A 57671-nucleotide genomic window follows, 5' to 3' on the forward strand; every position below is an offset into this window, starting at 1 on the left:
TCCTCCGCCTTCTTTGTCGCCGGCGTAGAGAACATCGTCTTGGTGTCGTTGTATTCGATGATTTCGCCGAGATGAAAGAAGGCGGTGTAGTCCGCCACCCGCGCCGCTTGCTGCATGTTGTGGGTCACCGTGACGATGGTGAACTGCTTCTTGAGCTTGTCCATCAGGTCTTCGATGGTGGCGGTCGATATCGGGTCCAGCGCCGAGGTCGGCTCGTCCATCAGGATCACGTCGGGCTGCACGGCGATCGCGCGGGCGATGCACAAGCGCTGCTGCTGCCCGCCCGACAGCGACGTGCCGGGCTGGTGCAGCTTGTCCTTTACCTCCTCCCACAGGCCGGCATCACGCAGGGCGCGCTCCACCAGTTCGTCCTGCTCGGCCTTGCGTCCGACCAGGTCGTGCATGCGCGGTGCGTAGGCGATGTTCTCGTAGATCGACTTGGGGAACGGATTGGGTTTCTGGAACACCATACCTACGCGGCGCCTGAGCGCCACTTCATCCATCTTGCGGGCGTTGACGTCACGACCGTCCATCTCCACCAGCCCCTCGATACGCACGCCGGGGATAAGGTCGTTCATGCGGTTGAGACAACGCAGAAAGGTCGACTTGCCACAGCCCGACGGACCGATGAGTGCGGTAACGTTCTTCTGGTACAGGTCGATGTTGAGGCTTTTCAGCGCCTGGGATTCGCCGTACCAGAGGCTGAGGTCTCGCACACGGATGCTCAACTCGTGATTGGCATCCTGATTGCGCGTCACCGGCTGGCCGGTCTGAGAACGAGACATGGGGGTACTACTCCGCTCGGATACTTGAATGTTCATCGATTCGTGACCTCGGTTGGCCTACCAGCGGCGCTCGAATTTCTTGCGCAGGATGACGGCAGTGGCATTCAGGAAAATAAGAATGGACAACAGGACCAGGATGCCGCCCGCGGTTTTCTCGACGAAGGCGCGCTCAGGCTCCCCCGCCCAGGTGAAGATCTGTGCCGGCAGCACGGTGGCAGCCTGGGTGAACGAGGCCGACACGTCAGGAATGAAGGCGACCATGCCGACGATGATCAGCGGCGCCGTCTCCCCCATGGCCTGGGCCAGGCCGATGATCGAACCAGTCATGATGCCCGGCATGGCCAGCGGCAGCACGTGGTCGCGAACCACTTGCCAGCGCGAGCAGCCGACGCCGAAGGCGGCATGGCGAATCGAATCCGGCACGCTGCGCAGCGCCGTGCGCGTGGCGATGATGATCACCGGCAGTGTCATCAGCGCCAATGTCATGCCGCCCACCAGCGGCGAGGAGCGCGGCACGCCGAAGAAGCTGATGAAGATCGCCAGCCCCAGCAGGCCGAACAGGATCGAGGGGATCGCTGCCAGGTTGTTGATATTGATCTCGATCAGCTGGGTAAAGCGATTGTCAGGGGCAAACTCCTCGAGATAGACCGCCGTCATCACCCCGATGGGGAAGGAGATGGCCAGCGTCACCAGCATGGTCAGCACCGTCCCCACCGCGGCAGAGAGAATGCCCGCACTCTCGGCCATCTTGGAATCGCCGCGCGTGAAGAATGTGGTATTGAAACGCAGCTCCAGGCGGCCGGCTTCGATCAACTCATCGACCACCTCCTGCTGGTTGCCGCGCAGCTTGTTGTCGTGCCCCTTGAGGTACTGGTCCACTTCGCTCGTGGCCAACACCCAGCGGGTCTCGCTGGTGCCCAGCAGCTCGGGATTGGCACGCAGCTGGCCAGGAATGAGGCGTTCGAAGGTCCGGCTCACCAGCCTGGCGACCTCGGGGTCCATGGCGGCACGCCCCATGCGGGTCGCATCCTCGTTGTACTCCAGCTCGACCTGGATATAGGCCTGCTGGAAGGCCGGTAGCCCCTTGCTCAGCATGTCAGCAAAGAACAGCACCAGAAAGAGGCCTGCCAGCCCCAGCGCACTCATGGAAATCCACTTCAGCCGCGCCGACTTGCGGTGACGCTTCTTCAGCTGCGAGCTGATGACGTCGAAGGATTGGCTCATCGGGTCGTATCCTCGGCGTTACAGGTTGTTGACGCGGTATTTGGCACGGAAGCGACGAATCATCAGCACCGACACCAGGTTCAGGCTCAGCGTGACGGCAAACAGCACCAGCCCAAGGGCGAAGGCCGAGAGCGTCTCGGCGCTCTCGAACTCGAGATCTCCGGTCAACGCGGCCACGATGCGCACCGTCACGGTGGTCATGTCCTCTAGCGGGTTGGCCGTCAGGTTGGGCCGCATGCCGGCGGCCATCACCACGATCATGGTCTCGCCTAGCGCTCGCGACACCGCCAGCAGCGACGCAGAAATGATGCCGGGTAGCGCCGCGGGAATGACCACGTCGCGAATGGTCTCCCCCTTGGTCATGCCCAGGGCCAGCGACCCCTGCCGCATGCTGTCTGGCACGGAGTTGATGACATCGTCGGAAAGCGACGAGATGAAAGGAATGATCATGATGCCCATCACCACGCCCGGTGCCACGGCATTGTTGAACGAGGCATCGAGGCCGAAGAAACCGGCAATGTTGACGATGATCGGCGCCACCGTGATGGCAGCAAAGAAGCCGTAGACCACGGTGGGTATGCCGGCCAGCACCTCCAGGGTCGGTTTGGCCAGGGTGCGCACGCGCTGGGGAGCGAACTCCGCCATGTAGATGGCCGCCAGCAAGCCGATGGGAATGGCTACCAGCATGGCGATCGCGGTGATCATGAAGGTGCCGGCGAACAGCGGTACCGAGCCGAACTGGGCGGCACTGGAGGCGTCGTCCGCCCGTCCGGCCGCTGCCAGAAAACTCGCGCCCGGATTCCACACGGTGCCGGTAATGAACTCCCAGAAGTTGTGCATCTGGAAGAAGCGCAGCGCCTCGAAGACGATCGAAAACAGAATACCGAAAGTGGTGAAGATCGAGATCAGCGCAGCACTTACCAGCAGCCAACGAATCACCCGCTCGATGGCCTCGCGGGCATGAAAGTCGGGACGCACGCAGCGGATACCGACGGCGGCGCCGATGGCGGCGACCGCCAGGCTGACCGCCAGCAGGTAGGCGGTGGGAATCTCGGCCCCCACTAGCAGCATCAGGAAAGCACCGACGGCGCCGACCAGCAACGCCGGCCCGGCGGTAGCGACGACCGTGAACCAGGCGTACTGATCGGGCTGGGCGTACATGGCCTGTCCCGAGGCTCGAACCCTGGCAGCCTTGGACCGCCCCAGGATAAAAGCGATCAGCCCCAGCAACAGCAGGCCGCCTAGGAAAAGGATCAGATGTTGATTGGTCTGCATGTCTCTCTCTCGGGTAACTGACGACGGCAGGGTGCCGGAACGTGCAAAGGCCGGCAACCCGAGAGCTGCCGGCCGACCAGGCCTCCCTGCCTGCTGCCTTGTTATTTCAGGTCGGAAGCCTGCAGGCTGGCACGCTCTTCGACCCTGGCGCGCGTCTGCTCGCGCTCTGCCTCAGGCAGCGGAATCAGGCCAAGGTCTGTCAGGTAACCACCCTCGCCGATCATCTCCTCGGAGACGAACATCTCGACGTAGTCATACAGCGGCGATACGTCCTGAGCGTGCTGGTTCTTTACGTAGAAGAACAGCGAGCGGGCGATCGGATAGTCGCCGGCACTGATGGCCTCGGCTTCCGGCTCGACGCCGCCGATGCTCGAAGCGTTCAGCGCCTCCTGGTTCTCGACCAGGAAAGAGTAGCCGAAAATGCCGAAGGAGCCGGTGTCTTCTGCCAGACGCTGGACGATCAGGTTGTCATTCTCACCCGCGTCGATATAGGCACCGTCGGCCCGAATATCGGTGTAGGCTTCGCCACCATAAGCCTCCATGTCTTCGGAGACGGCCTCCATGACCAGCTCCTCGAAGGCATCGCGAGTGCCGGAAGTAGTGGGCGGTCCATAGATGGAGATTTCGCGATCCGGCAGCGAGGCGTCAATGTCGCTCCACTTCTCGTAAGGGTTGTCGACCAGCTCGCCGTCCTGCGGCACCTTGGCTGCCACGGCCAGGAACAGCTGCTCAAGGGTCAGGTCCAGTGCTTCGTTCTCACTGGACTGGGCGAAAACGATACCGTCGGAGCCGATCTTGACTTCGGTGACGTCGGTGACGCCGTTTTCTTCGCAGCGCTCGAGCTCCGAGGATTTGATGCGGCGAGAGGCGTTGGAGATATCGGGAGTACCCTCACCCACACCGTTGCAGAACAGACGAATACCACCGCCGGAGCCAGTCGACTCGATCACCGGCGTCGGGTATTCGGTGATGGCACCGAACTCCTCGGTCACGTAGCTGGCAAACGGGTAAACGGTGCTGGAGCCGACGATGCGGATCTGTTCGCGAGCCTGTGCGACGCCCACCACGCCCATGACGGCGGCAGCAACGATCGTGGTCTTGAAGACACGGCTCTTGATGGTGCGGTTCATGCGGGTCACTCCTGTCGATGAGAAAGGTATCTCGCCCTTGCATGGCATACGATGCCGACACTCGATGACAGCTTCATGACAATGTGACCAAACTTTATCGCCCCCGCAAATCCTGGCAATTCAATCAGGGCGACGACGGGCCAGCAGCCGTCAGCCCTGCCCTGCCCGCCAGCACACGCAACCCCAGATTGCCCGCCAGCGAGGCTCCCAGCATGGTGGCCACCATGGGCCAGGCGCTGTCGATCTGGAAGGCACCCACCAGCACGCCGGCCAGGGCGCCGCAGGAGAACTGGATGCTGCCCTGCAAGGCGGCCGCCGTGGCGCTCATATGATGGAAGTGATCGAGCAGCGAGGAGATGGCGTTGGGCGCCACCAGGCCAATGGTGCCGGCGAACAGCATGATCAGCGGCACCACGCTCCATAGCGACTCCAGCCCGGTAGCGACCAGCAGTGCGAGCCCGCAGGCCGCCGCCAGTTGAATGGCCAGCCCCAGGCGCAGATTCTGTTGCGGACTGCGCCGGCGCAGCAAGCGGATGTTGAGGCGATTGGAAGCCGCCATGGTGACCACGTTGACGCCGAACACCAGCGGATAGTGCCCCGGGCTCAGCCCGTAATGCTCCAGATAGAGGAAAGGCGAGGCAGTGATGAAAGCAAACAGCCCGGCGAAGGACATGGAGGCCGCACACACGTAGCCCATGGCCTCGCGGTGGCGCAGCACGCTGACATAGTTACCCAGCATCTGGCGCGGCGAGGCGGCAGGCGCCCCGGGAGCGCGGGTCTCCGGCAGCCGGGTACCCATCAGCCACATCAGGAAGGCGGCATAGCCGGCCAGGAAGACGAAGATCAGCCACCAGTCGCCAAGATAGAGCAGCCCACTACCCACGACCGGCGCCGCCAGGGGCGCCAGCAGCATGATGATCGCCATGGTCGACATCACCTTGGCAGCCTGCCGACCGCTGAAGCAGTCCCGCACGATGGCCGCCGAGTTGACCACCGTGGCACCTCCCCCCAACGCCTGCACGAACCGCCAGGCCAACAGCTCCGTTAACGAGTCAACGCTGGTGATCACCAGGCTCGCCAGGAGGAAGACCACCAGGCCACCCAGCAGCACCGGCTTTCGCCCCACCCGGTCGGAGAGCGGCCCGAACAGCAGCTGGCCCAGGGCAAAGCCGGCCAGGAAAGCGCTCAGCGAGAGTTCGGTATGGTGAATACTGGCGCCGATACTGTCAGCCAGTGCCGACATGGCGGGTAGATAGGCGTCGATGGCAAAAGGAGCCAATGCAGTATTGGTAGCCACAAGCAGGGCCACGCGTCGGGGAGAGAGGGTCAAGAGAACTCCGTGTCACCTCGGTAAAAAAAGCTAGGAGGCTAATCATAGCGCAACTGCCGGCGTGCTGCCTCGGCCAGGCGGCTGTTCGCTTCACCTTCCAGTTGCTAAAGTGGCTCGATACCGACACTCAGGAGAGACTGCAATGGCAGAGGACCTGCTTAGCCAACTCAAGACGATGAGCACCGTGGTGGCCGACACCGGAGACATCGATGCCATCCGTCGTTTTCAGCCCACCGATGCCACCACCAACCCTTCGCTGATCCTGCAGGCCGCCCAGCACGAAGACCGGCGCAAGCGGCTTGGGGATATAGCCCGGCAGGCCACCGACATCGACGATGCCCTGGATGCAGTGGCCGTGGAGATAGGCAGCGAGATCAGTGGCCTAGTGCCCGGCTACGTCTCCACCGAAGTCAGCGCCCGGCTCTCCTTCGACACCGAGGCGACCCTGGCCCGGGCTCGTTCGCTGGTCGAGCGCTACGACCGCCACGGCATCGGCCCCGAACGCATCCTGATCAAGGTCGCCTCGACCTGGGAGGGCATCCGCGCCGCCCGCCAACTGGAGCGCGAAGGCATCCATTGCAACCTGACCCTGCTGTTCAGCTTCGCTCAGGCACAAGCCTGCGCCGATGCGGGGGTCACGTTGGTCTCGCCCTTCGTCGGCCGCATTCTCGACTGGAACCGGACCAAGTGGCCGGATGCCGACTTCAGCGGCGACAACGACCCCGGCGTCAAGTCGGTCAAGCGCATCTACGAGCACTACAAGGGGCATGGCTACAAGACCATTGTCATGGGGGCCAGTTTCCGCAATGTCGGCGAGATCCTGGCCCTGGCCGGCTGCGACCGCCTGACCATCTCCCCGGCCCTGCTCGGCGAACTGGCCGAGAGCCATGAGCGTCTCGAACGGCGGCTAAGCCCGGCCGGCGCCGAGACCTCGCCGCCGGAGCCCCAGGACGAAGCAGAGTTTCGCTGGGCAATGAACGAGGACGCCATGGCCACCGAGAAGCTGGCCGAGGGCATACGCAAGTTCGCCGACGACCAGCGCAAGCTGGAAAAGCTGCTGGGACAACTGCGTCAGTAACATGACCGTCGCGGGAACAGAATGGGACGGGGCGTGGCGTCTTGCCTGACGCCACGCCTGGAACGTTCGCTAGTGCTTGTCGGTATGGGAGGTCTCTTGTGCCTCCAGCATTTCGACCAGCGGCTGAAACTCTTCCCGATTGTGATCGCTCATGCGCATGAGGATACGGTGCGCCTCGAGGATGCGCTTGCGCATCCCTTCCATATCGGCGGGAATTTCGGGCAGGTCGCTGAGTTCGCAGGTTTCGGTCAGCGGAGCCTTGACCATGGCGAAGAACTGAGCGAAGCCCATGACCTCGAGCATGCGCTGCACGTCGGGATTGTCCACCACGATGGTGGGCTTGTAGAGGATACGATCCTTGACCGCCATGGCCACCTTGGCCAGAAAACCCAGTGCAGTGGAGTCCACGTTGGTGGCCTCACGCAGATCGATTATCAGCGATTGCAGGCCCGGTGTGCGGGCGAGCTGCTGGGCCTGAGTATCCAGCGTCGCACAGAGCGTCAAGCGTACGTCGCCGCACAGCTTGAGCACGAAGACACCGGAGTCGAACGCCGCCTGGACGCGGCCCTCATTCGTGATCATTACCAAATCCGCTCAACATCATGATCGTCAGGTCATCGGGCAGTTCCTGTGCGCCGTCATCCCCTTCGGCATCGATGTCGCGGGGAGTGTCCAGCATCAGGCTGTCGCGAAGCCGCTCCAACGTCGTACAGGTACGCACTCGTTGCTCGAGTTCCCTGAGCCGCGCGTCGAGCGTTTCGCCCGGCAGGCACTCCAATACTCCATCCGAACACAACCATAACCGGAAGTTCGCCGGTAACCTATACCTCAAACGTGGATACTCCACGTCAGGAAACAGGCCTACCGGCATGCCCTCACCGGGCAGCTCCAACACCTCGCCATCCGCCACCAGCAGCGGCTTGGGCAATTGCGCGCCCAGCGAATAGTGAAGCTCGCGGGTCTGTCGGTCAATCACGCCGACGAACAGCGTGGCGTGCTTGCCGATCCCGGCGTCCAGCAGTTCCCGGTTGAGCGCCGCCAACCAGCGCGCTGGCAGCGCCTCCGGCTGGCAGGCATTCCAATCGCCCAGCCAGCGGTTGAACAGGTACTTGAGCAGGACGGTGACGAATGCGGAAGAGGCACCGTGGCCGGATACATCGGCAAAATAGAACAGCGTGTATCGCTCGTCAAAGCGCTGGAAGTCGAGGAAATCCCCCGACAGGTAGAGCGAAGGGATCAGCCAGTAGTCGCAGGTCACGCCACCGATGGTCTGTGGATGGGGCGGCAACAGCTTGCGCTGGATCTGCCCTCCTGCCTGCTGATCGAGACGCAGCAGCGCCAGATGCGTTTCCAGGCTCTCGTTGAGTTCTTCCAGGTGCGCGTTGAGCTGCGCCAGGCGTTCACGGTCCTGCTTGCGCTCATTCTCAAGCTGTCGCAGCTCGATCGCCTTGCGGATCATGCGCCGCAGCAGCTGACCGTGGCGCATCGGCTCGACGACATAGTCCACCAGCCCGACGTCGACCGCCGTCAACAGGTCGGCGTCGAGGCGTGAATCACTGACCACGACGGTGGGCAGACGTTCCGTCAGGCTCGACCATGCCAGGCTGGGAATCGCCTGGGCATGGGCGACGACCAAGGCCGTCTCTGGCGGCAGATCCTCGAGGCGTTGTGCGGCATACACTGCCAGACCATCGCGGGCGATGGTATCGGCCAGGGCATCGCGATAGGCACCGGGCTCATCGAGTACGCCGATCAACGGCTTGGATGCATCCATCGGCTCAGGCCTCAATCGGCGAAGTCAGCATCGTCGAATTCGCTGTCATCGAAATCGTCATCGTCGAAATCGAAGTCGAATTCATCGCTGGCAAAAGGATCGTCGCCCTGCTCGCCGTCGGAGACCTCGAAGCGTCGGCGCTGCAGGTAGGCATCGCGAATGAAGACATAGCGGTCTCCGCGGATCAGCTCCTCCTGATCCAGCAAACCTGCCCTCACGTCGACGATACGCAGCGCGGTCAAGCCGTAGCGCACCTTGTCATCCTCAACGTAGGTCAGCGGATAGGTATACGCATCCAACGGCAGACCGGACGTATCGCGCACCGTGCTGGGGCCCAGTAGCGGCAGGACCAGATAGGGCCCCTCCCCGACGCCCCACACGCCAAGCGTCTGGCCGAAGTCCTCCTCATCAGCGGTAATGCCCATGTGAGTGGCAAAATCCCACAGACCGGCGATGCCCACCGTCGTGTTGATTAGAAAGCGCGATGTCGATAGTCCGGCATTGGCGGGCTTGCCCTGCAGCAGACTGTTGAGCGTGGTGCGGATCTCCCCCAGGTTGGAAAAGAAGTTGCCGACACCGGTCTGTACCGGTTGCGGCGTCACCGCACGATAGCCGCGAGCCACCGGTTTCAGTACCGTCCGGTCGATTGCCTCGTTGAAGGAGAACACTTGGCGATTGAAGCCCTCCCAGGGATCATCGGGGTGGCGCTCCTCCACTGTCACCCGCCCGGCACAGCCTGCCAGCATGGCCATGGCGGCCAGGGCGACCAGTAGGCGAGTGGCAAAGCCGGTCTGCTTTACGACCATCGGATACGTCTCCTCAGAGGTTGGCGTGGGTCGATGCGTCATTGGCGACGCACCACCACGCAGCCGGCACTGTACCCGGCACCGAACGAGCAGACCACCCCCAGCGCCCCCGATGCCAGGTCGGCATGGTGCAGATGGAAGGCAATGATCGAACCCGCCGAGCTGGTGTTGGCGTAGCGATCCAGGATGATCGGGGCCTGGCCAGGCTCGGGGTCGTGACCCAGGACACGCCGCGCGATGAGGTCGTTCATGTGGCGGTTGGCCTGATGCAGCCACAGGCGTGAAAGATGCTGTCCGGAAAGCTCGAGGCTGGCCAGGTGATCGCTGATCAACGCCGCCACCATGGGGCAGACCTCCTTGAACACACGTCGCCCCTCCTGCACGAACAGCTTGTCGCTGGCCAGGGGGTCGCTGTCGGTGACCCGGTTGAGGAAGCCGGCATTGTTGCGAATGGCATTGGAGAAGCGCGTCGCCAGGCGCGTGCCGAGGATCTCGAAACGAACCTCTGCCGTAGCCAGCTCGGCATCCTCCAGCACCACGGCGGTACAGGCATCGCCGAAGATGAAGTGGCTGTCGCGGTCGCGGAAGTTGAGGTGAGCCGAACAAATCTCGGGGCTGACCACCAGAGCACGCTTGACGTTACCGCCACGAATGGCGCCTGCAGCCAGGTCGATGGCGAAGGTGGCAGAGCTGCAGGCCACGTTCATGTCGAAGGCATGTCCCTGGGTCCCCAAGGCCGCCTGCAGCTCCACCGCCACTGCCGGATAGGGACGCTCCAGGTTGGAGCATGCCACCACCACCATATCGATATCGGTGGCGGCAATGCCGGCGGCATCGAGCGCCTGGCGCGCTGCCGCCAAACCCATTTCGCACTGGATCGAGGGTTCGTCGTTGCCGCGCTGCGGCAGCCGTGGACGCATTCGCTCGGGGTCAAGGATGCCCTCGGCATCCATGACGAAGCGACTGTAAATACCTGAGGCCTTGACGATGAACTCACTGCTGGAGTGTAGCAGCGGTTCGCGCTCGCCGGCCTCGATCGCTGCTGCGTGACGCGCATTCTCGGCGTCTACCCAGGCGTTGAACGAAGCGACCAGGGCATCGTTATCGATGGCGTGCTCCGGTGTGAAGAGTCCCGTACCGGTAATCACGACGTCTGTCATCATCTTCTCCCTCGTGCGGCCGCCTGGCCGCTGGCTCTACATCGGCAAGCCGATGCCTCATGTCTCGTATATCGGCAGGCCAAGTTCAGCCTTGACCGTGCCCCACCAGCTCCGCCCAACGCCGCTCGAGACGTTTGACCGACACCGGCATGCGGGTGCCGAGCTGCTGGGCGAACAGCGACACTCGCAGCTCCTCGATCCACCAGCCGAACTCCACCAGCTCGGGGTCCTCGTGGCCGCCACGACGCTGGCTCTCGCGACGTGCGGCCAGGCGCGCCTCGAAGTCCTGGACCTCCTGCATATGCATCTGGTCGCGCATGCGTTCGCGTGGCGCCTTCTCCAGCCGTATGAGCGCCGCTTCCATGTAGCGCGGGCACTCCTCGAGCCACTCGCCCGCCTCGCTCACGAAGCCGGGATGCACCAGCCGTTGCATCTGGGTCTTGAGATCACTGTATACCAGTGCCAGCGCCAGGTTGAGGCTACCCTTGAGCGCCTTGGTAACGGCCAGATGGCCTTCGAGTGTGCGTTTGAGCGTGGCCACCAGCGCCTCGGCTGTGGGTACCAGCTCGGCCCGGGTCGCTTCGAGCCGAGCGTCGAGTTCAGCGGCCGAGCGCGGCAGCGGCGACTGGGCCATGCCGCGGGCGAAGACCGCCTCGACCACGTCGTCGAACAGTTCGCGCTTGCTGCCTACCTTGGTAAACAGCAGAGCACATGCTTCGAGCCCCTTGAGGCGCTGGATGCTGCGCACCTGGTCCGGCAAACGTGTCATGGCCAGCCGCACCACACCGCGGCGATGCGCCTGTTCGGCCTTGCCGGGATGATCGAACAGTTCGATCCGAAAGGCCTCGCCTTCCGGCACCAGTGCCGGGTAGGCCTCGACCCGGATGCCCGCCTGGGTGGTCACGCGCGACTCGGGCAGCGGCGATTCGGGCAAACCGGTGACGTCGGGTGCGTCGCTGACCTCGGCGGCCAACGCCCGCGCGCCTTCGCCCGCCGCCACTTCGAAGCGGCGCTCGAGTTCGCGTACATCGCGCCCCTGCCCCAGCAGCCGGCCTTGATGATCGACCACCCTGACGTTCATGATCAGGTGCGGTTCGAGCTGGTCGCTGCGCCAGTCGTCGGGATGCAGCCGTACCCCGGTGCGCCGCCGCAGGAACTCGCCCAGCGCCTCGGTAAGCGGCACATCGTCTGGCGTCAGCGTCTCCAGCGCGGCATCCACCCAGTCGGGAATCGGTACCACCTGGCGACGGATCGCCTTCGGCAACGACTTGAGCAAGGCGATGCACTTCTCCCGCAGCAGCCCCGGTACCAGCCACTCGAGGCGTGCACTCGGCAGTTGGGGCAGCATGGCTGCCGGCACCGTCAAGGTCACGCCATCGTCCGCTGCGCCGGGCTCGAAGCGATACTCGAGCGGATAGCGCACCCCGCCGAGCACCAGCTCATCCGGATATTGCGCCTGGGTGACTTCCGCGGCCTCCCGGGCCAGCAGGGCAGCCCGATCGAACTTGAGAACGTGCGGGTCCTGGGCCTCGGCTTTTCTGCGCCAAGCCTCGAAGCCCTTGCCGTTGACGATGTCATCGGGGACCTTCTCGTCATAGAAGGCAAAAAGGGTTTCCTCGTCGACCAGGATGTCGCGCTTGCGCGCCCGGTCCTCGAGATCCTCGATCTCTTCCACCAGTGCGCGATTGTAGTCGAAGAACTCCCCCTTGGTGCGAAATTCGCCTTCCACCAGGGCACGGCGGATGAACAGCTCTCGCGCCTCGCGCGGCGCAACCGGCCCGTAGTGTATGCTGCGCCCGGCCACGATGGGCAGGCCGAACAGGGTGACCTGCTCCTTGGCCACCACCTGGGCCCGCTTCATCTCCCAATGGGGATCGCTGTAGCTACGCTTGACCAGATGCTCGGCCACCGGCTCGATCCACTGTGGCTCGATCTTCGCTACCGTACGGGCGAACAGTCGGGTGGTCTCGACCAGTTCGAAGGCCATTACCCACTTGGGTGACTTCTTGGCCAGGCCGGAACCGGGGTGAATGACGAACTTGCGGTTGCGCGCGCCGAGGTATTCGCGATTCTCGGTGAGCAAGCCGAGATGGGAGAGCAGGCCTGGCAGCAACGCCTTGTGCAACTGGACGGCGCTCTGGCGGCGCACCTGCTGACGAGCCTGATCATGCGCGTCCCCGTCTTGCGCAGGCTCGGGCAGCGGGGTGGGAGGCGGCACCTCGATCTCCATCTCGCGCAGCAACTGTCGCAACTGTCGGAAGGTATCGTGCCATTCGCGCAGACGCAGGTAATTGAGATAGTGCTCCTTGCACCAACGCCGCAGTTGATTGCCGGAAAGCGCTTCGCGCGCCGCCTCGAAACCCTGCCACAGGTTGAGCAGCGCAACGAAGTCGGAGTCCGGGTCGTGCCAACGTCGGTGGGCCTGATCGGCGGCCTGACGCTTCTCCGCCGGACGATCGCGCGGGTCCTGTACCGCCAGGGCCGAGACCACGATCAGCACGTCGCGCAGCCCGCCCTGCTCGGCCCCTGCCAACACCATACGCGCCAGGCGTGGATCGATGGGCAGTCGGGCGAGCTTACGCCCCGTCGGCGTCAGGCGATTGCCTCCATCCACCGCCCCCAGTTCGAACAGCAGGCGAAAGCCATCCTTGATGAAGCGCGAGTCGGGCGGGTCGACGAAGGGGAACTGCTCGATGTCGCCGAGCTTGAGGGAGAGCATCGACAGGATCACTGACGCCAGGTTGGTACGCCGGATCTCGGGGTCGGTGAATTCGGGGCGGGAGAGAAAATCCTCCTCATCGTAGAGGCGGATGCAAACGCCCTCGGCCACGCGCCCGCAGCGCCCCTTGCGCTGGTCGGCACTGGCCTGGCTGACCGGCTCCACCGGCAGGCGCTGGATCTTGGCGCGGTAGCTGTAACGGCTGATACGCACCAGTCCCGGGTCGATCACGTAGCGGATGCCGGGAACGGTGAGCGAGGTTTCGGCGACGTTGGTCGCCAGCACGATGCGCCGCCCGGCATGAGCAGCGAATACGCGATTCTGCTCGGCATTGGAGAGCCGCGCATAGAGCGGCAGAATCTCGGTGCCCTTGAGATCGGCACGGCGCAGGGTATCGGCAGTTTCGCGGATCTCGCGCTCGCCTGGCAGGAATACCAGGATGTCGCGGGGCCCATGGAGCCAGCGCTTGTCGCGCTCGACCTGCTCGATCTCCTCCACCGCGTGGAGAATGCCCTCCTGCAAGGTGCGGTCGGCCTCGTCGTCGGCCTCGCGCACCAGCGGCCGATAGCGCACCTCCACCGGATAGGTGCGGCCCGAGACTTCCACCACCGGGGCGGGCTGCGGTTGGCCATCGGCCCCAGGCAGGGCAAAGTGCTCGGCGAAGCGCGTCACGTCGATGGTCGCCGACGTGATGATCACCTTGAGGTCGGGGCGCCGAGGCAGCAGCCGCTTGAGATAGCCGAGCAGGAAATCGATGTTGAGGCTACGCTCATGCGCTTCGTCGATGATGATCGCTTCGTAGCGGCGAAGGTCTGGATCGTGGCGAGTCTCGGCCAGCAGGATACCGTCGGTCATCAGCTTGATCAGAGTGTCGTCGCCGGTCTGATCGGTAAAGCGAACCTGGTAGCCCACCTGCACGCCCAACGGCACCTCGAGCTCCTCGGCCAGGCGCGCGGCCACCGAGCGCGCCGCCAGCCGCCGTGGCTGGGTATGGCCGACCAAGCCTCGACGCCCCAGGCCCAACTCCAGGCACAGCTTGGGCAATTGGGTGGTCTTGCCCGAGCCGGTTTCCCCGGCCACTACCACCACCTGATGATCGCGCAGGGCGGCGAGAATCTCGTCGCGGCGTTCGGCCACCGGCAGCTCGGAAGGATAATTCAGCGTTACCGGCTGGGCCGCGCGCCGAGCCGCCAGCGCCGCAGAACGCTCGACGCTGCGGGCCACCTCGGCCAGGCCTCGATCCACCGGCTTGCCCTCGCGCAAGCGACGCGTCAAGCCGTTCAACCTGCGCACGAGGGCGTCACGGTCACGCAACATGACCTCGCCCAATGCCTGGTCCAGGCGCTGCAGCTCGGTCTTGTCATCGGTATAGCCAGTGGAGGTAACGGTACTCACGAAACGCCTCTTGCCAAGGAAAACCTGCCCGCCCCGGCATGCCGGGGCGGGCAGGTCATTGTAACGCTGCTGGCCGAAGCTCGGCCAATCTCAGGCGGATTCGCTCCCGCTCTGCTCGTCACGCAGCTGTCGACGCAGCACCTTGCCGACGTTGGTCTTGGGCAGTTCATCGCGGAACTCGACGAAGCGGGGCACCTTGTAGCCCGCCAGCTCCTTCTTGCACCATTCACGCAGGCTCTTCTCGTCCAGGCTTTCGTCCCGAGCGACCACGAACAGCTTGACCGCCTCGCCGCTGTTCTCGTCGGGAACTCCCACCGCGGCGGATTCGACGACGCCAGGGTGCTTGGCGACCACGTCTTCGATCTCATTGGGATAGACATTGAAGCCGGACACGAGAATCATGTCCTTCTTGCGATCCACGATCTTGATGTAGCCATCCCCCTGGAGTACCGCAATATCGCCGGTATGGAACCAGCCATCCTCGGTCAGGACCTTGGCCGTCTCCTCGTCGAGGTTCCAGTAACCTTTCATCACCTGTGGCCCCTTGACGCAGAGTTCGCCCGGCTCGCCCAGCGGCAGGGTGTTGCCGTCGGCGTCCACCACCTTGACGGATGTGCCAGCCACCGGCTTGCCGATGGTGCCGAGCTGGATAGCGTCGATGGGATTGAAGCTGACGATCGGGGACGTCTCGGTGAGTCCGTAGCCCTCGGCGATGGGGCACCCGGTGATCTCTTCCCAGCGATTCGCCGCCGCCTTGGTCAGTGCCATGCCGCCGGATATGGTCAGGTGCAGGCGCGAGAAGTCGAGCTTGCGAAAGTCGTCACGGTTGCACAAGGCATTGAACAGCGTATTGAGACCGATGAAGCCTGAGAACTTGATCTTCTGCAACTCCTTGACGAAGGTGTCCAGATCGCGAGGGTTGGTGATCAGAATGGAATGGTTGCCGGTCTCCATCAAGAACAGGCAGTTCACCGTGAACGTATAAATGTGGTAGACCGGCAGAGGCGCGATCACCACCTCCTTGCCCTGCTCCAGACCTGGGCCGATGGCCCCTTCCGCCTGGAGCATATTGGCCACCAGGTTGCGGTGAGTGAGCATGGTGCCCTTGGGCATGCCTGTGGTGCCCCCGGTGTACTGCAGTGCGGCAATGTCATCGAGCCCCCGCTCGACCTCACGATGCTGCCGGGAGGCGCCAACCTTGAGCGTCGTACGAAACGGGATCGCCATCGGCAGCGAATAGGATGGCACCATCTTCTTGACGTGCTTGACCACGGCATTGATCAGGAAGCGCTTAGGGAAGCCGTGCAGATCGCCAAGCTCGGTAACCAGCACGTGCTCGATATCGGTACGGTCGAGGATCTTCTCGAGCTTGTTCGCCATGTTGGCCAGGATCAGGATCGCCCGCGCCCCGGAATCCTTGAACTGGTGGGCCATTTCACGCTCGGTGTAGAGCGGGTTGGTGTTGACTACCACCAGGCCGGCGCGCAGGGCCCCGAACACCGCGACCGGAAACTGCAGCACGTTGGGTAGCTGGATGGCGATGCGATCGCCCGGCTGCAGGCCGGTCTCGTGCTGCAGCCAGGCGGCAAAGTCGGCCGAGAGGCGATCGAGCTCGGCAAAGGTCAGAGTTTGCCCCATGCACGTGAATGCCGGGTTGTCGGCAAAGCGTTTCACCGCCGCATGGAAGACATCCATCAGCGATCGGTACTTCTCCATGCCCTTCAGCTCGGGACCGTTGAGGATACCGGCGTTGGCTTGCTCACTCATTGGCGCTATCTCCACAGCATCATTGACGGCGGTCGCTCATCCCTCGACCTCGTCCGTTGTTATTCTGACTGGCCAGTAACGATATACTAGGCATGACGCCACTGCAAAACGAACGATTGAAACAATCGTTCATTCCATTCCCTCCCCATAATCAACGCCAACGACTATCAAACTGGGCAAAAGGCGCTAGAAAGGCAAGTCATTCCGGTTGAGCGAGTATCAGCCTGCGGATGAGGACGACTCGGCCACGAAGCGAGCGACGATACGGCCATGGCGCCATACCAGCAGCTCCCCCGGCACCATGCGAACCCATGCCTCGTTGCAGGTCAGCGGTTCGGTCGCGATCACCGAGACGATATCATCTGGCGTGGTGTGCTCGGCAAAGTTGACTGTCAACTCGGCATCGGAGAGTTCCGCGCTGCCGAACGGGGCACGACGAGTGATATGAGCCAGCTTCGTCGAGCAGTAGGTATAGAGAAACTCGCCATCGGCCAGCAGCAGGTTGAAGACCCCCTTGACGCGTAGCATCTCGCACAGCTGATGAAGTCGCTGCCAGAGGGCCTGGTGGCGCTCACCCAAGCTGAGATCGCACGAGCCCAGCGCGGGCGCCTCGGGGAAGTACTGGCGCAGCGAGGCGAGCATCCAGCAAAAGGCATGCTCGCTATCGGTGTCACCCACCGGCCGGTAGAAGCTCAGCGGCAGCCCCTGCCAGCCTTCGAGTTGTCCGTTGTGGGCATAGCACCAGGTTCGACCCCACATTTCGCGAGTGAACGGATGCGTATTCGCCAAACGCACTTCCCCCACGTTGGCCTGGCGGATGTGGCTAATGGCAATGTGCGACTTGATCGGATAGTCGGTGATCAGACGAGCGATGGGGGAACGCACCGAGGGATGCGGGTCGCGAAAGTCGCGATAGCCGCCCGCCTCGTAGAAAGCGATCCCCCAGCCGTCCCGATGCGGCCCGGTGCCACCACCGCGGTGGAGAAAACCGGTGAAGCTGAAGCAGATGTCGGTGGGCACGTTGGCGCTCATGCCCAGCAATTCACACATGCGGCTCCTCCCGTGGCACTGCGCGGCGGCGCCGCAAGAGCTTGACCAGTAGTATCAGGAGTACGAGGGCGGCCAGCAACGTGCCCAGCAGCCAGCGCCACAGCGGTTCACTCAAGGTCTTTTCCAGCGGCTCGGCCAGCACGGGCCGCCATTCTCTCCAGCGCTCCCGGACGATCCGCGGCAGTTCCTGCACGTGACTGACGACACGCTCGACCGGCTCCGGCAACGCCGATCCTGTGCGAGACTCACGCACCGGCGCCAGCTCCTCGTGGAAGCGCGCCACCTCCAAGGCGGGAGAGGCATCGACCTGGTCGATCGCCGTGTCGACCGAGGAAAACAGCATCAGGCGCGGGAGGTGCAGCTCGCGTGTCTCGCCGTCGAAGGTGACTTCACCGCGCAGTATCAACGGTATGCTGAGGGCCGCATCCAGTTCCGGCAAGGTCATGCTCCAGCGCCGCTCTCCGACGGGTTCCGCCTCGAGGCGTGCCCCCTGGAGCTGACCAAAGAGGCGAGTGTTGTCGCGATCGAGCTGGGGGTGCTCGGCGGCCAGCAGAACTCGCTGGCCGTCCTCATCATGCTGGGCAGAAATTGCCGGCAACACATTGGTCGGCTGCACCCACTGCCGGCGAAAGCCCTGGCCTTCCGCACGGACCACGAACTGGGCGTTGCCGCCCAAGGCCGGAGCGGGCAAGCGACCGACGAACCGCGACTCCTGCTGACTGAGAGTCACCGCCGACTGCACCGCCCCCGAGGCGTCGCGTAGCTCGGCCGTCAATCGCAAATGCGGGGGCAGCGCTTCGGCGACCACCGCCTCCCCATCGCGGGCGAACCAGGCCTCCACCGGCACGTCGAACCCGATGTAGAAAGTATCCGGCACCCCGGCGGTCTGCAGGCTGAGCGGCGACTCGATGGTGATACGACTGTCCTGACCCGGCGCCCCTTCGAGGCGCCACTGTCCCGCCTGGGGGTCGGGCACCTGAACGAGATCATAACGAGATTCGCGACGCCATTCGGCGCCATCGGGAGGCGAGTCGGCAGAATAGCGACGGCCATCCGGTGCCACCAGTTCCGGCATCTCTTCGCCCTCGCCGCGAAACAGCAACGCCGTGAAGCCACGCAGACCCGGTTCGATGAGAAAACGCTGGTCGGTGACCGGCACCCGGTCGCTGGGAAAGATGCGATCGACGATGGCAAGGAAGGCGGTCAGCAAAGCATCCGGGGCAGCCACCGGCGCCGATAGCCCGCCGGTCATCTGCGCGAGTCGCTCCACCAGATCCATGTCGGCCTCGTCGGAGAAGGCGATGGCATGCACGACGACGTTCTCTTCGGCCAGCCTCGGGCCGAGTTCCTCCAGCAGCGCTTCCCGCGAAGCCGTGTCGATGGCCGGCTTGCTGCCTCGCCAGTCGGGCAGATCTATCCTGCCATCGGTGAGCAGCACCAGATGACGCGGTCCCGCGACCTCCTCGGCCGACGCTGCCTGAAAAATAGCGGACTCGATGTCGGTGTACTGCTGATAGTCGACCAGCAGGCTGGACAACGCCCTGGCACGATCACGCCATTCTAGATTGGCCGGTCCAGGTGGCAGCGGGTTTGCCACTCGCTCACCGAAGGTCCAGACCCCGGCCCTGGCCCCACTGGGTACCAGCGCGACCAACAGTTCGAGAGCCTCGGTGGCCAGTTGGTCGGGATCGTTGTGGCGCATGCTGCCGGAAACGTCGATGATGACCCGAACTTCCGGCTGCTCTTCATCAAGCGATGCGGCTGACAAGTAGCTCGACACAGCCAGACACCCAGCCAGAGCGACAAGCCCGCGCCACACCTTGTTCCACTCCCTCCCCATCGGGGCTCCCTAGCCGATTTTCGGCTCCCGGCGCTTGGGCTGCTGACGCGACTGTTCGCCAGACCTGCCTTGGCGCCTGCTGTTATTGTGCGACTCGCTGTCTTTGTGCTTGCGTTTTCCCTGCGTTCCTTCCTCGGGCGGGCCATCATGGCGCAGCCGCCATGCCAGCAAGACACCGATGGCGATGCCCAGCAAGGCACCGGCGGCAACCAGTAAACCGGACGTCATCAGCACCGCACCATTGCGCTCGAGAAGGGCAACGGTCGCTACCACTACCGCCGGCGCCATGCCGGTATAGAACTCGCCTTCCTCAACCAGCGGCAGCCGAAAGCGGGTCGGTATCCACAGAATACCCGCCACCATCCCCGTGATCGGCAGGCGCAGCAGGCGTGGCAGAAAAGGCAATGCCAGGTAGCCAGCTACCAGCACGACCAGAGACAAACCCAGATAGGTCAGCCATAGTAGGGACATCGAATCGGATGTCAGCATCGATACCTCATATTTCGCGTCACGGACCGTCCTTTGACGGATCGTACAGGATGGAAAGTCACCTTGAGTATGGTACACGGGCCCCAATGAAAGCACAGCCGCCACATCGTACGCCTGCCACTGCGCCCCGCACCGCGCCCCCCCCCTCTCCGGTCGAACGTTTCCGCCGCGGCGAGGATCCCGAGTGGCACTGGCTGGAAGAGCGTGACGATGCACGCGTCCAGGCCTTTCTAGAAGCCACCAACGAGGAGTCCCAGGCCTGGATGTCGCCTCTCGAGAGCCTGGTCGAACGGCTCTATCACGGTCACCTGGCACGCCGCGAACTGGCAGTCCACGGGTTGCGTACCGCGCTCGACCACTATACCTACTGGAGCGAGACGGCAGCCGATGCCGATTACCCAGTGTGGTGGCGCCACCCCAATGGCAGCCCGGAGGAGGCCAGCATCTTTCTCGACCTGCAGGCACGTGCAACGGCCGAGCATCACTATCTGGAACTGGGCGACATGGCACTGTCGCCCGACGAACGTTGGCTGGCCTGGACCGAAGATACCAGTGGCGATGAACGTTTTTCACTTTATCTCAAGGCGTTGCCCCACGGTGAGCCACGTCTGGTACTGGAAGAGATCGGTCCGGAACTGACTTGGGCCGAGGACAACACGACCCTGCTGTACACCCGCTATGATGCCACGCAGCGCCCCGACAGCATCTGGCGCCTGCCGCTTGGCGAAGGTCAGATCGGCGAGCCTTCATTGGTGCTGCGCGAGGACGACCCCGAATTCTGGCTCGGGTTGGGCAAGACCCGTTCGCGCCAGTGGCTGGTTCTGGAGAGCGCGTCGAAGGATACCAGCGAATGCCACCTGCTCCCGGCGCTGGTGCCGCAGCAAGCGCCGCGCTGCTTCCGGCCACGCGAAAAAGGGGTCGAGTACGGGCTGGAGCACCGTCCTGGGCATTTCTACATCCTGCACAATCGCAATGCTCCGCACTTTCGCCTGGACGTCGCCGAGGAAGGCGACCTCACCCCCTGGCAGCCGCTGATCGATCATCGCCACGACACCACTCTCGAAGACGTCGAGGCCTTCGAGTGGGGACTGGCCATTACCGAGCGTGACCACGACGAGGCCCAGGTCCGTATTCGCATCATCGAATTCGACGCTCACCACGATGCACGGCGCGACGAGCGCCTGCCGCTGCCGGAGTCCCCTTGCAGCGTGATGCTCGGTGACGTACCGCACTTCGACAGCCGCCGACTACGCCTGCGTGAGGAATCCTTCGTCATGCCGGTACGCTGGCTCGAGCACGACCTCGACAACGACGAACGCCTGGTCCTGAAATCTCAGCCGATACACGGCAACCTGCAACCGGCGGATCTTTGCAATGAGCGCATCTGGGCACGCGCTCATGATGGCGAGCGGATACCGGTGTCGGTGGTAATGCGTGCCGACTTGGCCGGCCACCCCTTGCCCACCCTGCTCTATGGCTATGGTGCCTACGGGGAAGTACTGGATCCTTGGTTCTCGGTCGCCAGGCTCGAGCTGCTTGCCCGTGGGGTCGCCTTTGCCGTTGCCCATGTCCGGGGCGGCGGCGACCGCGGCGAACCCTGGTACCTGGCCGGCAAGCTCGAACACAAGGAGAACAGTTTTCGCGACTTCCTTGCCGCACGCAATGCCTTGGTAGAAAAGGGGTTCAGCGACGGCGAGCGCATTGCCGCCTATGGTGCCAGCGCCGGAGGGCTGCTAGTCGGCGCCAGCCTCAACCTCGCCCCCGAGGCCTTCTGTGCCGCCGTGCTCGACGTGCCTTTCGTGGATGTCTTGCGCACCATGGAGAACCCCGACCTGCCGTTGACCACCGCCGAATACACCGAATGGGGCAACCCCGACGAAGCGGACGCACGAAAACGCATCCGGGCCTACTCCCCGCTGGACAATCTCTCACCCCAGCCCTACCCAGCGCTTTTCCTCCAAGGCAGTTGGCATGACTCCCGGGTACCCTACTGGGAGCCTGCCAAACTCTATGCCCGGCTAACCGAGATGGGAACGGCTCGCGGCCCGATACTGCTGCGCACCGACATGGCCGCCGGACACGGTGGCGCCTCGGGTCGGTTCAAGGCGTGGCACGACAATGCGCGCCAGGACGCCTTCATCCTCTGGGCGCTGGGGCTCGCCGACAAGGAACCCTGAACGCTGGATAGCAAAGACCCGGCCAGAGCCGGGTCTCGTTCTAGAAGAGACAGTATCAGGCACCGCCTCCACCGGCACCACCCCCACTGCCGCCGCCGGCACCACCACCACTGCCACCGCCGGCGCCACCATCGCTACCACCGCCGGAGCCACCACCACTGCCACCGCCGGCGCCACCATCGCTACCACCGCCGGAGCCGCCGCTGCCACCTCCACCGGAGCCACCGCTGCCGCCCCCACCGGAGCCGCCGCCACCGGAGCCGCCGCTACCGCCACCTTCTCCACCGCCATTACCCGTGCCGCCGAAGCCGCCACCGCCGGAGCCGCCATTGTCACCGCCGCCGGAACCGCCGCCGTTGTCGCCGCCGCCGTTGTCGCCGCCACCGTTGTCGCCGCCGCCGTTGTCGCCGCCGCCGCTGTCACCGCCGCCGTTGTCGCCGCCGCCGTTGTCGCCGCCGCCGCTGTCGCCACCGCCGTTGTCACCGCCGCCGCTGTCACCGCCGCCGTTGTCGCCGCCGCCGTTGTCGCCGCCGCCATTGTCGCCGCCGCCGCTGTCACCGCCGCCGTTGTCGCCGCCGCCGTTGTCGCCGCCGCCGTTGTCACCGCCGCCGTTGTCGCCGATTCCGTTGTCGCCGGGTGGTGAAGTGTCCGTGCGTACCAGGCCCCCCTCACCTCCCACGGAACCGTCCAAACCAGCCCCCAACCCCCCTGCCCCGGGCGGCGGCAGCCATAGCAGCAATTCCTCCAGCTCCTCGTCGCTCAATACGACCCCTTCGTTGAAGAGCGAATGCCAGCGCTCGGCCATGACCTCATCGCTGAGCGGTTCGCTCCAGACCGGCGACTGGGCCAGGGCATTCGTCGTCATGACGCCAAGCGCCACGCCTGCCGTCGTCATCCATATCCGTTTCATGATCCCCTCCCATCAGCTTGCCCAGGCAAGCCAGGTCATTCGCATTGCCCTCTTATCGGAAACATAAAATTACAGAGAGCAACACTCAGCATCATGGGGAAAGGGTGAAATGACCATCAGCAACTTGCGTGAAAATGCCGTAGCAATTGGGTAGTGCCCATAGGCAAGCGAGTGGGTGAGAATCCGGCACGGGCGGTACCAGGCCCGCTCACGCCTTGGAGGGATCAGCCGTCAATCGGCAGTATGGCAATGATATGATCTTCCAGCGCTTCCTCGGGTACGTCCCGCTGGGAAATGGCGAAGCTGCGCACACTGATGCCCTTGCGGTGTACCCGCTCGGCATCCCCTGAAATCAGGGGATGCCAGCCGGCAAGGCGGCGCCCCTCGGCGATGCGGCGGTAGGCACAGGACTTTGGCAGCCAGCGAAACTCCTCGACACGCTGCGGCGTAAGCCGGGCACAGTCGGGAACGCGTGCCTGCCGGTTCGGGTAGTCGCTGCAGCGGCAGCTATGGATGTCGAGTAGTTCACAGGCTACGCCAAGCACGGCAAGCTCGCCGCTGTCATCGTCCTGGAACTTGAGCAGGCAACACTGGCCGCAGCCGTCACACAGTGCCTCCCACTCCTCGGCGGTGAGTTCCTCGAGGTCGAAGCGCTCCCAGAAACGTTCACGCATGTCAGTAGCGGGATTCCGTGGGGGTCCGGTACAGATCGAGCAGGTACTCATCCTTGACCGGAGGCATCTGTAGATAAAACCCCTTGTCACGAATCGCTGCCATGACATCGCTCGCCTTGGCCCGTGCCAGGATTTTCTCCGGCGTCAGGATCAGGGTCATGGCCGATATCGGTCTGCCGAAGCGCTCAATCAGCGCCTCGGGCACTTCAGCCAGCCCCCGGCGCTTATCCACGTAGAGGTACATCTCTTCCTTGCGCGAACTCTTGTAGATCTCGCACAGCAGCTTGTCGCCTCGCATGCGGTCATCCGTCATTCGGCCTTCACCTCGTCAAGTGCTCGTGCCAGCGGGGCCGCCAGGCATTCGCCACGCCAGCCCTCGGGCAGGGGCAACGGCTCGGCAGCCAGGTCGGCCGCAATCAAGGCCTCGAGGTCGCGGCGGCGCATCAACACTTCCGGCGCCACTCCCAACCTCTCGGCATGCTCGTTAACAACCCGTTTGAGGGCCTTCATGCGACGCTTGTAATCCGCCCCCAGCGGAGATGGCGGCGCGGGCGGCAACGCATCTATCTCACACTGTCGCGCCTGCTTCACTAATGCCAGCAGCGTATCGCCATCGCGCTTGATCTGGCTCGGCTTGATGTCGTCGACTTCGGCGAGCTGATAGCGATTATCGGGCATACGCTCGGCGATGCCGTAAAGCACCCGGTCGCTGACCAGCCAACCCCGTGGCAGGTTGCGTCGCCGGGCCTCCCCCTCGCGCCAGGTGGTCAGCAGCCGATACGCTTCGATCTGACGCGGCGCAAGCCGCCATAGCTGACGATGACGGCGATACCACTGGCCGTCCGACTCATCGCTACGCAGCGCTTGCGCCAGCAGATCGCGGCAGTCGGCCTCCAGCCATTCGCGCCGCCCCTGCCGCTCCAGCGCCTCACGTTGGCGCTCCCAGACCTTGAGCAGGAACACCACATCGAGAGCCGCATAGAGGCACTGGGCCTCGCTCAGCGGACGCTGCAACCAGTCGGAACGGGTCTCATCCTTGGGCAGCGTCTCGCCGGTCCAGTGCTGTACCAGGCGCTGGTAGCCCATGGCCGGGTCCTCCCCTAGCAGGGCCTGTGCGATCTGGGTATCGACCAGAGGGGCCACCGTGACACCGGCCCAGTGCGCCAGCACCTCCAGGTCTTCGCTGCTGGCGTGCAGGAGTTTCAACGGCCCCTGGCTCAGCAGTAGACGAAAGGCGTCGGTGCACTCGACGACCAGGGGATCGATCAGCCAGGCCGGCCCTCCGACCGAGAACTGGATCAACGCTGGCACCGGGTGAAAGGTCTTCTCGCGAAAGAACTCGGTATCCAGCGCGATCACCTCGGCCTGGGCCACCTCGGCGCAAGCGGCATCCAGCGCTTCGGGCGTATCGATCCAGCGTATCTCGGGGGTCAGCGTCATGCGTTCGTCCAGCCGGGGTTAAACAGTGAAGGGAGGTCAGTCGCCACGAAACGGCAGGCGTCCATTGAAGGCACGGCTGAGGGTGCCGCCATCGACGTACTCGAGCTCACCTCCCATGGGCACGCCGTAGGCCAGCCGCGAGAGCGTGACACCGTGAGGCATGAGCTGGGTGGCGATATAGTGCGCCGTGGCCTCTCCCTCAACCGTGGGGTTGGTGGCCAGGATCACCTCGCTGACGCCACCCTCGACGATGCGCGCCTCGAGCTGATCGAGCCCGATGTCTTCGGGGCCGATGCCATCCAGTGGCGAGAGATGACCATGAAGCACGAAGTAGCGGCCACGATAGCCTCCCGCCTCCTCGATGGCCAGTTGATCGGCCGGCGACTCTACCACACACAGCAGGGTATCGTCGCGCCGGGCACTGGTGCACAGGTTGCAGATCTCCTCCTCGGTGAGGGTGCGGCAACGCTGGCAATAGCCCACCTGCTCGATGGCCTGCTCGAGCACGCCGGCGAGACGGCGCCCACCATCGCGGTCGCGCTCGAGCAGATGCATCGCCATGCGCTGCGCGGTTTTCGGGCCTACCCCCGGCAGCACCCGCAGCGACTCCATCAACCTCTCGACGAGGGGGGAAAAGCTCATCAGAAGGGCATCTTGAAGCCGGGCGGAAGATTCAACCCCGCCGTGGCCTCCTCCATCTTCTCTCGCGAGCTGGCCTCGACCTTGCGCACGGCATCGTTGACGGCTGCGGCCAGCAGGTCCTCGAGCAGCTCCTTGTCCTCCTCCATGACGCTGGGGTCGATATCGACCTTGCTCACGTCGTGGCGCCCGTTCATGGTTACCTTGATCATGCCGGCACCGGCCTCGCCGGTCACCTCGGCCTTGGCAACTTCCTCCTGAATGCGCTGCATCTTCTGCTGCATTTCCTGGGCCTGCTTCATCAGGTTGCCCATTCCACCTTTCATCATGGTCGTTCCTCTCGCTTGGCAAAATGAAACCGCGGGTGTCAGGCCCTTGGCGCCGCTTCCGCCGGCTTGACGGTCGATTCGATCAAACGCGCACCGAACGTATCCTGCAGTTGCCTGACATGCGGGTCACGCTGCAGGGCGGCCACCGCCTCGGCGTGCCGCTCGGCGGCGATCCGGTCGGCACGCTGTCGGGGCGTTTCCACTTGCTCCGGTAGCTCCCCGGCCTCGATGACGAGCTGCCGCGCAATACCGATGCCGGCCAGCGCTTCCTGTACGCGACGCACGTGGATCTCGGCGTTCATGGCCTCCTGCGACGGGTCCAGACGCAGCGTCAGTCGACGGCCGTCATCGGCTTCGACCACACAGTGAGCAGCAAGGTTGCGTGTCAGTCCCCCCAGGCCTAGGGAGTCAAAGCAGTCCAGCCAATGATCATGATCCAGCAACGCGTCGCTGGCGACAGTGGCCTGCGGTTCAGGCTCTACGGCGATCGACGCCTCGACGGGCGGCACTTCAACGGCAGGCTCCGGGGCTTCGAGTACGGCAGTGTCACTTTCATCCGCCTCGGGCGCCATTCCCTGTTGGGTAGCGTATGGCGGCGTCGAGGCCGGTTCGGGGGCCGCCATCGGCGTGGCGTGCTCTTGCGAAGGAAGGCCCACGGGAGCACTCGGCGCGGGCCCGGCCTGGACAGGGGCGGGGGCAGAGGCGGGGGCGTCCGGTGACGGAGTCACTGCCTCACCGGCCGGCTCCTCCCATGGCGGGGGTGGCTCGGGCATGCCTTCGGCCTCGGCGCCGGGCTCCACCGCGTGCTCTGCTGGAGCCGGCTCGGCCGGCGGCCCAGGCTCCGAAGGTGGTTGATTCGATGAGGCAGCGGCAGGATTGCCGGCGCTTCGAGCATCGGCCGGTGGGTCTTCCGCCCCGCTTGCGGGTGCGGCGGGCGTGTTGCCACTGCCGGCACCGCGCAACGGTAACGGCGTCTTCGCCGGCTGGGGCACGCCCTGGGGGCGGAAGGCCAGCATCCGCAGCAGGGTCATTTCCAGCGCCGTGCGCAAATCCGGGGCATGAGCCATGTCGCCACGCCCCTGGATACCGATCTGGTAATAGAGCTGCACGTCTTCGGCAGTGAAGCGCGAGGCCAGCGCCAGGATTGTCTCGCGATCGCCATGGCCGTTGTCCACCGCCTCCGGCACCATCTGCGCCACCGCCAGCCGATGCAGCACGGCGCTCATATCGTCGAGCACCGCGGCGAAGTCCGGCCCCTGCTCGGCGAGCTGAGCGACCTCGGCCAGCAACCGGGGCGCGTCGACATCGGCCAGCGCCTCGACCAGTGCCAGCACGTGGCGATGATCCAGCGTACCGAGCATGACAGCGACGTCGGCATGGCGCACCTGACCCTGGCCGAAGGCGATGGCCTGGTCGGTCAGGCTCATGGCGTCGCGCATGGAGCCGTCGGCGGCCCGCCCCAGCAGCCACAGTGCGCTCTCCTCGCAGTCGATGCCCTCGGCCTCGAGCACCTTGGCCAGGTGGGTGACGATGCGCTCGGGGGGCATGTTCTTCAGCGTGAACTGCAAGCAGCGCGACAGCACCGTAGCCGGCAGCTTCTGTGGATCGGTGGTGGCGAGCAGGAACTTGACGTGGGGCGGCGGTTCTTCCAGCGTCTTGAGCAGGGCGTTGAAGCTGCTGGTGGAGAGCATGTGCACCTCGTCGATGAGGTACACCTTGTAGCGCCCCTGGGTAGGCGCATACTGCACGTTGTCGAGCAGTTCGCGGGTGTCTTCGACCTTGGTGCGCGAAGCCGCGTCGACCTCGATCAGGTCGACGAAGCGCCCCTCGTCGATGGCTCGGCAGCTGTCGCACTCGCCGCAGGGCGTGGAGGTGATGCCGTCGTCGCCGTGGCCCTTGGCAGTACAGTTGAGGCACTTGGCGAGTATTCTCGCCAGCGTGGTCTTGCCGACGCCGCGTGTGCCGGTAAACAGATAGGCGTGGTGCAGACGCCCCTGGTCCAGGGCATTCACCAGCGCACGCTGGACATGCTCCTGGCCGACCAGTTCGTGGAACGTACGCGGCCGCCACTTGCGGGCCAGAACCTGATAGCTCATTGCAGCACGAATTCCTTGCAGCGGGGCTGGCGGGCAGCCGGTCGGAGCAGGGCCTGATTCGCCCCGGCGAAAGTCCGGTAGACGAGCCGAACGCGAAAAGCCTCATTCTACCGGCTGTGGCCAACGGCGCAAAGTTCGCCACTCACCGCGCGCCCCGCACCGGGGCCACCCGCCGCCGAGTTCCTGATGGCGGCACGTCAGGGCACGCTATGGCTCACTGTTCAGCGCCTCGTCAAGCGCTACCGCCGGGTAGGTCGCCAGCAGCCTCCTGCCTTGCCGGCGCAGGAAGTCGAGCACCTTGGCCTGCTTCCAGTCATTGCGGTAGACAAGGCCGAAGCTGAAGGTCATGGCCGGCGCAAAGGGGCGCATCGCGACGCCGTCGCGGGCGGCGAGCTGATCGCGGGCGGTGATGGGATTCATCACTGTGATGCCTACATGGTTGGCCACCAATGCCGTGATGGTGCCGATGTTGGCCTCCGTCTTGCCGGCGATCCGCACGCGGTGCTGGCTGGCCAGTTCCAGCAGCGGGTTGGTGCTGATGCTTGGCTGGTTGCTGATGACCAGATGCTGGTCACGCAAGTCATGCACCTCGACGCGCCGTTGCGCCGCCAGCGGATGCTCTTGCGGCATCAGACACAGCGCCTCGGTGGTGAACCAGGGCTCCACCCGCAGCACCCGCGAGGTAATCGGCAGGGTGACGAAGCCGATGTCGGCATGGCTCGACTCGACGGCGAGCTGCACCTCATGACTCGACATCATGTCGAGGCTGACGCTGAACTGCCGGTTCTCCTCCAGCAGCGCCGCCACCAGCCGCGGCACGAACCCGAACGAGAGTCCGGCTACCGCGGCGATGCGCAGCCGTGAGGTGCCGAACTCCTTGAGCGCCAGTACGCTGTGACGCAGTTCCTCGATATTGCCCATCAGGCGCAGGATCTCGTCGTAGAGTTCGCGCGCCTCGGGTGTCGCCACCAGACGATTCTTTTCGCGTAAAAACAGCTGGATACCCAGGTTTTCCTCAAGCTGCGCCAGTGATCGACTGACTCCCGACTGGGTGATGCCCAAGGTACGTGCCGCCTGGGACGCGGTGCCGGCCTCGAACAGCGTCTTGAAGATCGCCAGAGCCTTGAGAGAGTGAATGTTAACGTCATCCATGATTAAAACTCATCAAAACCGGTAAAAAGATCATATATTGAAATACCTTTCGTTTGCTACGTAGACTGCTGACAACCGTTCACGAACACATAACGACAACCGGACGTTTGCATGAGCCCATCTCCGCTCTTCTACCAGGCAGGCCCTGCCCTGCCCGAAGTCAGCCACGCCCAAGGCGTCTACCTGTGGGATGACAGCGGCAAGCAGTACCTGGATGGCTGTTCCGGCGCCATCGCCTGCAACCTGGGCCATGGCCGCAGCGATATCCGCGACGCCATGCTGGCCCAGTTCGACCGGGTCGCCTTCACCTACCGCACCCAGTTCGAGAGTGCCCCTGCCGTTGCCCTGGCCGAGACGCTGGTTAGTCTCACCCATGGCCAACTGGAGAAGGTGTTCTTCGTCTCCAGCGGCTCGGAGGCGGTGGAATCGGCGCTCAAACTGGCGCGGCAGTATTTCGTCGCCAGGGACGAGCCCCAGCGTCGACGCTTCGTCTCGCTGCGCCCCTCCTACCACGGCAGCACCCTGGGGGCGCTGGGCGTGACCGGCTACGAGCCGCTGGAGGCCCCCTTCGCCGATATCGTCCACGGCTCGCTCAAGGTACCTGGCCCCGACTTCTATCGTCATGGCGACGTCGACGATGCCTGCCATGTGGTAAGCGTGCTGGAAGAGACACGCACCATCATCGAGGCCGCCGGCCCCGAGACGATAATCGCCTTCGTGCTCGAGCCAGTGGGCGGTGCCAGTACCGGCGCACGTTTGCTCGACCGGCAATACCTGGAGGGCATTCGCGCGCTATGCGACGAGTTCGGCTGCCTGTTGATCCTCGATGAAGTGCTGACCGGCATCGGCCGTACCGGTGCCTGGTTCGCCTACCAGCACTACGGCGTGACGCCGGACCTGTTGGCGACCGCCAAGGGGCTTGGTGCCGGCTACTACCCGGTAGGGGCAATGCTTGCCCGCGCCGACATCGTCGACACGGTGATGGCTTCGGGCGGCTTCCAGCACGGCCATACCTATGCAGGCAACCCGCTGGCCTGCGCCACTGGGTTGGCCGTAATCGAGGCCATGCAGCGCGAACGCATGCTCGACAACGTGGCGGCCCGCGGTCACGAGCTGAAGAAGGGCTTGCTGTCGCTCAAGGCCCGCTTCCCCTGGGTGGGCGACGTACGCGGCCTGGGGCTGCTGTGGGGCGTGGAACTGGTCGCCGATGCCATGACGAAGACCCCCTTCCCCGCCGAACAGAACCGCTTCGCTCGCATCACGGCGCTGGCCAAGGAAGAGGGACTGCTGATCTATCCGCGACGCACACTGAACGGCGTGGCCGGCGACCACTTTCTGGTGACCCCGCCGCTGACCATCGACGCTGCCGACACCGCCGAGCTACTGGCTCGGCTCGAACGCGCCATGTGTCGCTTCGACGCCGAGCTCAACCGCCGTCCGGCACACACGAACTCCATGAGCGACGCCGCCCGCTGAGCGTCTTCTCGAATCACGACCCAAGGCTGTCAGCATGACGCTACTCACCCACAGATATCGCGCCATCGACGAGGCCGTCGCCGCCATTCCCGACGGCGCCTCGATCATGGTCGGCGGCTTCGGCTCGCCGGGCACGCCCTTCGCCCTGATAGACGAGCTGCTGGCCCAGGGCCAGCGCGACCTCACCCTGATCAAGAACGACGCCAACGAACCGGGCATCGGCATCGGCAAGCTGATCGAGGCTGGCCGCGTGCGCCGCCTGATCACCTCGCACATCGGCCTCAACCGCGACGCCATCGCCGCGATGAACCGAGGCGAGCTCGAGGTCACCCTCTTTCCACAGGGGATACTGGCCGAGAAGATCCGCAGCGCCGGCGCCGGCCATCATGGCTTTCTCACTGACATCGGCCAGGGCACCGAGATCGCCGCCGGTCGCCGCGAGATCGAGCTGGACGGGCAACGCTGGGGGATCGAGCCGGCGCTCTATGCCGATTTCGCCCTGGTCCACGCCGAGCGCGCCGACCGCTACGGCAACTTGGTTTACCGCGCCACCGCCAGTAATTTCAACCCGCTGATGGCGATGGCCGCCGACACCGTCATCGCCCAGGCCTACCGGGTCGACGAACCCGGCAGCCTGGACCTCGAGGCGATCCATACCCCCTGCGCCTTCATCAGCCAGGTGGTGGAGGTCGCTCGCGAAACCAGCGATCAGGGGAGACGCGCCCATGTCAGCTGATCAGCAACGCATGCTCGCCCGCGCCGCCCGCGAGGTGATCCCTGGGCAGATCGTCAATCTCGGCATCGGCCTGCCCACGCAGCTGTTCCACTACCTGCCCGACGAGTTGGAAGTGCTGGTGCACTCCGAGAACGGCGTGCTGGGCTGTCGCCCACGCGCCGCAGGCGAGGTGCCGGACTGGGACATGATCGACTCCGGCGGCGCCTACATTGCCACCCGGCCCGGCGCCAGCGTATTCGACAGCGCCATGTCCTTCGCCATGATCCGCCGTAGTCGGGTGGACGTCACCTTCATGGGTGCCTTCGAAGTGGACGAGCTGGGCAACCTCGCCAACTGGAAGATCCCCGGCAAGTTCTCGCCGGGCATCGGCGGCGCCATGGAGCTGGCCCAGAAGGTCAGGCGGCTAGTGATCCTCTGCTCGCACAACGACAAGCACGGCAACCCCAAGATACTCGAGCGCTGCCGCCTACCGCTCACCGCCGAGCGCTGCGTGTCGCGCATCGTTACCGACAAGGCAGTGATGGATGTCACCCCCGAGGGGCTGACCGTAGTGGATATTGCCGAGGGTTTGAGCGTGGCCGAGCTGCGCGAGGCCACCGAGGCCGAACTGATTGTCGATGAGAATCGACTGGGGAGGTTCTGATGCTGAGCACCATCGAGCAGCGTATCGTCGAGCGCTGCGAAGCGCTGATGGATGACACCTTGGCGCTGACCCGTGATCTGGTGCGCGGCTACAGCGTGCTGGGCGAGGAGCACGGCGCGCTCGAGGCCATGGAGCGCTGGTTCGAGCGCCTCGATCTGCCGGCCACCCGGGTAGCTCTGGATGCCCCCGGATTCGCCGACCACCCACATCGCGCCCCCGTCGAGTGGGACTGCGCGGGGCGCTACAACCTGGTGGCCCGGCTCAATGCCGACGCCCCAGGACCGCACCTGGTGTTCAACGGCCACCTCGACGTGGTGCCGGCCGAACCCACCGACATGTGGACCCGCCCGCCGTGGGAGCCATGGGAAAAGGACGGTTGGCTCTACGGGCGTGGCGCCGGCGACATGAAGGCCGGCATCGCCGCCATGACCCTGGCCGTGCAGGCGGTGCGCCAAGCCGGCGTGAGCATCGATTTCCCGCTGACCCTGCAGACGGTGATCGAAGAGGAGTGCACCGGTAACGGCGCCCTGGCCTGCCTGCACCAGGGCTACAGCGGTGACTTCGTGTTGATTCCCGAGCCCTTCGGCTCCCGAATCTACGCTGGCCAGGTCGGTGTGCTGTGGTTTCGCATGCGCCTCGACGGGGTGCCTGCCCACGTGCTCGACACCCGTGCCGGACGCAACGCCATCGAGACCCTGGTCGAATACCTGCCGGCGTTCAAGGCGCTGGAGGCAGAGATCAACGGCCTGCCGCGCCAGGCCCCCTACGACACTATCGACAGCCCCTTCAACCTCAGCATCGGCAAGATCGAGGGGGGCAACTGGGCCTCCAGCGTTCCCGCTCATGCCATCCTCGAAGGCCGCGTCGGCTTCCCGCCGGGCATGAAGCCAGACGAGGTGATGGATCGCGTGCGCCGCTGTATCGCGGCACGCCACGCCGAGCTTGCCGACGGCAGCCCCGAACCGCGGGTGGAGTTCCATGGCTTCCGCTCCGAGGGCCATCTGGTCGACCTGGAGGCACCGGGCATCGCCCTGCTCTCGCGCTGTCATCAGGACCTGATCGGCGAACCGCCGGCCACCTATCTCTCCACCTGCACCACCGACCTGCGCGCCTTCCATGTCAGCGGCGAGATCAACGGTACCTGCTACGGGCCGGTCGCCCAGCGCATCCACGGCGTGGACGAGTGCGTGGAGATCGACTCGATCCGTCACGTGCTGACCACCTACGCGCTGTTCATCCATCGCTGGGCGGAGCTAGCCAACGCCGCGGGAGCTCGCTCATGAAGGAAGTGTATCTCGTCGACTATGCCCGCAGCGCCTTCACCCGCGCCCACCCGCGCAAGCCGGAGGTGGACGGCTGGGCCGAGACCCGCGGCGACGCCTTGCTCGCCCAGGTGATCGACGCCCTGCTTGAGCGCAGCGACCTCGATCCGCAAGCGGTGGAGGATCTCAGCATCGGTTGTGCGCTGCCGGTCAAGGAGCAGTGGAGCTTCGGCGGACGCTATCCGCTGTGGCTGTCACAGCGGCTCGGCCCACATGGCCGCGCGTGTGCCAGCCGCCAGATCGACCAGCAGTGCGGTTCGGGGCTGGCCGCCCTGCGCAGCGTCGCCCGCGAGATCCAGGCCGGCGCCATGGAAACCGCCATTGCCGGCGGCTTCGAGAACATGACCCGCGTACCGATGGGGCCCGCGCTGTTCAAGGAAGGCGTACTGACCAGCCCCGATGCCTTGCAGAATGCTCCCTGGCTCGAACTCGGCGTGGCGCTGAACATGGGCATCACCGCCGAGCGCCTGGCCCAGGCGGCCGGCATCGCACGTATGGAGATGGACGCCTTCGCCCTCGAGTCGCACCGCCGCGCCGCCCGTGCCGAGGCCGAAAACCGCTTCGAAGGCGAACGCCTGGCGCTGGCCAACCCCGCCGGGGAGGCTATCGACCGGGACACCAACATCCGCCCAGACACCAGCCTGGAAAGGCTCGCCGGGCTCGATCCGGTGTTTGTCGAGGGCGGCCGGGTCACCGCCGGCAACAGCTCGCCGCTGACCTCGGGTGCCGCCGCCACGCTGCTGATGTCGAAAGCTGCCGTCGAGCGCCATGGCGCCAAGCCGCTGGCGCGCATCGTGGCCTTCGCCGATGTGGGCGTGCCCCCCGAGTCCATGGGCGCCGGGGCAGCCGCGGCAGCAGAGCGAGCGCTACTCCAGACCGGTCTGCGCCCGGAGCAGATCGATGCCTGGGAGATCAATGAGGCATTTGCCGCCGTGCCGCTACATGCCATGCGCACGCTCAGGCTCGATCCCGCCAAGGTCAACGTCTGGGGCGGCGCCCTGGCGTTGGGTCATCCGTTGGGCGCCACCGGCGTGCGTTTGGCCGGCACCCTGGCACGCGTTCTCGACCAGCGCGACGGCCGCTACGGCTGCGCCACGGCCTGCATTGGTGGCGGCCAGGGGATCGCCCTCGTCATAGAGCGTTCATGACGCTTTGGGCATCGCTTTGCTACAGTCGAATATAAAGATTTAAAGATAGATTGGGAGGTGATAAGGCAACCAGAGCCGACTTGCTCCGATGATGCGAAGCAGTATCGAGGCATGTCACGACACGTCGCGTGTCGCAAAAACCACGAATACTCATCCATACACAGCAGGAATCGACATGACAAACCACAACAAACCTGTCCACCGTTCGTTTATCGGCGCCATGGCATTTCTCGGTGCCCTCTCATTGGTAAGCCTCACGGCCCAAGCACGGGACTTATCCGAGATTCAGGATGATGTCTTCCAGGTTGCCAACTCTGGCGCCTATCCCCCCTTCAGCTACGTGGATACCGAAGGCAATCTGGTCGGTTTCGACGTGGATATCGCCGAAGCACTCGCCGACAGGATGGGGGTCGAGGTGAACATCCAGACCTCGCCCTGGAATGGCATCGTTGCCGCCCTGGCCGGCGGTCGTTTCGATGCATGCATCTGCAGCATGAGCGTCACGGAGGAGCGCAAGCAGGCGGTCGATTTTACCGATAGCTATTACAGCTCGGGGCTTTCCGTATGGGTTCAGGAGAGCACCGATGACGTCAGCAGCATTGATGATTTCGAAGGCAAGACGGTCGGTTCCACTCTCGGCGAGACGGGCAATCAGTGGGCCACCGAGAACGGCGACGGCAAATGGCGCAATCAAACCTTCCAGGGCTTGCCCGATATGCTCAATGCGCTCACCACGGGGCGAATCGACGTCATGATCGCTGATGACATTCCCGTCTATGTAGCGCTCAACGAACAGGATCTCGCTATCAAGCAGGTCGATGTGGGCGAACTACCCAGCTGGCCTGCCGCCATCGCCATCCAGAAAAACAAGCCGGAGCTCAAGGAAGCACTCAACTCGGCACTGGCCGAGATCAAGGCGGATGGCACCTACCAGGAGATCGTCGACAAGTGGATCGGCGAAGGGGTCGAATTCGACTGAGCCGACCCGAACCGGCAGGGTAGAAAACCCTGCCGGTCCTAGCCTTTCCGGATCACAACAATAGGGCAAATGGAGCTCATGGACATCAATCTGATGATGGAAATCACGCCGCTGCTGATAAAGGCGGCCTGGATAACCATCGATATATCGGCACGAGGCCTGTTCTTCGGTTTCTTCATCGCCTCCGCCCTGGTTGCAATGCGCAGCTCACGCTTTTTCCCGATTCGGTCGCTTGCTCGCGCCTATGTCAGCGTGGTGCGCGGCACCCCCTATTTCGTACAGCTGCTGCTGGTCTTCTACGGCGGGCCCGCGATCGGTCTGCGCCTGGATCCTTTCACCTGTGGCGTGGTGGTCGGTGCCTTCAATATCGGCGCTTACATGAGCGAAGCCATTCGCGGCGCCATCGAATCGGTCGACAGCGGCCAGAACGAGGCCTCACGCTCGCTGGGGTTCGGTCGCTTCGCCACGCTGCAGCATATCATCCTGCCCCAGTCAGCGGGCCTGATGATCCGCTCCATCGGCGTACTGGCCATCATCCTGGTCAAGAACTCTTCGCTGGTATCCATCATCTCGGTGGTCGAGCTGACCTACCAGGCCCAGCGCCTGATCGGCTCCACGTACAAGCCGTTGGAGGTATTCACGTTGAGTGCCCTGATGTACATCGTCATCATCTACGCGGTCATGGGCCTCGTCGAGTTTCTCTACCGTCGCGCCACGCGTTACACCTATCTGTAGCGCCTCCGGGCCATGGCATCACCAAGGTAAGTTCTCATGGAATTCAACTTCGCTCCCGTCATTACTTATTTCCCGACGCTGATCAAAGGCGTGGGCGCCACGCTGCTGATTGGCCTGGTCGTCGCCCTCCTGTCGATCATCGGGGGACAGATCGTGGCGGTGATCACGCTATACACGCGCAAGGCCGTCAACTGGCCGCTGCGCTTCTTCATCTGGCTCTTCATGACCACACCGCTGCTGCTGCAGCTTTACTTCCTTTATTTCGGCCTTGGGCAGTGGGTATTGATTCCTGCGGTAGCGGTCGGCGTTCTGGGGCTCGGCTTTCACTACATGGCCTACAATGCCGATATTTTTCTTGCCACCATCAAGTCGGTTTCGAAAGGCCAATATGAAGCGTCGCGCTCTCTGGGCTTCGGCCATGTCGCCACGCTCTTCCACATAATCCTGCCGCAGGCGTTCTATCGCGCCATTCCCCAGCTTGGCAACAACATGATCATCATGGTCAAGGACATCTCCGTGCTCTCCGCCATCGGTATCGCCGAACTGGTCTACCTGTCGCAGTATGCCATCAGCGTGACTTTCCGACCCTTCGAGTTCTATATCACGATCGCGGTGATCTATTACTTCATCAATATCTTGATGGAAAGCGGCCAGTCATGGGTAGAGCGCCGTGCCGCTGCACGCCGTTGATATCCAGCCCTTCCCCAACGAGGACCTGACATGACAACAGCAACGACAGACACTCCCATGGTGGAGCTCAAAGGGGTCAAGAAGCGATTCGGCGACCTGGAAGTACTCAAGGGAATCGATCTCAAGGTGGAACGCGGCAAGATCGTCTCCATCATCGGCCCGTCGGGATCGGGCAAGAGCACCCTACTGCGCTCGATCAACAATCTGGAGGAGATCGATGAAGGCAGCATTCTGCTCGACGGCGTACAGGTCAATCGGCCGGATCTGAAGGGCCTGGCCTACGAGCGACACATCAACCATATTCGTCAGAACATGGGCATGGTGTTTCAGCACTTCAATCTGTTTCCCCACCTCTCGACGCTGGAGAACGTGACGCTGGCGCCGAGAAAGCTGAAAGGCATGGATGCCAGAAGCGCGCGGGACCTGGGCCTGGAACTGCTGGAGCGGGTCGGCCTGGCGGACAAGCCCTCGGCCTACCCCAACTCACTCTCGGGCGGGCAGAAGCAGCGCGTCGCCATCGCTCGCGCCCTGGCCATGCGCCCCAAGGTGATGCTGTTCGACGAGGCGACGTCGGCCCTCGATCCCGAACTGGTGGAAGAGGTGAACCAGGTCATGAAAGGGCTCGCCGAAGAACACATGACCATGCTCATCGTGACCCACGAAATGGCCTTCGCCCGGGACGTCTCCGACTGGGCCATGTTCATGGATGGGGGCGTCGTGGTGGAGGAGAATACACCCGATCGCTTGTTCACCAACCCCGATCAGGAGCGCACCTGCCATTTCCTGCGCAAGCACCTGGGAAACCAGGCGTCGGCCCAAATGCCCTCCTAGGCAACGTTCGGCCCTTCTGGATCCTTCCCAGCGGCACTAACGCAGAGAGGAGGCCGATGGCCTCCTCTCTCGTCCTGCCCACTACCGCGGACTCATGCGCAGTCGGCAGCCCCTTCGCCGAACATGTCGAACAGCAACTCGCGCCCCATGGCAGTCAGCACGAAGCGGCCCTGCTCGTTATACACGGCGGCCTCACTGCTCTCCAGCACGCGTTGACAGGCACGCCACTCCTGAGAAGCTTCGCGCAGCTGGCGCAGCGCACGGCTGTCGAGTCCACGGAAGGGAATGGAGATGGTTTCCAGCACGTGGCCCTGCTGGTAGAGCAGAAAGGCAGCGCTCGACAAACACTGACGCAGGCTGCGCTGGATATCAGCATTGGGCGTGGTGTCGATCTGCATGTCAGCGTCTCCCCAAGAATTTTGCTGCGCTGCATATTAACACTTAAGTCGATATCGACCAAGGTCTAACAAACGAAGGCAAACGCGGCTGCCGACAAGCACCCCCGCGACGGCAGGATGAAAAACCTGCAATGCCATGCGGGCCGATCTCGACGATGGGGGTCAAAAGGTCAGAAGGAAGGTGCCGTATCGCTGGAGTCGCGGAGTCGCGGCAAGAAGGAGAGGAGGAGAAATGCCAGGGCAGAAATGGAGGCGGCCCCGACAGCCACATCCCGGCACACGCGGCCACCACTACCGTTGCTCCCTTCCGGGCCTGGCGGGGTTTGCGGTTTAGCGTTGCGGGAGGACCGACGAGGCCACCACGACACGAAGCCATCAGCTTCGAACTCGGTGCTGCATCAATGGCTTGCCGAGTGCGCGTGCACTATACCAGCGGCACGGTTAGGCAGCAAGAGGCGACTGCCGCCCTGTTGAGCCGCGACAAATCGGCTAGGGTTAGGGTAAGACCTGGAGTACGAGGAGACACGTCTTACCCCAAGGAGGTGCCACATGGACAAGAACCCCGACAAGGGCTACATCGCATTGCTCGGCTGGAGCCTCAATGCCATCGAGGCCGCCGAGAACTTCGATCGCCGCTATTTGGTGGTCGCCCCGGAGTGGGCGGAAGAATACTGCCAGAAGCATGACATTCCTTATATTCCCTGGAATTTCGAACGGCTCAACGATCGCTCCATGGAAATCGCCGAAACGCTGAAGGAGAAAGGGGTGAACGTGGCGATTCCTCTGTTCGAGGAAACCGTCGAGTGGGCTGGAGCCATCAACTCGGTGCTGCTCGACAGCCCGCGCCTCTATGGGCAGTCGCTGCTGCTACGTGACAAGGCGCTGATGAAGCGTCGCGCCCAGCTTGGCGGCATCCGGGTAGGCATCTTCGAGGAGGCCCACGACAAAGGCGATGTGATTCGCTTTCTCAAGCGAGTCAACCAGACCCTGCTCAAGCTCGACGGCGACCCCAACGACCCGATCCACCTCAAGGCGTTCGACAAGGCCGGCTGCCTGGGCCATCGGGTAATTCGTACCCCCGACGAGGTCGATACCATTCCCGACGAGGAGTTCCCGGTGCTGATGGAGTCCCACCTGGACGGCTGGGAGTTCGCCGTCGAAGCGTGGATCCACGACGGCAAGATCGCCTTCCTCAATATCTCGGAGTACGTCACCCTGGGGTATTCGGTGTTCGTGCCCGCCTCCCCGGAGCTCGAACAGTATCGGCCCCAGATCGAAGCGCAGATCAAGAAGCTGATCAAGGCGTTCGACATCGAGTTCGGTCTGATCCACCCGGAGTACTTCGTCACCAGCGACGGCGAGATGTACTTTGGCGAGGTTGCTTATCGCCCGCCCGGCTTCAAGGTGTTCGAGTTGCTCGAGAGGGTGTACGGCTTCAATGCCTATCAGGCCAGCATGCTGGTATTCGATCCCAAGAGTACCGCCGAGGAGGTCAAGGCCTTCTTCCCCAGGGAGGTGGAGGATGCCAAGTGCTACGCCGGCTGTTTCGGCGTCTACCCCCGTCGCCGCGTGGTCAGCCGCCTGGAGATCCCCGAAGAGGTCGAGGACGACCCCTATTTCGAGTCTCACGAACTCACGCCGCCGATGGAGGAGACGGTTACCAAGCGCACCGCCTTCGGTACCCACTGGGGTCTGGTCTACTTCAAGGGAGACGACCCGCACAAGCTGCGGGACCTTCTCAAGCACCAGGAAGAGCTTGATTTCTACGTCTGAGCAAGGCGTCATGGAGACGACAGTCTGAAAGCAAGGAGTCGGCGTGACCACGAACCGGCACACGCAAGACGCCAGCCAGTCTCCGGCGGGTGATGACAAACTGCGGGGCTTGCTGGCGAACCTCGACGAGGCGACCGCCCTGCTCGGCGAGGCGCGCGACTTCGCCAAGCCGGGCAAGATCTCCCGTGTGCTCGACACAGCGCGCCGCGTGCTGCTCCAGCCCAGCGGGGCCGCAGCCTTGGAGAGCCGTGCCAAGGCACTGGAGGAAGCAGGCGTGTTTCTCGGCTCGGACTGGGCAACGCCGCAGTACCTGCTGCCCAACCTTACTACCCACTCGCTGAAGAGCCCCGACGCCGCTACGGTGGTGATCGAGGCGCTAAGCGAGCTGCGCCTGCTGGCGGTGGCCAAGGGGGACTATCCGCACCCTCTGGTTTCTGCCGAGCAGGCCCACCACTACCTGACCCAGGTGATGGCGCTCAACCTGTGGCTGCTGTTCAGCGCGCCCAGTGAGGCAGAGCGGGAAACCCAGGGCCGAATGGCACAGATTCCCCGCCACCTCTTTCAACACCTGGCCGCGCGTATCGGCTATGAGCATATCATCGACAAGCTCATCGAAGAGATCTGGCGCATCCTCCAGCAGCGCCCCATTCAGGTAGACTCGGTCAAGCAGATGATCACCCAGATCGCCATCTGCCAGGCCGATCCCGATATCGACCTGGGCACCAGCGGCCAGGGGGCCGATCGCCTGGTGAGCTCTCTCTACGGACCGTCACAGGCCAGCCGGGAGGATCCGGGGCTCGAGGTCTACCGTGAACGACTCGCGAGCATGGACAATGCCGCCCTGCAGGGCGAGGCCACCGGCTTCGCCCGTGCCATGCACGACACCGGGCTGGTATCGCCCTACCACCCGGTGCTGCTGCGACATCTCATCGAGCATAACGATCATCTGCTTGCCGAGGCGCTGGGCCTCTCCTCGACCGGGCGCGACTGCCTGATGTGCTACCGGGAGCTGGTGGTCGCCCTGATACGTGGCGCAGTGCACCCTGCCACGCCGCAAGCCGTCTATGGCCTTTCGCTGACACTGGAGCGCGGCATTCTCTATCAGCCTCCCGTGGCACCCGCACTGTGGCGACAACTGGGGCTGACGCTATCGGAGTGGTCCCAGGCACGGCTCAACCTGGCTCTGGGGGAGGCCGTCTCTCCTCGGGCTCGCCTGCTGGAAGGGGTTCTCTGCATGCTCGGCCTGCCACTGGGAGTAGGCCAGGGCAACAACCCGACCTGCCAGTCAGCAAGGGCGCTCTCGATGTGGGCCTACAATGACCCCGACTACCTGCTGCAGATGGTGGCCTGGGCAGCCCGCGACGATGAGATCGTCATGCACTTCGAAGGGCAGGCCATCTCCTCGATGGAGAGCCTAAGCGGCGTGGCCCAGAACCTGCCCATGGATCTCGACCCGGTTTCCCTGATCGTGGTGCCGCATCTCGACCGTATCTATGCCGAGATGGGACGGCGCTGCGCCGATCGCGACGGCGATCCGCACCGCTGGGTCAATCCGGAATTCCACGGCTGGTGGTCGGGCCGGGGCTTTCGCATCAATGTCGACGTCGCCACCGGTCAGTTGCACGATCTGGATGCCTTCCTGCGCCACTTCTACGCCAGCTACCACCCCTATTACAACGGCAACCAGCCGCTCATCCACCCGCAGCCGGCCGGTATCGCCGTGACCGACAGCGCAGCGCGGTTCATCGGCTGGCACGCCATCACCGTCCTGCGAGTGTCGCTGGATCCGGCGGATGTGATGCGGGTCTACTTCTACAACCCGAATAATGACAGCGGCCAGGACTGGGGCGATGGCGTGCGCGTCAGTACCGCCGGCAACGGCGAGCGCTTCGGCGAGGCCTCGTTGCCCTTCGAGCAGTTCGCCTCGCGTCTCTACATCTTCCATTACGATCCGCTGGAACGCGGCGAACTGGCCCAGATCCGCCAGGAGGAGCTCGACCGGGTGACGCAGTACATCCACCGAAGCTGGGGCGCCAATCGCATTCCCTCGGCGGATTTGCAGGCCGATGCCGGCCCGCGACCGCAGGATTACTGATCGAGGCGACTTGACAGCCAGCGTGCCCAGAACGGGGCGAACAACATGAGCGCCACCATACGCAGCAGATGGTGAAAGGCCACGAACACCGGGTCGAGGTCCAGCGCCACGGCCAAGATCGCCATTTCGCCGATTCCGCCGGGCGCCAGCGCCAGCAGGGCCACGTCACGCGGCACGTCGACCCAGCGGTGAATCAGCTCAGCAAAGCCGGCCAGCACCGCCAGCGCCACCAGGGTCGCAACGAAGGCTTCGAACAGGTAGCGCCCCAGACGCGCCGAGGAGAGCCCGCGAAAGCGTGATCCGATGGCACAGCCCAGCACCCACAGCATCAGGTTCATGCCCACATCCGGCAGGCTGAGGCTGGCGATGTCGAGGCCGGAGAGCACCCCCGCGAAGAGCAGCGGCGTCAGCAGCGTCGGCGTGGGCAACCGCAGCCAGCGCCCCACTGGGAAAAGCAGCGGTAATGCCAACAGCATCCAGGAGGAAGTAAGCTCGCCGTCCACGGCAGCAGCCACCTCGGCACCGCTGGCGCCCTCGTAGAACCAGAACAGCGGCGGCAAGATCAGTACCACCAGCACCACTCGCAGCGACTGAGCGATGGCAATGCGCCGCGGGTCGCCGCCGCACGTCTCGCCCATCAGAATCATCGCCGTCATGGCGCCGGGTGCCGACGCGAACCAGGCGCTCACCGAATCGAAGCCGCAACGCCGGTACCAAGCCGCTGCCGCCGCCGTCGAGGCGGCCACCCCGAGCAGCAGCAACGCGGCTGAGAGCGGCCAGTCCAATACGCGTTCAGCCAGCTGCGGCGTCACCTGGCTTCCCAACACCAGGCCGAGCACGCCGAGGAAGACCTCTCGCAACGGCTCGGGAATGCGCACGTCGACGCCTCGGGCGGACACTACCAAATTTGCCGTCAGCGGCCCCAGCATCCAGGCCAGCGGCATGCCAATGAGCTGGAACACAAGCCCACCCACTACCCCGATCGCCAGCGACTTGGCCAGCGCCGTTCTTTCGCTACGGTCCACTCGGCTCCCTTCTGTTAACCGGCTAACGAAATCAGTATGCCATAATGCACGCCTTGTTTTTGGCCGCCGGAGACATGCCATGCCCCGCCTCGATCAACTGCTCGTTCACCAAGGCCTGGTCCGTTCGCGCACGCGGGCACAGCGGCTCATCCGCCATGGTCGGGTGAGCCTGGCGGAGACCGGGCGGGTGCTGCGCAAGCCGGGCGAGAAGCTGCCCGAGGAGACACATCTAGTAGTTTCCGAGGATGCCGAGGAGCGCTATGTCTCACGCGCGGGCTTGAAATTGGAGGCACTGATCGAAGCCCTGGGAATGACGCTCGAAGGCAGGCTGGTACTCGACGTGGGCCAGTCCACCGGCGGTTTCACCGATTGCGCCCTGGCCTACGGTGCACGCCATGTGATAGGCATCGAAGTGGGCCATGACCAGTTGGACACCGACCTGCGCGCCGATCCTCGCGTGACCTGCCTGGAAGGGATCAACGCCCGCGCCATGGCCAGCGACCCCCGCCTGCGCGAGGCGCTCACTGGCCTCGGCGTCACGGCCCCCGATCTGGCGGTGATGGATGTCTCCTTCATCTCCCAGAGACTGATCCTGCCGCAGCTTGCCGCCCTGCTGCGTCCGGGCGGCGAGCTGCTGAGCCTGGTCAAACCTCAGTTCGAGGTCGGGCCGGGTGGCGTCAATGCACGCGGCATCGTCACCGACCCCCGGCGCTTCGACGATGTGGAAACCGCGATCCGCGCCTGCTGTGCCGAGCAGAACTTGGCGATACGGCATTGGCAGGAAAGCCCGATCACCGGCGGCGACGGTAACCGCGAATTCCTGCTCCAAGCGGTGAAGGGCTGACAGCCTCAGCGACCGCCGTCGTCTCCTCCTCCATCAATCTCGATATCCCCCGGGTCTCCGCTCGCCCCGGGGGGCGGGAATGATTCCCGGCCACCGTCGGCAGGCCTCACTGTCTGCACCTTCTTCTGCATCTCGCCATCGGCGCGATGCAGCCAGACATCGAGCTGGTTGAAGGCGATATCGATGCCGTATTCGTCAAACAGCTCGCCGACTCGACTGTTGATCTCGTCGGTGGCGAACAGACGGTCGCCGAGCGAATTGACGAAAACACGCAGCTCGAAGGTCAGCGTGCTCTCGCCGTAGTTCATGAAGAACACTTGCGGCTCGGGGTCACCCAGCACCCGTGGGTTCTCGTCGGCGACCTGACGCAGCAGTCGGTGCACCAGGCGCTGGTCCGAACCGTAGGCAACACCGAAGGAGAGGACGACCCGGGTGATGGTGTCCGACAACGACCAGTTGATCAGCTGATCGGTGACGAAGGTCTTGTTGGGGATGATGATCTCCTTGCGGTCGAAGTCGGTCACCGTAGTGGCGCGTATGCGAATGCGGCTCACCGTGCCGGTGAGGTTGCCCAGGGTAATGGTGTCGCCGATGCGCACCGGCCGTTCGAACAGGATGATCAGGCCCGAGACGAAGTTGGCGAAGATCTCCTGCAGACCGAAGCCCAGACCAACACCCAGCGCCGCCACCAGCCACTGCAACTGGCTCCATGCCACCCCCAGAGTGGCCAACGCCGCGACCAGCCCGGTACCGATGATTGTGTAGGAGAGCAGTGTCGAAATGGCGTAGGCGCTGCCCTGCTTGAGCTCCAGCCGCGACAGCACCATCACCTCGAGCAGCCCCGGCAGGTTGCGCGCCATCACCAGTGTCAGCACGACGATCAGAGCCGCGGTGAAGATATCGGCGACCGATAGCGCATTGGTGACGAGCTCCGAGCCGGCCCCTTCGCCGGCTTCCCAGATCGCGATGTCGTTCAGATAGCCCAGTACCGTGAGCAGGTCGGTCCACACCAGGTAAAATAGCAAGGCAAAGCCGATCAGCAGCAGCAGCTTGGAGAGACGCAGTGACTGCTGGTTGATCTGTTCCATGTCCAGCGGCGGCTCTTCGACGACTTCGAGACCGCCCTCGGCGCCCTCTTGGGCCTGGGTACGCCGCCGCATCAACGCACGGCGAAAGGCCAATCGGCGTGCCGCCACCGCCAGGCCACGTACCACCGACGCCTCGACCAGGATCCACATCGCCAAGAGATAAAGCGTGATGACGAAGCGGCCGACCAGGCTCAGGGCGGTATATTCGAAGCCGGATACGATCAGCCCCACCAGCACCAGCGGTACGGCAGCCATCAGCAAGCCCAATATCAGGCGGAACAGCTTGACGCCGAAGAAGGGCGTATGCGCCAGGATCAACCGAGCCAGCAGAACGCTCATCGCAAGCAGCCCGGTCAGCAGCAGCGTCAGCGCAATGGGCCGCGTGGTCAGGCTGATTTCGCCATCGCGAGCCAGTGCTGAAATCAGCAGTACGGGTACCAGGGCCACGCCGAGCCAGCCGAGCAGCCAGCGTAGCCGCGAGACGTAGCCCGACGGCCAGTAGAAATGCTTGGTGGCCACCCCGTCGCGCACCAGAAGACGCCGCGACCAGGCCAGGAAGGCCCAGGCCAGGGCCAGATGCAGGAAAGCCTGCCCAAGGCCCGAGGCGATCCCCGACTCAATGGCATCGAGCGAGACCCCGACGCCCGCCAGAGTCAGCGGCCCCGGCAAGGCCAGCAAGGCGTTGAGCGCAACCGCGAGCGGCGTGTGCGCCTGGGAGTCACTGCGCAGCCTGCCGATCTGCTCATGCAGCACGGTCAGCCGACGCTGTACGCGGCGCCGTAGTCCCAGCAGCACGACCGCCAGCAGCACGAAGGGCGCCCCGGCCAGGGCCTCTCCCCCTGGCAAACGCCAGTGCACCGGCAATACCTCCCGCCACTCGCCCTGTTGCCATTCGGACGTCAGGTTGGCGGGCAGTTGGCGAAACCAGGCCAGATCCAGCGGACGGGTATTGGCAATCCAGAACAGCTGCTCGTCGATGGTCGTACGTAGCTCGCGCGACGTGTCCAGCAGTTGCTGCTGGTTGAGCTGCAGCTCGATCGCCGCACTCAACAGGCCGCCATAGGTCTGCTCGAGCTGATCGACGAGCTGGCGACGCGAGTGATAGAGCCCCTGCAACGACTCCACCAGCGCTTCGCTGACTTCGACGCCGGCCTCTTCGAGACGTTGGTTGGCCAAGCGCTCGCTCTGGCGCAGGGAGTCGCGCTGGCGCACCAGGTCGAACTGACGCAGACGCAGATCGGCGATCTCGTCCTGCAGGTTACGCCTTGCATCGACCTGAGGCAGCGAGCGGCGCTGCTCACGCAGGATACGCGAGAGCAACAAGCTGCCGCGTATCGCCTCGATCTGCTCGTTGAGGCTACGCTCGAGCTGGCGAACGTGATCGAGCTGGCTGCGAATCGCCAGGCTCTCGCGCACCAGGCCATTGTGGCGATCGTTGGCCCGCAGCAGTTCGAGGCTCAGCTCGCGATTGACCTGCTGGGCGCGTTCGAGCACCGGATGGCCCGCCTCGAGCAGCGGGTCGTCTCTGGCGGCATCGGCAATCGCCTGTTCCGTAGCGATGCGGCGCTTACGATCGATCACGCTCTGCAGCAGCGTCAGTTCGGCTTCCTGGCGTGCGATCTGCTGGGTCAACAGGTCGCGCCGCTGCTGCGCCAGTTCGCGCAGCCGCGTGTTGCTGCCCAGCTCGCGCTGGCGCAGGCGCAGCGTGCGCTCGGCCAGGCGCCGTTCGACCTCGAGCTGCCATAACTGGGGAGAATCGTCACTCGCCCCCTGCCCTTCCAGCGCGTCGAGCGACCGGCGCGTCCGTTCGACGGTCTGCATCGCTTCGGCAATGGCCTGCTGGGCACGCTCCGGCAGGGTCTGGGCGGAAAGCAGGCGGGCGTTCACATCGGCCAGACGATCCTGTTGTTGCTGCAGCTCGAAGACCGCTTCCTGATGGCGATATTCCAGCTCATCCAGCGGTATATCGTCGAGCTCGGCGATGGTGCGATCGAGCGCCGCCTCCTCCTCCTCGAGAATTTCCCGCTCCAGGCGAAGCAGTTCAGCGGGGGCCTCCTCCAGCCGCTGTTCCAAGGCCTCGAGCTGCTCCTCTATACCCTGCAACTGCTCGAGGCTGCTGAGCGTGGCCTGCAGCGCGTCGATATCGCGCTGCTCGGCCTCGGTGGCGCTCGTGCCCTCCTCGGGTTGCAACTCCGCCAGGCGTTCTTCCACAGCGGCCCGCTCGGGCAGTGCATCCTCTGCCATCACCCGTCCGCAGACAAACAGCAGCAGGAGGCACCATACGATATAACGCCAGGGTGACCGGCCGGCCCGGCATCGATGCATGCAATAAGGCAATTCTTTCACTCTTACTCTCTTGATAGGGCTCCCGTGGGAGGGCTCATGCGCTCATGCCTGGAAGCGCTCTTCGCTTCCAGCCGATTCTCGGCCCGGAAGTCCCGCATGGCAATGGAAAGACCGTGGCCTCCCCGTATCGTTCACGATTCGCTTGCCTCTTGCCATGCGGTGTTTTGTGCCGATACGGTTGACTTGCGCCTCCGACATGGTAGAAACGGCGTTCATACACGCTTCCTTCGGTCCCGCTGCCATGATGCTTCGTTGTTCGTCCCCCAAGGTTCTCGTTGCATTGCTGCTGATCGGGTCCGTCGGCAGCGCCATGGCCCAGGATGGCCAGCTCAGCGCTGAAGAACGCGCTGCAATCGAAGCACGCATCGAGACGCTCAGCCAGGAACTGGATACGCTGCGCCAGCAGTTGGCACAGGATCGGTTGCAATCCGGTGAACGGGGCCTCGGTCTTGGCGAGATCATCACCATCGCTTCGGAGCAGGAGCTCGAACCGGTGGAGGAACGTCGTCAACTCGAGCGAGAGTCGTCGCGCAACCCCTTCGCGATCACCACCCACCGGCGCAATTACCTGCTGCCGCTGAATTATGATCGTCGCCCGAATGAAGCCGTCTTCGGTGACGTCGATCGCGACGGCACCCCCGACCGCGCCGAGGTCAAGTTCCAGTTCAGCGCCAAGTTCAACCTGGTCGAGCGACTCTTCGGCGACCACGGTGGCGATCTCTATTTCGCCTATACCCAGCGCAGCTGGTGGCAGGCCTACAATGCCGACTCCTCCTCGCCCTTCCGCGAGACCAATTACGAGCCGGAAGTCTTCGTCGACTTCGAGAACCGTTGGTCACTGCTCGGCTGGACCAACATCAACAACCGGGTGAGCTTCAATCACCAGTCCAACGGACGCTCCGGTGACATGTCGCGCAGCTGGAACCGCGTGATCCTGGAATCAACATTTCTCAACGACGACTGGTTGGTCAGCGTGGCCCCCCATTGGCGTGTCCCCGAGTCCGAGGGCGACGACGACAATCCCGATATCGAACGCTACATGGGCTACGGTACCATCGGGGTGGCTCGGCGCTTCGGCGACAGCGAGCTCGGCGTGGAGTGGCACGGCAATCCCAGTGCCGGCAACATGGGCACGCGAGTGGATTACTCGTGGCCGCTGCACGGCAACATCCGAGGCCACGTGCAGTACTTCTACGGCTATGGCGACAGCATGATCGACTACGATCACCGCACCCAGCGCATCGGCATCGGCTTCAGTCTCAACCCGATCTTCTCGGGCAATGGCGGTCTGTTCCCCGATTGATCCCCGTCAGTGACGCAGCGAAGCGGCGTTGAAGTCGTAGTCGCTAATGCTATGCTGAGCCTGTGAACCCATCGTCAAAGGAAGACTCTCATGGCCTCTCGCACTCCGCATGTCGACGAAACCACCCGTCAGTTGAAGGAAGACCTGCACCAGTTGAGCCATACCATCGAGGAACTGGTCAGTGCCACCGCCGACGATTCGCGCAGCAACGTCAAGGAGCTTCGGGCGCGCGCCGAGAAACGCCTGAAGGATACCCGCGAGCGTCTCGAAGCCCGCGGTGAAAGACTCTACGGGGAAGCCCGCGACAGCTTGCACCATCAGGCCGATGCCTGCGATCGCTATGTACACGACAATCCCTGGACCAGTATCGGCATCGGCGCCGCGGTAGGCGTGGTCATCGGCATGCTCATCGGGCGTCGCTGATGGCGTCGAGTGAAGGACCGGTACAGCGCCTGTTCGTCATCGGCAAGCGCCTGCTGGCAAGCCTGGTGGCCACCGGCGAGACACGCCTGCGTCTCGCCGTGCTGGAACTCGAGGAGGAGCGTGCCCGCCTCGTCACCCTGCTGTTGCTGCTGGGCCTGAGCCTGGTGCTGATCCTGCTGGGACTGGGCATGCTCACGCTGCTGGTGGTGGTGCTGTTCTGGGACACCCACCGCCTGGCCGCCATTCTCCTGTGCGCCGCCGTGCTGCTGGCCGGTGGCGGCCTTTCCGCCGTCCTGGCCCTGCGCCAGGCCCGACGCCACACCCTGTTGAAGGAAACCTTGACCCAGCTCGCCCTGGATCGACACCTGGTGGAGGAGCAACGCGATGCGCCGCGACAGTAACCGACACCAGGGACCGCCCCGTTCACAGCGCAAGGCCGAACTCGTCGCCATTATCGAACAGCAGCGCATCGACATTCTGGTCGCGGCGGAACGCTGGCAACGCACATCGGTATCCCTCGATGCGGGCTGGCAACGCCTGAAACGCTACCGAGCACTGGCATACCTGGCCGGCGGTGCCCTGCTGGTCAGCGGTGCCCGTCATCCCGACTCGCTGATGCGCATGATGAAGCGAGCCGCTGCCGGTGGCTTGCTGCTCAGCCGGGCGCGCCAGCTCCTCCGGCAGGTACGCTGAGCTCGGCTATCCTCCCGACGCAACAGCGCCGATTATCGACGCATGGCTTCCTCGCCGAGGCCAAACCTTCTCATAGTTGCGCCTCGGCGTGATGACGCCGGTGGGCCACGCCCGGCACCCACTTCATACAGCTCTCGCCACGCTTGAGCCGCTTCTCGATGAAACGGCGGGTACGGCGCTGGCCTTCACTGGTGTCGGTGGACCATACCGCCAAGGCCGCCAGGAACAGGCTGGTCAATGCCATCTCCTCTACCTGGGCACGCCGGGTGCCATAGCGCGCCTCGAGCCTCGCCGCCTCACGCAGCCACTGAACGGTACGCGACAGGTCGAAGACCATCGGCACCCAGGTATGCGGGTGAGGCAGGTGCGCCTTGGCCTTGAGCATATCAACGGTCACCTGCCGATGAGCCGTGTAGGTATCGAACCAGGCCTGCAGACAATGTTCGATCCGTACCCGCTCCGGCCAGTCATCGAAGGTATCCGGCTTGCCAGCCAGCATGGCGCGCCAACCGCGCTGGAACCAGGCGTTGGCCACGTCGTCCATGCCACGAAAGCGCTCGAGTACCACGGACATCGGTAGATCGAGGCTGCGAGCCACCTCTGACAGACGCACCGCACGCCAGCCGTAGATCTCGGCCTGGCGCACGGCCTCGTCGACGACACGGTCGGCAAACGCGCTGCCCTGTAACTCGGAGGAATCCTGAATCGCGATCATGGTCATGACGGGCCCTCTGCTTGCGGCGGGTTCTGTCATGCAGCATAGACCGGTTTCCCATCGGAGCCATCAGACCACACGTTCCAGATAGTGGATGCAGAACAGTGAGTCACGATCGGTCCAGTGTGCCCGTGGCTCGAAGCCGGCACGACCGGCCAGCTCGCGGAAACCGGCAATGCTGTACTTGTAGGAGCTCTCGGTGTGCAGGCTCTCGCCCGCATCGAACTCGACGCGCTCCCCCGCCACGCGGATGGCCTGATCGTAGAGGCTGACCAGGTGCATCTCGATGCGTGAAGCGCTCTCATTGTAGAACGCACGATGCTGAAATCCCTGCGGCTCGACCTCTGCCTCGAACTCGTGACGCAAGCGCTGCAGCAAGTTGAGATTGAAGGCAGCGGTGACGCCGGCAGCGTCGTTATACGCAGCATCGAGAATCGCGCGGTCCTTGATCAAATCGACGCCGACGAGCAAGCCCCCACCGGCCGGAAGTAGCCTCGCCAGTCCCTTGAGAAAGCCTTCGGCCTCCTCGGGGGTGAAGTTGCCGATGCTCGAACCGGGGAAAAAGGCCACCGGACGCTCTCCCGCCAGACCTTCCGGCCAGGCCATGGGGCGCGTGAAGTCGGCGCAGGCGGCATGCACCTCGAGCCAGGGATAGTCCACCGCCAGCCTGCGGGTACTCTCGAGAAGGAAGTCGCGTGATATGTCCACCCCAAGGTAGCACGCCGGATGCAGCGCCTCGAGCAGCAGGCGCACCTTGCGGCTAGCGCCGCTGCCCAGCTCGATCAAGGTAGCATCGCGACCCACCACTTCGGCAATATCGGCGGCCGCGGCACGCAAGATCGCCTGCTCGGTTCGGGTAGGGTAGTACTCGGGCTGCTCGCAGATGGCATCGAACAGTTCCGAGCCGCGGCGGTCGTAGAAGAACTTGGGCGATGTGCACTTGGGCGTGGCGGTAAGCCCTTCCAGCAGTTCCTCGCAAAGCGAACCCGCCTCCTCTTGCGGGTGCTGATCGTGAAAGCGTACGAGCGAATCCATGTCAGGCCTCCCTGGCAAGCCGAAAACCGGAGAATGCCCAGCGGGCATGAGGCGGGAAGAAGTTGCGGTAGCTCGGCCGGATGTGGTCGGCCGGCGTAGCACAGCAGCCCCCACGCAGCACCATCTGCCCGGACATGAACTTGCCATTGTACTCGCCCAGGGTACCGGGCAAGGGGCGAAACCCGGGATAGGGCCGGTAGGCGCTGCCGGTCCACTCCCAGACGTCGCCATACAGCTGGCTCGCGGCATCGATACACGGCGACGCAGCTACCGGCTGCAGGTGGTCGCGCTCGACGAAGTTGCCACTCATGGCCGCATCGCGGGCGGCCACCTCCCACTCTGCCTCGCTGGGCAGACGCCCCCCGGCCCAACGAGCGTAGGCATCGGCTTCGAAGAAGCTCACGTGGACCACCGGCGCATGCAAGTCCACCCGACGCAGCCCGCCCAGGGTGAAGTGGTACCACTCGCCGTCACGCTGGACCCAATACAGCGGCGCCTGCCAGCCCTCCTGACCGACCTGCTGCCAGCCATCGGAGAGCCAAAGCTCGGGGCGCGCGTAGCCGCCATCTTCGATGAAGGCCAGGAACTCCGCATTGGTCACGGGTCGGTTGGCCAGTTGGAACGCCTCGAGGAACTGGCGATGGACCGGCCCCTCGTTGTCGTAGGCGAAGCCCGATTGCAGGTCATGACCAATCTCACGGACGCCGGCATCATGCGCGAGCCAAGTCAGCTCACCGGGTGACTCCGTCGGCGGAGGAGTCAGATCGTCGCGATAAGCGGGACACAGCGGGTTCTGCGCCAGGATATGCTTGATATCCATGAGCAGCAGTTCCTGGTGCTGTTGCTCATGATGCAACCCCAGCTCGACACGACGCAGGATCTCCTCGGCATGCTCGGGCGGCGGTGATGCCAGCAACTCCGCCAAGGCCGTGTCGACATGGGAGCGAAAGCGGTACACATCGGCCACAGTCGGGCGCGACAGCGTGCCGCGTCGGGGCCGTGGGAACGGCACGCCGTGAGTGTCGTAATAGGAGTTGAAGAGGTGATCGTAAACCGGATCGAGCGTTCGGTAGCTAGGCTGGAAGGGGGTGAGAATGAAGGCTTCGAAGAACCAGGTGACGTGGGCGAGATGCCACTTCGGCGGGCTGACGTCATCCATGCTCTGGATCACGTAGTCCTCGGTACAAAGCGGCTCGCAGAGCCGCTCCGAGGCTCGGCGAACGCGCTGGTAGCGTCTCAACCACTCCTTGGCATGCAGCGTATCGAGTGTTTCCAACTGTTGGGAAGCTTCCAACTCGTGAGCTAGCAAGGGCATGGCGCACTCCTTTGACGACCCTCGTTCGGAACGAACCGATTCCCCCAGCGTAGCAATGCCCCCGGGAACGCCCGGTTACATTAAGTAAAGTTTTGTCGCGCCGGCACGACCGCATGGCCGAATGCCGGTTTCGTGGGAGAGGCTAGAGCGCCTGGCCGCAGGCAACGCCCGAGGCCCAGGCCCACTGGAAGTTGTAACCGCCGAGTTCGCCGGTGACGTCTAGCACTTCGCCGATGAAACGTAGCGGCGGCAGCCCCTCGACGCTGAAATCCTTCGACGAGATCGCGGCGGTGTCGACGCCGCCCATGGTCACCTCTGCGGTACGCCAGCCCTCGGTGCCGGCAGGCTTGAGACGCCAGCGCCCGAGACGCTGCTGCCACGCCTCGATGCGAACATTGGAGAGTTCGGCCAGGACTGGATCCTCGCCATACCATTCGACCAGCGCCTGGGCCAGGCGACGCGGCAAGCTCTCGCCGAGCCAGGTGGAGAGCTGGCGGCGCGGCGTCTCATGGCGCGCCGCCGCGAGCGCCTCGCTGACCGTGAGATTCGGTAGCAGGTCAATCTCGAGCTCGTCACCAGGCTGCCAATAGCTCGATATCTGCAGCATGCCTGGGCCGGAAAGGCCGCGATGGGTGAACAGCATCGGCTCGCGATATCGACGCTCGCGCCCCGGACCGAGGCGCTGACCGTCACGTACGGCGCTGACCGCTACGTCGCAGGCCACCCCGGCCAGACCGGCCGCTCGCGCCTTCCAACCGGAGGTGAGGGTGAAGGGAACCAGCGCCGGCCGCGTCTCGGTGACCTCCAGACCGAACTGGCGAGCAACCTCGTAACCGAAACCGGTGGCGCCCATGGTGGGTATCGAAAGCCCACCGGTAGCGATCACCACGGCACCGGCTTCGATGCGCCCCAGGGAGGTGTCTAGCCGCATGCCTTCACCTGCGGTTTCGATGCGCTCGACGGAAGTTTTCATGCGCAGTTCCACCCCGGCCCATTCGCATTCGGTGAGCAGCACATCGAGCAGCTCCTTGGCGGAATGGGCGCAGAACAGCTGGCCCGGTGCCTTCTCCACGTAGTCGAGGCCATGTCGCTCCACCAGCTCGACGAAATGCTCCGGGCGGTAGCGCTTCAGCGCTGAAATGCAGAAGCTCGGATTGGCCGAGAAGAAGTTGGCCGGGCCGGTGTCCAGGTTGGTGAAGTTACAGCGCCCTCCCCCGGACATCAGAATCTTTTTGCCCGGCTTGTTGGCATGGTCGATCACCAGCACGCGTCGCCCCGCATAGCCCGCCGTGAGCGCACACATCAGCCCGGCGGCACCCGCACCGACGATCACGACATCGAACCCTGGAGACGGCATGGCAATTCCGTAGGCAGAAAGGAGGCCGATTCTAGCAGAACGGCCCGTCACCCGGCCAAGGCCGCGTTGCCCCTTCGACTCGAACTCATGCGACTTACCGCGCTTGTTTCTTCTAATGCTAATACAGCGTTTAGCATCAATTGGCGTGCGACTAAAGGATGAGAAAGAGGCAACAAGACGCGCGGTGAGGCACAAGCGGCGTTTGAATTGATGAATCTATACAACCCCTATACGATCAAAATGTAGAAGTAGAACCTCCGTTGTGAATTTGTTGTCACATTCGATGCTGCCAAAACGAGTAGGCTGTTAAGAAAGCGGCCATGGACGGGCCCCTAGCGACTGCCGAATCATCACAAGAGCCCCTATGAACAGATCGCCTTCCCTTGCTCTCTCTCCGGTCCAGCGACTGGCTTCGCTGGCCGGCCCGGTATGGCTGGCCGCCACTCTCCTCCTGGCCACCCTGCTGTCACTGGTCAGCGCCCTGCCCGCGGTGGCCCAGGAGCGTACTGCGGTGATCGGTGCCCGCGCCGAGATTCAGCCCTGGTCCGACCCGCTGGAGGCGCTCGGCACCCTGCGCGCCGACGAGAGCGTGACGCTATCGGCCACGGTGACGGAGATCGTCGCCGAGCTGAACTTCAGCGACGGCGAGGCGGTGGAGGCCGGCCAGCTGCTGATCCGGCTGGAGGACGGCGAGGAGCGTGCCCAGTTGCGCGTCGCCCAGGCCCTGCGCGACGAGCGTCGCGGTGCGGTCGATCGCCTGAGCCAGCTGCAGAGCCGCAACATGGCGCCACGGGCCGACGTGGAGGACAGCCAGGCGCGGCTGCGCCAGGTGGAGGCAGAGATCCAGGCGCTGGAGGCACGGCTGACCAACTACCGCCTGCGCGCCCCGTTCGATGGCGTGGTGGGGTTTCGTAACATCAGCCTGGGGAGCCTGGTCACCCCCGGCACCGAGCTTGTCACGCTGGACAAGATCGACGTGATGAAGCTCGACTTCAGCGTGCCGGAAGTCTACCTGGCAATGCTCGCTCCCGGGATTCCGCTCACCGCACGCAGCGTGGCCTTTCCCGACGAACTCTTCGAGGGCGAAGTGGCCAGCGTCGGCTCGCGGGTCGACCCCGTCAGCCGCAGCGTCACGGTACGCGCCGAGCTCGACAACCCCGAGCGTCGCCTGCGCCCGGGCATGCTGATGGAGGTCGTGCTACAGCGTCGCCCGCGCCAAGCGGTGGTGGTACCCGAATCGGCGCTGATACCCAGCGGCGACCGCCAGTACGTGCTGGTCATCGACGAGGCCGACGAGAATCGCCTGGAGCGCCGCGAAGTACGTGTCGGTGAGCGCCGCGCTGGCCAGGCCGAGATTCTCGAAGGGCTCGAGGCCGACCAGCTGGTGGTCTCCCATGGGGTGCAGCGCGCCCGCGAGGGCGATCGGGTGCGGCTACTGGGCATCGCCAGTGAGGAGAATTCGATTCGCGAGATTCTCGAGGCGCATCGCGAAGAAGGAGACGCCTGATGCGGCTGTCCGACGTTTCGGTCCAGCGGCCGGTGCTGGCGACGGTGCTGGCGCTGTTGATCGTGGCCTTCGGCCTGCTCTCGCTGCAACGGCTATCGCTGCAGGAATACCCCTCCATCGTCCCACCGGTGATCAGCATCGATACCCGCTATCCCGGCGCTGCGGCCAACGTGGTCGAGTCGCGGATCACCCAGGTGCTGGAGGATCGCATTGCCGGTATCGAGGGCATCGAGGTGGTCACCTCATCGAGCGAGGACGGCCGCTCGCGGATCGATATCGAATTCGGCCTCGAGACGGACATTGACGCTGCGGCCAACGACGTGCGCGACCGCATCAGCGGTGCCCAGCCCAACCTGCCCGACGACGCCGATCCCCCCGAGGTGCAGAAGACGGACTCCAGCGAGGACATCGTGCTATGGCTGAGCCTGTCCGGCGAGGGCTACTCCATACCGGAACTGACCGACTACGCCAACCGCTACCTCGCCGATCGCCTCTCGGTGCAACCCGGGGTGGCGAGGGTACGCGTGGGTGGAGGAAGCGACTACGCCATGCGGGTGTGGATCGACCGCAACGCCCTGGCGGCACGCAACCTCACCGTCGGCGACGTGGAGAGTGCGCTGCGTGCCGAAAACGTCGAACTGCCCGCCGGCTCGATCGAATCCCGCGAGCGCCAGTTCATCGTGCGCCTGCCGCGAGCCTTTGCCGTGGCCGAGGACTTCCAGCGCCTGGCCATCGGCCAGGGCAGCGACGGCTCCTTGATTCGCCTAGGGGACGTGGCCCGGGTCGAGGTCGGCTCGGTGGACGACCGTTCGATCTTTCGCGCCAACGGCGTGCCCATGGTCGGGCTCGGCATGATGATGCAATCCACCGCCAACATGCTGGAGCTCTCCCAGGGCGTGCAGGCGGAAATGCAACGGCTGCAGGGTACCCTGCCCGAGGGCATGCAGCTGAGCCTCAACTTCGACGCCTCGGTATTCGTGGCCGGTGCCATCGAGCAGGTGGTACTGACACTGTTCATCGCCCTGGGCCTGGTGGTGGTGGTGATCTTCATGTTCCTCGGCAACGTGCGTACCACCCTGGTGCCCGCCGTGACGGTTCCCATCGCCGTGATTGGCGCGTTCATCGCGCTGGCGATAATGGGCTTTTCCATCAACCTGCTCACGCTGCTGGCGCTGGTGCTGGCCATCGGGCTGATCGTCGATGACGCCATCGTGGTGCTCGAGAACATCACCCGGCGAATGCACGACTACGGTGAGACGCCGCTGGTGGCGGCCTTCCGTGGCACCCGCCAGATCGCCTTTGCGGTGATCGCCACCACCCTGGTACTGATCGCAGTGTTCGTGCCGCTGAGCTTCCTGCAGGGCAACGTGGGCCGGCTGTTCTCCGAGTTCGCCCTGACCATGGCCGCGGCAGTCGCCATCTCCAGCCTGCTGGCGCTTACCCTCACGCCGATGATGGCCTCGAAGATCCTCAAGCCCGGCATGGACGACAGCCTGGCGGCACGCGGCGTGCAGTGGTTGCTCGAGCTGTCACAGCGCATCTACCGCTCGCTGCTCGAGGCGGTGCTCAAGGCACGTCTGGCCGTGCTGGCGGTGTTCGTCGCCCTTGTCGTCGCCACTCTGTGGGTGGCCGAACGGCTGCCCAACGAATATACCCCGCGCGAGGATCGCGGCAACTTCTTCATTCTCGTCAACGGGCCGGAAGGTGCCACCTTCGACTACATGCTGGATTACATGGACGAGATCGAGCTGCGCCTGCAACCGCTGGTGGACTCGGGCGAGCTCGAGCGCGTGGTGGTGCGCGCCCCGCGCGGCTTCGGCAACATAGAGAACTTCAACGGCGGCTTTGCCATCATCAACATGGCCGCCTGGGGAGAGCGGCGTAGCGCCTGGGAGATCATGGACGACGTGCGCGGGCGCCTGGCCGACCTTCCCGGCGTTCAGGCCATCCCGATC

49 protein-coding genes and 1 other RNA gene (2 of these 50 cut by a window edge) are annotated in these 57671 nt (G+C 64.2%); 20 read left to right on the plus strand and 30 right to left on the minus strand.

Going from position 1 to position 57671, the window contains the following annotated elements; genetic code table 11:
* From pstB to KPL81_RS13925, 5 genes are all read right to left on the minus strand, one after another.
* Positions 1-785, minus strand: the 5' portion of a protein-coding gene (gene pstB / locus KPL81_RS13905) for a phosphate ABC transporter ATP-binding protein PstB (RefSeq protein WP_240549288.1). The gene continues 25 nt to the left of window position 1, outside the view; 785 of the gene's 810 nt are visible here — the first part of the coding sequence; it begins with the start codon at positions 783-785; the stop codon falls past the left edge of the window.
* 57 nt (positions 786-842) lie between these two features.
* Complete coding sequence (gene pstA, locus KPL81_RS13910) at positions 843-2009, minus strand: phosphate ABC transporter permease PstA (RefSeq protein WP_209477648.1); 1167 nt, start codon at positions 2007-2009, stop codon at positions 843-845.
* Between the two features lie 18 nt (positions 2010-2027).
* On the minus strand, positions 2028-3284 hold the full coding sequence (gene pstC / locus KPL81_RS13915; protein WP_219792711.1) for a phosphate ABC transporter permease subunit PstC: 1257 nt from the start codon (positions 3282-3284) through the stop codon (positions 2028-2030).
* A 101-nt stretch (positions 3285-3385) separates the two neighbouring features.
* Entirely contained in the window at positions 3386-4414 is a 1029-nt protein-coding gene (locus KPL81_RS13920) for a substrate-binding domain-containing protein (protein WP_219792712.1), read from the minus strand.
* A gap of 124 nt (positions 4415-4538) precedes the next feature.
* Positions 4539-5744 (minus strand): Bcr/CflA family multidrug efflux MFS transporter, encoded by a 1206-nt coding sequence (locus tag KPL81_RS13925; protein WP_219792713.1) that lies wholly within the window; start codon positions 5742-5744, stop codon positions 4539-4541.
* 142 nt (positions 5745-5886) lie between these two features.
* Here KPL81_RS13925 and tal point away from each other — a divergent pair, with 142 nt between their 5' ends.
* Complete coding sequence (gene tal, locus KPL81_RS13930; RefSeq protein ID WP_219792714.1) at positions 5887-6822, plus strand: transaldolase; 936 nt, start codon at positions 5887-5889, stop codon at positions 6820-6822.
* Between the two features lie 69 nt (positions 6823-6891).
* Here the strand turns inward: tal and KPL81_RS13935 are convergent, their stop codons facing one another.
* From KPL81_RS13935 to KPL81_RS13975, 9 genes are all read right to left on the minus strand, one after another.
* Positions 6892-7404 (minus strand): STAS domain-containing protein, encoded by a 513-nt coding sequence (locus tag KPL81_RS13935; protein ID WP_209477638.1) that lies wholly within the window; start codon positions 7402-7404, stop codon positions 6892-6894.
* Positions 7391-8596, minus strand: a complete 1206-nt coding sequence (locus KPL81_RS13940; protein ID WP_209477636.1) for a PP2C family protein-serine/threonine phosphatase — start codon at positions 8594-8596, stop codon at positions 7391-7393. The genes KPL81_RS13935 and KPL81_RS13940 overlap by 14 nt, the downstream gene beginning before the upstream one ends.
* A gap of 11 nt (positions 8597-8607) precedes the next feature.
* The gene (locus KPL81_RS13945; RefSeq protein WP_219792715.1) at positions 8608-9402 is read right to left on the minus strand and encodes an MlaA family lipoprotein; all 795 of its coding nucleotides are present in this window, start codon (positions 9400-9402) and stop codon (positions 8608-8610) included.
* Between the two features lie 38 nt (positions 9403-9440).
* The gene (locus KPL81_RS13950; RefSeq protein ID WP_219792716.1) at positions 9441-10562 is read right to left on the minus strand and encodes a beta-ketoacyl-ACP synthase III; all 1122 of its coding nucleotides are present in this window, start codon (positions 10560-10562) and stop codon (positions 9441-9443) included.
* Between the two features lie 85 nt (positions 10563-10647).
* Positions 10648-14676, minus strand: a complete 4029-nt coding sequence (gene hrpA / locus KPL81_RS13955; protein ID WP_219792717.1) for an ATP-dependent RNA helicase HrpA — start codon at positions 14674-14676, stop codon at positions 10648-10650.
* Positions 14677-14766: 90 nt separating this feature from the next.
* On the minus strand, positions 14767-16443 hold the full coding sequence (locus KPL81_RS13960; RefSeq protein WP_219792718.1) for an AMP-binding protein: 1677 nt from the start codon (positions 16441-16443) through the stop codon (positions 14767-14769).
* 219 nt (positions 16444-16662) lie between these two features.
* Entirely contained in the window at positions 16663-17493 is an 831-nt protein-coding gene (locus KPL81_RS13965; RefSeq protein ID WP_219792719.1) for a class II glutamine amidotransferase, read from the minus strand.
* Positions 17486-19273 (minus strand): vWA domain-containing protein, encoded by a 1788-nt coding sequence (locus tag KPL81_RS13970; protein WP_219792720.1) that lies wholly within the window; start codon positions 19271-19273, stop codon positions 17486-17488. Before KPL81_RS13970 ends, KPL81_RS13965 begins: the two co-directional genes overlap by 8 nt.
* Positions 19274-19342: 69 nt before the next feature.
* Complete coding sequence (locus KPL81_RS13975) at positions 19343-19822, minus strand: hypothetical protein (RefSeq protein ID WP_209477623.1); 480 nt, start codon at positions 19820-19822, stop codon at positions 19343-19345.
* Positions 19823-19908: 86 nt separating this feature from the next.
* Between KPL81_RS13975 and KPL81_RS13980 the strand changes: the two genes are divergently transcribed.
* Complete coding sequence (locus KPL81_RS13980; RefSeq protein WP_219792721.1) at positions 19909-21999, plus strand: S9 family peptidase; 2091 nt, start codon at positions 19909-19911, stop codon at positions 21997-21999.
* A 55-nt stretch (positions 22000-22054) separates the two neighbouring features.
* Here the strand turns inward: KPL81_RS13980 and KPL81_RS13985 are convergent, their stop codons facing one another.
* The 8 genes from KPL81_RS13985 to KPL81_RS14020 form a co-directional block, all read right to left on the minus strand.
* On the minus strand, positions 22055-22909 hold the full coding sequence (locus tag KPL81_RS13985) for a hypothetical protein (protein ID WP_219792722.1): 855 nt from the start codon (positions 22907-22909) through the stop codon (positions 22055-22057).
* Between the two features lie 224 nt (positions 22910-23133).
* A complete protein-coding gene (locus KPL81_RS13990) occupies positions 23134-23583 on the minus strand; it encodes a YcgN family cysteine cluster protein (RefSeq protein WP_219792723.1) in 450 nt (149 codons plus the stop codon).
* A gap of 1 nt (position 23584) precedes the next feature.
* Positions 23585-23896 carry a YcgL domain-containing protein gene (locus KPL81_RS13995; RefSeq protein ID WP_219792724.1) on the minus strand — a complete coding sequence of 104 codons (312 nt, stop codon included), beginning with the start codon at positions 23894-23896 and terminating at the stop codon, positions 23585-23587.
* Positions 23893-25023, minus strand: coding sequence for a ribonuclease D (gene rnd, locus KPL81_RS14000; protein WP_219792725.1), 1131 nt, complete (start codon positions 25021-25023; stop codon positions 23893-23895). The genes KPL81_RS13995 and rnd overlap by 4 nt, the downstream gene beginning before the upstream one ends.
* A gap of 36 nt (positions 25024-25059) precedes the next feature.
* Entirely contained in the window at positions 25060-25665 is a 606-nt protein-coding gene (gene recR / locus KPL81_RS14005) for a recombination mediator RecR (RefSeq protein ID WP_219792726.1), read from the minus strand.
* Positions 25665-25991 (minus strand): YbaB/EbfC family nucleoid-associated protein, encoded by a 327-nt coding sequence (locus KPL81_RS14010; RefSeq protein ID WP_219792727.1) that lies wholly within the window; start codon positions 25989-25991, stop codon positions 25665-25667. The genes recR and KPL81_RS14010 overlap by 1 nt, the downstream gene beginning before the upstream one ends.
* A 38-nt stretch (positions 25992-26029) precedes the next feature.
* Positions 26030-28087 carry a DNA polymerase III subunit gamma/tau gene (gene dnaX, locus KPL81_RS14015; RefSeq protein ID WP_219792728.1) on the minus strand — a complete coding sequence of 686 codons (2058 nt, stop codon included), beginning with the start codon at positions 28085-28087 and terminating at the stop codon, positions 26030-26032.
* 207 nt (positions 28088-28294) lie between these two features.
* A complete protein-coding gene (locus KPL81_RS14020; protein WP_219792729.1) occupies positions 28295-29239 on the minus strand; it encodes a LysR family transcriptional regulator in 945 nt (314 codons plus the stop codon).
* A gap of 111 nt (positions 29240-29350) precedes the next feature.
* Here KPL81_RS14020 and KPL81_RS14025 point away from each other — a divergent pair, with 111 nt between their 5' ends.
* From KPL81_RS14025 to KPL81_RS14065, 9 genes are all read left to right on the plus strand, one after another.
* The gene (locus tag KPL81_RS14025; protein WP_219792730.1) at positions 29351-30715 is read left to right on the plus strand and encodes an aminotransferase family protein; all 1365 of its coding nucleotides are present in this window, start codon (positions 29351-29353) and stop codon (positions 30713-30715) included.
* 34 nt (positions 30716-30749) lie between these two features.
* Entirely contained in the window at positions 30750-31451 is a 702-nt protein-coding gene (locus KPL81_RS14030; RefSeq protein ID WP_219792731.1) for a CoA transferase subunit A, read from the plus strand.
* Positions 31441-32094 (plus strand): 3-oxoacid CoA-transferase subunit B, encoded by a 654-nt coding sequence (locus KPL81_RS14035; RefSeq protein ID WP_219792732.1) that lies wholly within the window; start codon positions 31441-31443, stop codon positions 32092-32094. The genes KPL81_RS14030 and KPL81_RS14035 overlap by 11 nt, the downstream gene beginning before the upstream one ends.
* Positions 32094-33377: an ArgE/DapE family deacylase gene (locus tag KPL81_RS14040; RefSeq protein ID WP_219792733.1), complete on the plus strand. Its 1284-nt coding sequence runs from the start codon at positions 32094-32096 to the stop codon at positions 33375-33377. Before KPL81_RS14035 ends, KPL81_RS14040 begins: the two co-directional genes overlap by 1 nt.
* Positions 33374-34564 carry an acetyl-CoA C-acyltransferase gene (locus tag KPL81_RS14045; RefSeq protein WP_219792734.1) on the plus strand — a complete coding sequence of 397 codons (1191 nt, stop codon included), beginning with the start codon at positions 33374-33376 and terminating at the stop codon, positions 34562-34564. The genes KPL81_RS14040 and KPL81_RS14045 overlap by 4 nt, the downstream gene beginning before the upstream one ends.
* An 88-nt stretch (positions 34565-34652) precedes the next feature.
* Positions 34653-35543, plus strand: coding sequence for a transporter substrate-binding domain-containing protein (locus tag KPL81_RS14050; RefSeq protein ID WP_240549289.1), 891 nt, complete (start codon positions 34653-34655; stop codon positions 35541-35543).
* A 78-nt stretch (positions 35544-35621) separates the two neighbouring features.
* The gene (locus KPL81_RS14055) at positions 35622-36278 is read left to right on the plus strand and encodes an amino acid ABC transporter permease (RefSeq protein ID WP_209477596.1); all 657 of its coding nucleotides are present in this window, start codon (positions 35622-35624) and stop codon (positions 36276-36278) included.
* A 36-nt stretch (positions 36279-36314) separates the two neighbouring features.
* Entirely contained in the window at positions 36315-36968 is a 654-nt protein-coding gene (locus KPL81_RS14060; protein ID WP_219792735.1) for an amino acid ABC transporter permease, read from the plus strand.
* 30 nt (positions 36969-36998) lie between these two features.
* Positions 36999-37799, plus strand: a complete 801-nt coding sequence (locus KPL81_RS14065) for an ATP-binding cassette domain-containing protein (RefSeq protein WP_338035627.1) — start codon at positions 36999-37001, stop codon at positions 37797-37799.
* A 92-nt stretch (positions 37800-37891) separates the two neighbouring features.
* Here KPL81_RS14065 and KPL81_RS14070 read toward each other — a convergent pair whose 3' ends face one another.
* Complete coding sequence (locus KPL81_RS14070) at positions 37892-38197, minus strand: hypothetical protein (RefSeq protein WP_209477592.1); 306 nt, start codon at positions 38195-38197, stop codon at positions 37892-37894.
* Positions 38198-38453: 256 nt separating this feature from the next.
* Positions 38454-38550, minus strand: an RNA gene (ffs, locus tag KPL81_RS14075) — signal recognition particle sRNA small type.
* 196 nt (positions 38551-38746) lie between these two features.
* On the opposite strand from ffs, the gene KPL81_RS14080 reads away from it, so the two are divergent.
* Positions 38747-39970, plus strand: coding sequence for an ATP-grasp domain-containing protein (locus KPL81_RS14080; protein ID WP_219792736.1), 1224 nt, complete (start codon positions 38747-38749; stop codon positions 39968-39970).
* Positions 39971-40013: 43 nt separating this feature from the next.
* The gene (locus KPL81_RS14085; protein WP_219792737.1) at positions 40014-42065 is read left to right on the plus strand and encodes a transporter permease; all 2052 of its coding nucleotides are present in this window, start codon (positions 40014-40016) and stop codon (positions 42063-42065) included.
* Here KPL81_RS14085 and KPL81_RS14090 read toward each other — a convergent pair.
* Positions 42059-43090 (minus strand): AbrB family transcriptional regulator, encoded by a 1032-nt coding sequence (locus KPL81_RS14090; RefSeq protein ID WP_338035628.1) that lies wholly within the window; start codon positions 43088-43090, stop codon positions 42059-42061. The genes KPL81_RS14085 and KPL81_RS14090 overlap by 7 nt on opposite strands.
* 79 nt (positions 43091-43169) lie before the next feature.
* Between KPL81_RS14090 and KPL81_RS14095 the strand changes: the two genes are divergently transcribed.
* Positions 43170-43934, plus strand: coding sequence for a TlyA family RNA methyltransferase (locus KPL81_RS14095; protein ID WP_219792739.1), 765 nt, complete (start codon positions 43170-43172; stop codon positions 43932-43934).
* A gap of 5 nt (positions 43935-43939) precedes the next feature.
* Here the strand turns inward: KPL81_RS14095 and mscK are convergent, their stop codons facing one another.
* Entirely contained in the window at positions 43940-47347 is a 3408-nt protein-coding gene (gene mscK / locus KPL81_RS14100) for a mechanosensitive channel MscK (protein WP_219792925.1), read from the minus strand.
* A 301-nt stretch (positions 47348-47648) separates the two neighbouring features.
* On the opposite strand from mscK, the gene KPL81_RS14105 reads away from it, so the two are divergent.
* The 4 genes from KPL81_RS14105 (at position 47649) to KPL81_RS14120 (ending at position 49787) form a co-directional block, all read left to right on the plus strand.
* Positions 47649-48671, plus strand: coding sequence for a phospholipase A (locus tag KPL81_RS14105; RefSeq protein ID WP_240549291.1), 1023 nt, complete (start codon positions 47649-47651; stop codon positions 48669-48671).
* Positions 48672-48761: 90 nt separating this feature from the next.
* Positions 48762-49094, plus strand: a complete 333-nt coding sequence (locus KPL81_RS14110; protein WP_209477581.1) for an ElaB/YgaM/YqjD family protein — start codon at positions 48762-48764, stop codon at positions 49092-49094.
* Positions 49094-49495, plus strand: coding sequence for a phage holin family protein (locus KPL81_RS14115; protein ID WP_219792741.1), 402 nt, complete (start codon positions 49094-49096; stop codon positions 49493-49495). The genes KPL81_RS14110 and KPL81_RS14115 overlap by 1 nt, the downstream gene beginning before the upstream one ends.
* A complete protein-coding gene (locus KPL81_RS14120; RefSeq protein WP_219792742.1) occupies positions 49479-49787 on the plus strand; it encodes a YqjK family protein in 309 nt (102 codons plus the stop codon). The genes KPL81_RS14115 and KPL81_RS14120 overlap by 17 nt, the downstream gene beginning before the upstream one ends.
* A 70-nt stretch (positions 49788-49857) precedes the next feature.
* On the opposite strand, the gene KPL81_RS14125 is transcribed toward KPL81_RS14120, so the two are convergent.
* From KPL81_RS14125 to KPL81_RS14140, 4 genes are all read right to left on the minus strand, one after another.
* A complete protein-coding gene (locus tag KPL81_RS14125) occupies positions 49858-50508 on the minus strand; it encodes a hypothetical protein (protein WP_219792743.1) in 651 nt (216 codons plus the stop codon).
* Positions 50509-50571: 63 nt separating this feature from the next.
* The gene (gene egtD / locus KPL81_RS14130; RefSeq protein WP_219792744.1) at positions 50572-51537 is read right to left on the minus strand and encodes an L-histidine N(alpha)-methyltransferase; all 966 of its coding nucleotides are present in this window, start codon (positions 51535-51537) and stop codon (positions 50572-50574) included.
* Position 51538: 1 nt separating this feature from the next.
* Positions 51539-52852, minus strand: a complete 1314-nt coding sequence (gene egtB / locus KPL81_RS14135; RefSeq protein ID WP_219792745.1) for an ergothioneine biosynthesis protein EgtB — start codon at positions 52850-52852, stop codon at positions 51539-51541.
* A gap of 142 nt (positions 52853-52994) precedes the next feature.
* Positions 52995-54209, minus strand: a complete 1215-nt coding sequence (locus KPL81_RS14140; protein WP_219792746.1) for a BaiN/RdsA family NAD(P)/FAD-dependent oxidoreductase — start codon at positions 54207-54209, stop codon at positions 52995-52997.
* 364 nt (positions 54210-54573) lie between these two features.
* Between KPL81_RS14140 and KPL81_RS14145 the strand changes: the two genes are divergently transcribed.
* Positions 54574-55716, plus strand: coding sequence for an efflux RND transporter periplasmic adaptor subunit (locus KPL81_RS14145; RefSeq protein WP_219792747.1), 1143 nt, complete (start codon positions 54574-54576; stop codon positions 55714-55716).
* Positions 55716-57671, plus strand: the 5' portion of a protein-coding gene (locus KPL81_RS14150) for an efflux RND transporter permease subunit (protein ID WP_219792748.1). It continues 1155 nt past the right edge of the window; only the first 1956 of its 3111 coding nucleotides appear in the window; it begins with the start codon at positions 55716-55718; its stop codon lies beyond the right edge, outside the window. The genes KPL81_RS14145 and KPL81_RS14150 overlap by 1 nt, the downstream gene beginning before the upstream one ends.

This window comes from Billgrantia antri (assembly GCF_019430905.1).
In the GTDB taxonomy this organism is placed as follows: Bacteria; Pseudomonadota; Gammaproteobacteria; order Pseudomonadales; family Halomonadaceae; genus Halomonas; species Halomonas antri.

Bases quoted from the DNA above. Each gene is read 5' to 3' on its own strand.
- KPL81_RS13990 (WP_219792723.1), bottom strand. From the start codon at position 23,583: ATGCGTGAACGTTTCTGGGAGCGCTTCGACCTCGAGGAACTCACCGCC.
- KPL81_RS13985 (WP_219792722.1), bottom strand. From the start codon at position 22,909: ATGAAACGGATATGGATGACGACGGCAGGCGTGGCGCTTGGCGTCATG.
- KPL81_RS14065 (WP_338035627.1), top strand. From the start codon at position 36,999: ATGACAACAGCAACGACAGACACTCCCATGGTGGAGCTCAAAGGGGTC.
- KPL81_RS13975 (WP_209477623.1), bottom strand. From the start codon at position 19,822: ATGCTGACATCCGATTCGATGTCCCTACTATGGCTGACCTATCTGGGT.
- KPL81_RS13995 (WP_219792724.1), bottom strand. From the start codon at position 23,896: ATGACGGATGACCGCATGCGAGGCGACAAGCTGCTGTGCGAGATCTAC.
- KPL81_RS13965 (WP_219792719.1), bottom strand. From the start codon at position 17,493: ATGTGTGAATTGCTGGGCATGAGCGCCAACGTGCCCACCGACATCTGC.
- KPL81_RS14045 (WP_219792734.1), top strand. From the start codon at position 33,374: ATGAAGGAAGTGTATCTCGTCGACTATGCCCGCAGCGCCTTCACCCGC.
- KPL81_RS14060 (WP_219792735.1), top strand. From the start codon at position 36,315: ATGGAATTCAACTTCGCTCCCGTCATTACTTATTTCCCGACGCTGATC.
- tal (WP_219792714.1), top strand. From the start codon at position 5,887: ATGGCAGAGGACCTGCTTAGCCAACTCAAGACGATGAGCACCGTGGTG.
- KPL81_RS14055 (WP_209477596.1), top strand. From the start codon at position 35,622: ATGGACATCAATCTGATGATGGAAATCACGCCGCTGCTGATAAAGGCG.
- egtB (WP_219792745.1), bottom strand. From the start codon at position 52,852: ATGCCCTTGCTAGCTCACGAGTTGGAAGCTTCCCAACAGTTGGAAACA.
- egtD (WP_219792744.1), bottom strand. From the start codon at position 51,537: ATGGATTCGCTCGTACGCTTTCACGATCAGCACCCGCAAGAGGAGGCG.
- KPL81_RS14040 (WP_219792733.1), top strand. From the start codon at position 32,094: ATGCTGAGCACCATCGAGCAGCGTATCGTCGAGCGCTGCGAAGCGCTG.
- KPL81_RS14025 (WP_219792730.1), top strand. From the start codon at position 29,351: ATGAGCCCATCTCCGCTCTTCTACCAGGCAGGCCCTGCCCTGCCCGAA.
- rnd (WP_219792725.1), bottom strand. From the start codon at position 25,023: ATGACGCTGACCCCCGAGATACGCTGGATCGATACGCCCGAAGCGCTG.
- KPL81_RS14050 (WP_240549289.1), top strand. From the start codon at position 34,653: ATGATGCGAAGCAGTATCGAGGCATGTCACGACACGTCGCGTGTCGCA.
- KPL81_RS13935 (WP_209477638.1), bottom strand. From the start codon at position 7,404: ATGATCACGAATGAGGGCCGCGTCCAGGCGGCGTTCGACTCCGGTGTC.
- KPL81_RS14140 (WP_219792746.1), bottom strand. From the start codon at position 54,209: ATGCCGTCTCCAGGGTTCGATGTCGTGATCGTCGGTGCGGGTGCCGCC.
- KPL81_RS14080 (WP_219792736.1), top strand. From the start codon at position 38,747: ATGGACAAGAACCCCGACAAGGGCTACATCGCATTGCTCGGCTGGAGC.
- KPL81_RS14010 (WP_219792727.1), bottom strand. From the start codon at position 25,991: ATGATGAAAGGTGGAATGGGCAACCTGATGAAGCAGGCCCAGGAAATG.
- pstC (WP_219792711.1), bottom strand. From the start codon at position 3,284: ATGCAGACCAATCAACATCTGATCCTTTTCCTAGGCGGCCTGCTGTTG.
- KPL81_RS14120 (WP_219792742.1), top strand. From the start codon at position 49,479: ATGCGCCGCGACAGTAACCGACACCAGGGACCGCCCCGTTCACAGCGC.
- KPL81_RS14110 (WP_209477581.1), top strand. From the start codon at position 48,762: ATGGCCTCTCGCACTCCGCATGTCGACGAAACCACCCGTCAGTTGAAG.
- KPL81_RS14145 (WP_219792747.1), top strand. From the start codon at position 54,574: ATGAACAGATCGCCTTCCCTTGCTCTCTCTCCGGTCCAGCGACTGGCT.
- KPL81_RS13920 (WP_219792712.1), bottom strand. From the start codon at position 4,414: ATGAACCGCACCATCAAGAGCCGTGTCTTCAAGACCACGATCGTTGCT.
- recR (WP_219792726.1), bottom strand. From the start codon at position 25,665: ATGAGCTTTTCCCCCCTCGTCGAGAGGTTGATGGAGTCGCTGCGGGTG.
- KPL81_RS14115 (WP_219792741.1), top strand. From the start codon at position 49,094: ATGGCGTCGAGTGAAGGACCGGTACAGCGCCTGTTCGTCATCGGCAAG.
- KPL81_RS14125 (WP_219792743.1), bottom strand. From the start codon at position 50,508: ATGACCATGATCGCGATTCAGGATTCCTCCGAGTTACAGGGCAGCGCG.
- KPL81_RS13960 (WP_219792718.1), bottom strand. From the start codon at position 16,443: ATGAGTGAGCAAGCCAACGCCGGTATCCTCAACGGTCCCGAGCTGAAG.
- KPL81_RS14070 (WP_209477592.1), bottom strand. From the start codon at position 38,197: ATGCAGATCGACACCACGCCCAATGCTGATATCCAGCGCAGCCTGCGT.
- KPL81_RS14095 (WP_219792739.1), top strand. From the start codon at position 43,170: ATGCCCCGCCTCGATCAACTGCTCGTTCACCAAGGCCTGGTCCGTTCG.
- KPL81_RS14030 (WP_219792731.1), top strand. From the start codon at position 30,750: ATGACGCTACTCACCCACAGATATCGCGCCATCGACGAGGCCGTCGCC.
- KPL81_RS14020 (WP_219792729.1), bottom strand. From the start codon at position 29,239: ATGGATGACGTTAACATTCACTCTCTCAAGGCTCTGGCGATCTTCAAG.
- pstA (WP_209477648.1), bottom strand. From the start codon at position 2,009: ATGAGCCAATCCTTCGACGTCATCAGCTCGCAGCTGAAGAAGCGTCAC.
- KPL81_RS13980 (WP_219792721.1), top strand. From the start codon at position 19,909: ATGAAAGCACAGCCGCCACATCGTACGCCTGCCACTGCGCCCCGCACC.
- KPL81_RS13945 (WP_219792715.1), bottom strand. From the start codon at position 9,402: ATGGTCGTAAAGCAGACCGGCTTTGCCACTCGCCTACTGGTCGCCCTG.
- mscK (WP_219792925.1), bottom strand. From the start codon at position 47,347: ATGCATCGATGCCGGGCCGGCCGGTCACCCTGGCGTTATATCGTATGG.
- KPL81_RS13950 (WP_219792716.1), bottom strand. From the start codon at position 10,562: ATGACAGACGTCGTGATTACCGGTACGGGACTCTTCACACCGGAGCAC.
- dnaX (WP_219792728.1), bottom strand. From the start codon at position 28,087: ATGAGCTATCAGGTTCTGGCCCGCAAGTGGCGGCCGCGTACGTTCCAC.
- KPL81_RS14035 (WP_219792732.1), top strand. From the start codon at position 31,441: ATGTCAGCTGATCAGCAACGCATGCTCGCCCGCGCCGCCCGCGAGGTG.
- KPL81_RS13940 (WP_209477636.1), bottom strand. From the start codon at position 8,596: ATGGATGCATCCAAGCCGTTGATCGGCGTACTCGATGAGCCCGGTGCC.